Origin of the sequence: Phascolarctobacterium succinatutens (assembly GCF_023497905.1) — a bacterium.
GTDB classification, from domain to species: domain Bacteria; phylum Bacillota; class Negativicutes; order Acidaminococcales; family Acidaminococcaceae; genus Phascolarctobacterium_A; species Phascolarctobacterium_A succinatutens.
On record NZ_CP097284.1, the window covers coordinates 1,861,788 to 1,919,458 of the forward strand.

A 57,671-nucleotide genomic window follows, 5' to 3' on the forward strand; every position below is an offset into this window, starting at 1 on the left:
AACTTTTCCGTCAGCAGCTCACGCGGAGTTCCCATGCCCACAATCTGTCCGTCCTTAATCGCAACCAGACGGTCACAGTACATCGCTGCGATATTCAGATCATGTACTGCTGCCACAACGGTCAAATCAAGTGATTTTACAATATCCATAATCTGCAGCTGGTACTTGATATCCAGATGGTTTGTCGGCTCATCCAGCACCAGGCATTCCGTCTGCTGCGTCAGTGCCCGCGCCAAAATTACACGCTGCTGCTCGCCGCCACTCAATGTAGCAAAGCTGCGTTCTTCAAAGTCCGCCAGACCTACAGTCGCCAACGCTTCGCGTGCGATGCGATAATCGTTGAGATTATCACGCTCCAGCATTTTCTTGTGCGGCGAACGTCCCATCAGCACAACCTCCAACACCGAAAAATCAAAGCTGTAAACATTATGCTGTGCTACTACCGCCAGCTGCAGTGCCGATTCACGATAGGATAGCTCATCCAACGGCGTTCCATTAAAGGTAATTTTACCATCCGTAGGCTTCTGCACACGGTAAACGCATTTCAGAAAGGTACTTTTACCGCTGCCGTTAGGCCCGATAATACCCACAAATTCCTTATTATGCAGGCTGAAATCTATTCCCTTAAGAATTTCCTTTGGTCCGAAGGCCATTTTTACTGCTTCTGCTAAAATCTCCATTATCAGTTACCTCCAAAGCCATAGGTTTTCTTAATCATCAGGTAAACGAAGCAGGGCGCGCCGATAAGCGAAATCAAAATACCGATTGGCAGCTCGGTGCGCGGAATAATTACACGGCACAGACCGTCCGCAATTACCAAAAATACAGCACCGGTTAAAGCGGAAACAGGTATCAGTTTTTTATGGTCGGTCCCTACCAGCATACGGATAACGTGCGGTACTACCAAGCCGACAAAGCCAACCATACCTGCAGCGTATACTACAAAGCCTACGATAAGAGAGCTTACAAGCAGATAAATCTGTCTGTAAATATGTAAATCAGTTCCCAAGGTCAACGCAGATTCATCACCTAAAAGCATCAGGTTGAGCATACGGCTCTGCGTCCAGAAGAACATTACTGCCAATACTACGATTGGTCCGATAACTGCCAGTGTTTCCCATTTGGCACCGGCAAAGCTGCCCATCATCCAGTAAGCTATGGTCTGCATGCCTTCCTTATTATTGGCAAAGTAAACGATAAAGCTGGAAAAAGCACCGCAGACTGCGCTCAGCGCCATGCCTGCCAAAAGCAGCTTAACGGAATTGCTGCGTCCGCCCAGGTTAGAGATAAACAGTACGCCCAGCGACATAGCGAAGGCACCGATAAAGGCCGCAATACCGACAAAGTTTTCACCCAGCGCCACACCGATACCCAGCAGAATTGCTGCCGTTGCACCCAGCGAAGCGCCGGAGGAAATGCCCAGAATATATGGGTCAGCCAAGGGGTTCTTTACTACAGCCTGCATGATAACGCCGCAGACAGAAAGACCCATACCGACTAAGGCAGCCAGTACCAGACGCGGCAGGCGCAGCAGCCAGACAATATCATGCACCGGTCCCTGTCCTGCGGTTTCAATTGCCAGTCCGCTTGTAAACTGGGTTACTACCCCCTCATAAATCTGTACTAATGACAGCTTTACCGTACCTATGCTGAGAGCCCATAAAAAAGCAAGCACCAAAAGCACTGCTAAAAGAAGCATGATCAAAGCAACGCTAATTTCTCTTGAACGATTTCTCATACTTAACTCCTTTTACCAGAATCACTTAATTCTGGATAAAGCCCATTTTTTATCAGCCGTATTCCCTGGATTGTTTTTATAGCAGACGTATACATACAATCAAAAGGTAACAAGCATATGCGATTTTTTTTAACAGCTTTTAAGGAGCTGTATTCAGGCTGCTGAAATATATTCCTGATAATATCCTTCTGGGAATCGCTAAAATATACCACAAAAATCACATCAGGGTTTTCTTCAATAAGACCTTCAACCCCTACTCTTTTTTCTTTGACAGGCATACATCCGCCTAATGACCTGACCATATCGCCAACCAGCCAGCCTTCGTCATAATTCATAAAGGCACCTCGACCGCTAACCTCTATAACCATAACCCTCTGCGGAGATTGTCCTTTGACACTTTCTTGGGTACGCTTTAATTCATCTTGAATTTCACGAATCAACCTATCGGTTTTCGGTTCTACACGAAATATTTTTCCCATATCAGCCAGAAATTGCAGCTCATCCTTTATAGTTCCGTAATTCAATATATGATTCGAAGTAGCTACTACATAAGTTTTGATTCCTCTGGCATTCCACCATTGGGTTGGTCTTCTGAGAATAGACGTAAATGTGGATTTCCAGCCCAAAATTAAATCTGGATTAGCTGACAATACTGTCTCTGTATTAAGGGAATGTACTGTTTTTTTCTTTATCTTTGCCATTTCTTCCGGGTATTCTTGCAACAGTCTTTTATAACTCCTGCTACTGGGCGATACAGAGGTTTCTACAATTGAATCACCTAATCCTAAAGCCAACAGAGTTTCCATTGTGTTTAATTCATCTACAACAACGCGCTGTGGCCTATGAGTAAACGTCATTTGAATTTTATTCCTGTTCGAATCATAGGTATCTATAGTAACAGGAGTATATTTACCAATATCTGCACTATTGCCGCCAGCATTAGGTATATATTCCTCGCCATTTACAAAAAACGCGCCTATAAATATTGTTCCCAGTATCGCTGCTAAAAAAAATAAATTTTTCATTTTTATATCCTAAAAGATGCAAAAACAAGCCAAGGATGAAAACCTCAGCTTGTTTTGCATAATCAATTGCTAAAAATTAGAATTTGTACTTAACGCCAAGCATGAAGGAACGACCGGGTTGCGGCCAAGAACCAATACCGTTATAGTAGGTATAAGTATTTTCCCAAGCCTGATTTGTCAGGTTGCTTACTGTACCATAGAGAATCCAATTTTTCTTAAATTCGTAGTTAGCAGCCAAGTCAAGCACGAAGAATCTGTTGCTTGTAAATGCTTCAGTGTTTAAGCCTGTATAGTAGTTACCAAACAGGGAAACGCTCAGTTTGTCATTGTCATAGGTCAAATCTGCAGTATAAATATTCTGCGGACGCAGTTTGTTGATTGCAGTATTGACGTTACCATTTGTCCATGTCAAATCCGGATCAAATTGCATACCATCTTTTGCTTTCCATTCGTCACATGCATGAGAATAGTTCAAATTCAGTCCCAAATGCTCATTAAATTTTTGAGAAATAGTGAAGTTAAAGGATTTTTTATCTTCCTTAGCATTTACATATTTCATTTTGAAATCTTTAACATCCTTATCCCAGACACTAAATCTTGCAATAGCGTTGCTCATTTTGGTGTAATCGTAATGCATGGAAACAGAGGTTTTGTCAGAGAAATCCTTTCTTACGCCAACTGTCCAAACATCACCTTTTTCATCTTCCAGTCCAGCAGGAGCACTACCATTAGTTCTATCATAGTCAGAAACACGCAAAGGTCTGTATACTTTAGTATAGCCCAAATACATGCTTGCTGTATCATCAAAGGCATACTGTGTATTTAAGGTCGGAGTAATGGTAGTTGTAGATTCAGCAGAATTCCACTTTGTACCATCTCTGTCAGTTCGTGAAAAATCACTGTAATAAGAATATCTTACAGACGGTGTAATATCCCAATGATCATTGATGTGAATTTTATCCTGAATATAGCCCAAAACGCTGTCTCTTTCAACTACAGATTTCTGATTTGTTCTGGTAGAGAAGCCTAAGTATTTGGATTTATCATAAGTCCAGGTTGTCAGCAAATCATGAATGCCGACAGATTTTGCAAGCTGGAGCTGAACGCCGTCATTTTTCAGCTCATTGTAATAAGATCTATAGTTTCTTCCTACGTAATTAGTTTTTACCCATTCATCCCATTCCTTAGTAAACGGCAACGGTGCTTTCAGGTCTCCGTCACCACCACCGAAAGATCCCCAATATCTTTCATTTTGTTTGTAATATCTGATAAAGCTTTCCATACCATTTTCCTTATTGAAGGAATAGGTTACATCATAGTTATTCTTGTTGTATGCGTTATATGCACCAGTCCACATAAGCCATAAGTTTCTGTAACCAGGATTATTAATATTGCCATAACGGTCGTTGTGATAATATTGTTTAATTCTTTCCCACTCGGTAGGAGTCAAATATTTATAATAAGGTGCTGTAAACGGATAATCATCGTCACCCTGCAAATGACTGTAAGCTACAGTCAATCTGTGCGTATCATCAAAATCATAGTCAACACGTGCGTTGATAGAATCTTCTTTATAAGCGGTTTGTGCCCATGTATGATTTACACCGGTTAAGCCATCTTTGTAATGAGAGTTACCGCCGGTTTCACGGCGTCCAGACATGAATACCTTTAACTTTCCGTCATCGCTACCACCGGACACAGACATTCCATAGTTACGTTTATTCCAAGAACCAGCAGAATAATCTATAGAACCGGTTGTTTTCTGTCCACCTTTTTTAGTAATGATATTGATAACACCACCTGTAGCATCTGCACCATAAATAGAAGCACCAGGTCCTTTAATTACTTCGATTTTATCGATATTATCCATGCTGGTAATCTGGTTAATATCTACCATTGCCTTAGAACTGGAAGCAGAATTGCCTGCAACTGTACCACCAGCTGTGTTATCCAGACGACGTCCGTCAATCAATACTACTACTCTGGCATCACCATTAATGCTTACAATAGTATGGGTTTGGGTATTACCATATTCGGCGCCTCTATAGCCGCCAGGAGATTGTATCTGTACACCGGGAATAGTTTTTAAAGCATCACCTAATTGCTGATAATGACGTTTCTCTAAAGTTTGGCTGGTAATTACATTAACGTCACCACCAGTACGATAGTAAGATTGCTCAGTATCTCAAACTTCGCAGGTAAAAATCCCCTGCACCCCTTGAAAGTCCAGGCTTTGTAAACAGAAAAATAGCATGAGTCTTGCCAGTTTGGTATAATTATGTTGGCTCAAAAACATACCAAGCACCGGAGGCTCATGCTATGAAAAGTATATCACAAACCACCCAGCAGATGGAATCCATCTCGAAGAAAACTTCGGCGTTCTTCCGTCGTTATCATGTCGGCCAGATTCTGCGCGCGGCCAACGCTTGCAAGCTCAAAGGATTTTCCTCCATTCTCGTTTTCCTCGTGCTCGTAAGCATCATCTTCGAGAACCGCTCGCTCTATATGCAGCGCCGACTTCACGAGGATTCGCTGCCGTTCGGCAAGGACACGGCTTACCGCTTCTTGAACTCCTGCCACACGAACTGGCGCAAGTTCACGCTGCTTCTTGCGGCGCGGATCATCAACGAAACCATCAAGCCGCTGACGGATGCCGGCCGGCGTTGTGCCATCGTCGTCGACGATTCGCTCTTCAGCCGCTCGCGTTCCAAGCGCGTGGAACTCTTGGCGAACGTCTACGACCATGTGAGCCGCCGCTATACGAAGGGCTTCCGCCTGCTCGTCCTCGGCTGGACGGACGGGAACACGTTCCTGCCACTCACGTTCTGCCTTCTTTCAACCTCGAAGGAAAAGAACCGGCTCAATGAGGCCAGCGCATCCGTCGATGCAAGAAGCAACGGCGGAAAGCAGCGCAAGCTCGCGCAGATGGAAGCGCCAGCCGTCGTCCTCAATTTGTTGCAGGAGGTCAAGGCGACAGGAATCCCCGCGCAGTACGTCCTCTTCGACACATGGTTCTGCTCGCCGTCGTCGCTGAAAGCCATCCATGACCTCGGCTATGACGTCACCGCTATGGCAAAGAAGAGCAAGAAGGTGCGCTACCCCTGCGAAGGGAAGATCTCGAACGTCAAGGCCATCTACAAGGAACACAAGAAACGCCGCGGACGCTCGCGTTACCTCCTGTCCGTCGATGCTGTCGCGACGAAACAGGGAGAATCCCTCGTGCCTGTGCGATTGGTCTTCGTGCGGAACCGCAACAAGCGGAAGGATTATCTCGTCCTCGTCACGACAGACCTCTCGCTTTCGGAGGAAGAAGTCATCCAGCTCTACGGGAAGCGCTGGGGCATCGAGGTGTTCTTCAAAGCGTGCAAGTCCTACCTGCGGCTCGGCAAGGATTGTCGTTCCGTCTCCTACGATGCGATGACGGCGCATGTCGCCGTCGTCTGCACACGATATATGCTCCTGGCTGTCGAGGAACGTGAGAACACGGATGGGCGAAGCCTCGGCGAGCTCTTCTATCTGGGGCTTGATGAGCTTCCGGACTTGAAGTACATGGAAGCGCTTCGCCTCGTGTTGCAGGAGTTTGCGGAGCAGCTTCGGGCAGAATATCCGTCAGAAGTCTTGCTGGTCGAATCGCTCTTGGAACGATTCCTGAACGATCTGCCCGCTCTTTGGATGAGTCGTCTGCGTGCACAGAAGTGTGCGTGAATGGCTTTCGACATTCAGTTCAAGCTGATTTATCAAGGCATACGGGATGTTTTCCGTGTGCGAAGTTTGAGTCAGTATTAATATCACCAAATTGATTTCTGACAGCATCAGCCTCAACAATTAAACCATCCAAAGTATAATTATCCAAGGTTTTGTCAACAGTAGTTGCTGCACTTGCGCTTGCACACAGGCCCATTACCATCATCATAGCAGCCGCAGCTGTATATCTTCTCTTCATGTTACTCATACACTTCTTTCTGTAAAATTTGAGTTTCTTGCAAACTCAACGCCTAATACTCATAAAAAAACATTATCAGAACCGCGCACCGTTAATATACGTAAACGTATAGGTCTGCGCCGTTACCCAGTTACTGACACTATCATCAGCAAACGGGCCAAAATTAAGATTCAGCTTGCGTGAAGCTTTAGCTGGAATCTTGCATATCGGGAACTTTACCGGTCTACCAAGAAATTGCTTACGCTCGCCATTTTTATCTGTGTAGGTAACACGCATAATAAAGTCGTTCAGCTTAGTGATAGCTACGTCATTACGCTTGTTGACAAAAGTGCCTGTTACACACAGTTCGCCGCCGTTAACCCATACTTTGGAAGTTGTCCAATCCAAAATCATTTTGTCACTCGATACCTCCGCACCGGCAAGTGCTGGACACATCAGGGCCAAAATTAAGGTCAGCAGCATAAATATCCTTTTCATAGCTCCTCCTTTCTCTCGTAATTCTTGAGCATACTGGGAAAAAATTTATTTTCATAAAAGCATCTGACCAAGCTATCCTTGTTCCGCTTGTCAGATGTTAATATGCAAGAATAATAAATACACTTCATACAAATATTGCAGTCAAAATAAAAGCGCCTTGCCGTACTGTGACAGCAAGACGCACTTATCCCTGGGAAAGCGCAATCCTGTACATCGCAGGTTGTTTGAAAGGCCCTATATCAGGCAGTTCTTCTGGCTCTGCTTCACTGCCAGCCTTGTCTTCCCGGTTTCCCAGTGACTATATAAGGCCAGCTCCACATTACAGCTGCGGGACAGCACAGGTTTTGCACCTGTTTACCTATTAAGTATAAATACACCTGATACGCTTTTATTCTCTTTTTCTCTCGTTAGGTTCTTAAATTTCTATCTGTTATACGCTATTGTATATTCAGCTCTTCGTAATTTAAGATACTGACAGATAAAAATTAGCAAATTATTAATTATGTATATTTGTTTTTTTACTATTTTGAGTTTACTTTAATTACAAAACAGTTTACAGTTAGTATTATAGCACGTTATTCACAAAAACGTCAAGAAAAAAGTGTACAAAGAGCTCTCTCTGTACACAAATAAAGGACTCCGTAATTTTAAAACGAAGTCCCTAATGTTCAAAGCATTATTATATTGTGATTACACGTCAACTAACCTACAACTATATTCTTGCTCTGACGTAATATAGCTCGCCAGCTATCATACAGCTATAAAAATTTTTTATATATTTAATTTTCCAGCATCAAAAAACGCTGCAAAGCCTGCTCCACAATTTTATTTAAGGAAATATTGTTCTGTAATGCGCAAATCGCCGCCTGCCTTACGGCCGACGGCGCTTGCTTCTTTCCCTTATTTTTAGTTCTTTCCCTTATTTTTCCAAAAAATCTTTCCCTTATTTTGGAGGTTATCAAAGCCGGCTTATCTGTTTTTCTGGCGCCGGCCCTTAGCAAAATAATATATACAGGGGCGATTTTCTAATATATTTTCTCTTTACCCCGTACTGCCAACTGTTTACTAACCACTAAACACTATTCACTGATAACTATTAATCACTAATCACTTCTCCGCGCGGTTGATAGCGCAGATGATGCCACGCAGCGCTGCCACGTTGATGTTGGAGTGAATGCCTACACCGAAGATATGGCCATTGTTTTTCTGCTTCAGCTCAATGTAGCAAATACCCTTCGCATCAGAACCCTTGGAAATTGCATGCTCATGATAGTTGACGAATTCGTAGCCATTAATTCCGACACCGTTGAGTGCCTGGAAGAAGGCATCGATAGGACCGTTACCTACACCAACTACACTCTTTTTTTCGCCAGCAACCGAAATTTCACCTTCAAAACGGCTGTGGATGCTGCCGTCAGCTTCATTAAGCTCGGTGAAACGATGACGCAGCAGCTGATATTTGCCGGCAAAGTCGATGTATTCCTTGCGGAAGAGCTGCACAATCTGCTCGCTGGAAAGCTCGTCGCCGTATTCGTCAGCAGCAGCCTTCACGATATTGCCAAATTCAGGATGCATTTCCTTAGGCAGATTGTAGCCGACGGTATGCTGCAGCACGAAGGCAGCGCCGCCCTTACCGGACTGGCTGTTAATGCGGATAACAGGCTCGTATTCACGATGGATATCCGCCGGGTTAATCGGCAGATACGGTACCTCCCAATATTCTGTACCGCTGTTTTTCATGTATTCATAACCCTTGCGGATAGCATCCTGATGCGAACCGCTGAAGGCGGTGAAGGCCAGCTCACCGGCGTACGGCTGACGCTCAGGTACATGCATTTTTGTGCATTCCTCATAAACCTTTTTGATGTCAAGAATATGCGAGAAATCCAGCTCGGGATCAACATTTTGCGTAAACATGTTGAGGGCTACAGTTACGATATCCAGGTTACCGGTACGCTCGCCGTTACCGAACAGCGTACCTTCGATACGGTCCGCACCGGCCAAAAGTGCCAGCTCGGCGCAGGCAACGCCCGTACCACGGTCATTATGCGGATGCACGCTGACTATTGCTGCTTCACGGTTTTTAATATGACGGCAGAAGTATTCAATCTGATCGGCATATGTATTCGGCGTACACATTTCAACAGTAGAGGGCAGGTTGAGGATAATCGGGTTTTCTTTTGTCGAGCCCATTTCCTGCATTACAGCCTCGCAAATTGCCACAGAGAAATCTATTTCCGTACCGGAAAAGCTTTCCGGAGAATATTCATAGCGGATATTCATACCGCTGCGGGCAACCTCTTCTTCCGTCAGCTGGCGGATAAGGCGTGCGCCCTGCACAGCAATATCGGTGATACCGTCCATATCCTTGCCAAAAACAATTTTACGCTGCAGTGTTGAAGTAGAGTTATAAAAATGGATGATAACATTCTTAGCACCGCGTACTGCCTCAAAGGTTTTGCGGATAAGCTCTTCACGCGCCTGCACCAGAACCTGTACGGTTACGTCATCAGGAATATGTCCGCCTTCAATCAGGGTACGCAGAATTTCGTACTCTGTTTCCGAGGCGGAAGGAAAGCCAACCTCGATTTCCTTAAAGCCGCAATCTACCAAAGTGTGGAAAAAGCGAATTTTTTCCGGAATACCCATCGGTGTTACCAATGCCTGGTTGCCGTCGCGCAAATCAACACTGCACCATACAGGTGCTTTAGTAATCGTTTTATCAGGCCATTGACGGTCGGTAATTTTTATTTGTTCAAACGGAATATATTTTTTCTCCTGCTGCATGATTAATTTCCCCCTAGCTTTTCTTAGCGATTATAAACAAAAATCCCCGTCCCTAACCTGTGTTTTTTATAACACAATTAGGGGCGGGGAACAATTCCACGCTGTACCACCCTATTTCAACAGCACTTCAGCAATGCTGTCCTCTCAGCCTCCAACAAGGCCTTTGCCTGTAACGTGACCACACGTCCTTCCCTACATATCGGAAAGGCAACTCCGGGATCAGTATGCATATAACCATTGACATCGCTTTACACCAGCCAGCGACTCTCTTAGCCCATCCGGTCATATCTTCTTCCCTTCACCGTTTTTTTAGGGACGATATTTGATTCGTTGAATGCTATTATACGCATTCCGCTTTTAATTGTCAACACTATTTCTAAAATTAATTTTTTAACAACAATATTGTAAACAATGTAACAGCGTTTAGTGTGCTTCTATCCATAAGAACTTATCCACAGCTTATGTGTTTTACCCACAGATTATCAACAGAGTTATCAACAACTGTGCATAACTTTACCTGCTGCTGATAAGCTTACGAAGTAAATCAACAACAATGATTGAAGTGCCAAACAGGATAACAACGCCCCATTCATGCGCATTCAGTGGTGTTGTACGCAGTACGCGCCCACCAACAAAGGTTAGCAGCACCTGAATTGCAACAATCAGCGCCATTACCTGTAAGAAGCCCTTGTTCAGGCTGATATTCTTTAACAGGTTCAAACCGTCAGTACGCACATTAAAGCCATTGGCTACTGCCATAAAAATGTAGGCGCAGAAGAAGCCCGTGTAGGTATAGATATGGTTATCAGCATCACGGAACAGATGGTCGACCCACGCGCTCTTGTAAAAGGCAATACCGACAATAGTCATATACAGGCCGCTGATAATAACGCTCGTAAGCATCTTTTTGCTGACAAGCGGCGCACTGCGGCGTTTCGGCGCCTCGCGCAGATACTGCGCCAGTGCCGGTTCACCACCGAAGGCGAGCGCAGCTAGGGTATCCATTACCAGATTAATCCACAGAATCTGCGTAATCGTCAACGGCTCATCGATATTGATAAAGGGAGCAATAAAGTTAATAGCCACAGCTGAGAAGTTAATCGTCAGCTGGAAAACAATAAATTTGCAGATAGAATTGTAAATCGTTCTTCCGTACAAAATCGCCTGTTTGATGCTCAGGAAGTTATCGTCCATGATAACGATATCGCCTGCTTCCTTGGCTACCTCTGTACCGCTGCCCATAGCAAAGCCTACATCAGCCTTTTTCAGTGCCGGAGAATCGTTTACGCCATCACCGGTCATACCGGTTACAAGATTCAAATCCTGCGCCAAACGCACCAAACGCGATTTATCCATCGGCAGAGCACGTGCCACTACACGCAGATGCGTCAGCTTAGCTTTGACCTCATCATCGCTCATCTGTGCCAGCTCGTCGGAGGTCCAGACTACATCCTCCGCACTTTGCAGCAGGCCTGCATCCTTAGCAATGGCAACCGCTGTTTCTTTACGGTCACCGGTAATCATTACTACCTGCACACCGGCCTGCTGTACAGCCTTAATAGCCTCCACTGCTTCCGGACGCACGTCGTCACGGATGGCAACAACACCGGCAAGCGTCAGTCCTTTATCCGGCAGGTTATCAGCAGGTACTCCCTCATACGTACACAAGGCCAGCATTCTTATCGCCTGTCCTGCAAGCTTCAGCATTCTGTTATCCAGAGCTGCTTTCATCTCATCAGTCAACAGCAAACGGTAGCCATCTTTTGACCAATACCAATCGGTAGCCTGCAGCAGCTTTTCCGGTGCGCCCTTAATGAGGCAATATGCTGCGCCGCCATCAGCGGGAGCAACCTGCGCCCAGGAATATTTATTGGCGCTGTTGAACGGAATAAAGCGTTGGCGCTGCGGCAGCTGCGGTAAACGATAAGCACCGACATAATTATTTAATGCTGCTTCTGTCATATTACCGCCGACAATCTTGCCGTCGGTAACAGTAGATGATGTATTGATCAGAACCTGCTGACAAGTCAGCTCCTTAAGACGTGCAGGCAATGATGTAAAATCAGTAATTTCCTGTAAATCGCCGGTTAAGAAGCGTACTACCTCCAGCTGTCCTTTAGTAATCGTGCCTGTCTTATCGGTAAACAGCAGGTTTAAGCTGCCTGCAGTTTCAATGCCGACAAGCTTACGCACCAATACATGGTCATGCAGCATTTTGCGCATATTGAGCGAAGAAACTATCGCAATCATCAGCGGCAGGCCTTCCGGTACCGCCATAACAATAATAATAATCGCCAAGATTACAGCCTGCACCAAATCGGCAATTACTGTTGTCATATCGGCAAAATAAGCTCCAAAGCTTCCTGCCAGATATATCTTATGCAGTATTACCGCAACGGCTATCAGTACACCGCCGGCATAACCGAATTTACTTATCTGCTCTGCCAGTCCTTTCAGTTTAAGCTTCAGCGGACTGTCACGTTCTTCATCCTTCAGCTCCTGCGTCAGCTGGCCGTAAACGGAATTATCACCGATCTTCACAGCCTGCATCACAGCGGTGCCTTCTACCACAACGCTGCCACGGAACAGCTTATGTTCATCCAGAAAATCAATTTTACCGTCATCCCATTGGAACTCAGCAGGTGCAACAGTTTTTTTAGCTTCCTCACTTTCACCGTTCAACGCTGCCTGATCCAGCTTCAGGGTTCCTTCCAGCAAAATACCGTCTGCCGGTATTTTATCGCCGGCCTCTAAAATAATTGCATCACCGACTACAACATCATCAATAGCAATTTCATGTGGCTCGCCGTCACGCCATACCTTGCAGCGGATACGGCTGGCCTCCTCCTGCAGCTTTTGAAAGGCATTCTCATTGCTGTATTCGGACCAGGTAGAAACAAAGGTTGCCAAAATAATTGCCAGAAAAATACCTATTGTTTCAATCCAATCGCCATGACCAAGATACACGAAAAAAGCATTTACCAGCAACGCTACTACCAGTATGCGGATAATAGGATCCTGAAAATTACCCAGCAGCTTGCTCCAAAATGTTTCCCGCGGCGGCTGCGTCAACGTATTATCACCGTACTTGCGCCGTGACTCTTCAATCTGCTCCTTGCTTAAGCCATATTTACTCATTTTCTTCCTCCTTTGACTTTACGTCTGCTACTTGTCGAAAATTGCGGTAAATCGTGCAAGTACACTCTTCACCTTATATTATATATTAAAAAAGGGCGAGACAATGCTGTAAAATAAAAATATTTTACAACAAAGTCTCGCCACTTAATTACAAAGCCGGATTCTTCCGAATCGTACTGACGGCAGTGTAAACACCAGCCCTAAAGCTTGTGCCGGCTACTCCCCTTATTTAAGAAAGTACCATATTTTTTTATTCAGCTTATTCAGCCCAAACAGCTTTCATCAGCTTAGGATATTCAGAGTTGAGGTGGTCAACAATAACATCGATTACTGCATGAATCATTTGCGGTACGAATTGATCATCGGTAGAAGGAATGCAGCTTTCAATGATGATGTTGCCTGCTTCATCAGCATAATATTTGAATACCTTGTAGTTTTCGTTCAGAGCGTTCAAGTGTTCCAGAACTGCAGCTTTATTAGCTTCTTTAACCAAGCCTGCGCCTACGCGAACCTGCAGCATTACATAAATGCTGTCATCAATTACTAACATGGTCGGCAGATTTTGACCTTGGATGCCGATAGCGGAACGGAAAACAACAGGATGCATGAAGGATTCTTCCGGAACCTCGTCTGCTTTCGGAACTTCGAAAACATCGCTCCAGTTAATTTTATTTTCCTCAAGGAACTTTTGATACACTTCAGCTTTCTTATTCATCATAAGACCTCGCTTTCATCGTTATAATACTATTATACACTATTATCACTATGTGCGTACTTTTTTTATTAGTAAATATGTTTTCTTTACATAAAATTCACAGCTTATTCGGCCTTTAATTTGAGCGCAAAATCATAACCATACTTTTCCGCAGCCTCAATTTCAGCCTGCTGCGGTGTCCACTTGCAATTAAATCCGGGTTCTACTGCATCAAAGCAGCTTTTTGCGAGAAGCTCTTCCATATCCTTCTGCGCACCACCTGCCCAACCAAAGGTACCGAAGGCTGCAGCCTTTTTACCTTTAGCGCCAAGTCCTTTAAGATAAATCAGCAAAGAGCCCATATTCGGCAGCATGCTGCAATTGAGCGTTGAAGATCCTGCCAAAAAACCGGAGGCGGTAAAAAGCTCTGCTGCTACCGTACTGTTGGGTGTAGCACCCATTTTAAATACTTTAACAACAATGCCGGCATTAGCTGCACCGCGCGCAATTGCCCGCGCCAGCTTTTCCGTACCGCCCCACATGCTGTCATAAGCAATAACAAGGCTGCCGTCCTGTACGCCGCTGCCCCATTCGCTGTAGCAGCGCAGGATATCGGCAATATGCTCGGTCCAGATTACACCATGGGAAGGCGCAATCATTTTAATATCAAGACCGCCAAGCTTTTTCAGCGCATTGCCAATCAGCTTTGCATAAGGCCAGAGAATATTGGCAAAGTATTTTTTTGCTTCGTAGAATAACTCGTCCTGATTTACTTCAGAATCAAAGCGCTTGCTGGTAGCGTAATGCTGACCAAAGGCATCATTGGAAAAAAGAATTTTATCATGCTCACTATAGGTAGCCATACTGTCAGGCCAATGGAGCATTGCCATAGAAGCGAAGGTCAAGGTGCGCTTGCCGATATTTAAGGTTGCTCCGTCCTTAACAACCTCAAAAGCAAAAATATCTCCGTAATGCTGAATAGCCTCTTTTTTGCCTTGCATCGTAATATAGAACTTTGCTTTGGGGCAAGCCTTGGCTAACACAGGCATAGCACCGGAATGGTCAGGCTCAACATGGTTGATGACAATATAGTCAATGGAATCCAACGGTGTTACCTTGCTGATATTGGCAAGCAGCTCTTCGGTAAAAGGCGCTTTAACCGTATCAATCAAGGTGATCTTTTCATCCATAATCAGATAAGAGTTATAGGTTGCACCTCTCTCTGTTTTGTAGCCGTGAAAATCACGCACAGCCCAATCCTGAACACCAACGTCATAAATGTTTTCTGCAATTTGTAATGGGAACATAAGAAAACCTCCTTACAATTTTTCAAGAGTAACCTGACGAGTTGATTTATTTAAGCGTAAAACAAGCTCGTGATATTTATTCAGCGTACTACGATGACCGACACTTACAACAGTAGTCTGCTGTAAACGCTCCTGTAGCAGGCTGTACATATTCGCCTCAGTATCTTCATCCAAAGCAGAGGTTGCTTCATCCAGGAAAAGCCACTGTGGCTGCTGGATATGAGCACGTACAAAGGCCAAACGCTGCTGCTCACCGACTGAAAGCACATGGCTCCAATCAGCTTCCAAATCAAGCTTATCCTTAAGATAACCAATCTGGCACAAATCCATCAGATAAATCAATTCAGTATCATCTATAGGTTTATTTCCCGGGTAATTAAGTGCAGCACGCAGAGTGCCTAAAGGCAGATAAGACTTCTGCGGAATAAACATCAGCTTATCACGCTCCGGCAAAAAGATTTTGCCGTCGACGAATGGCCAGATACCGGAGATAGCACGCAGCAAGGTACTTTTACCGCTGCCGCTGACACCCTTAATCAAAACATTATGCCCCGGATGCAGTGTAAAGCTGATATTTTCCAGGAGTGGCTTTCCGTCCGGCAAATTAATCTGCATATTGTCGACCTCAACAACATCGGCAGCAGCAAAGCGTTCCACATGAAAGCGTTCCGCCTGCTGATAAACATCATGCATATGATGGCCGAAGCAAGTTAAACGCATTACAACAGCCTGCCATTGAGCGATGCTGCTGTACATATCGACAAAATACGAAAGCGAATCCTGCACGCGGCCAAAGGCACTGGCAACCTGCATCAGTCCGCCAAGTGTTACTTCTTTCGTAAGATAACGGTTCATGGCTACAACAAAAGGAAAAATTATAGCGATTTGCGAATAACCGGAATTTAAAAAGACAAGCTGCTTCTGTTTATTAACCAGCTTCCAGAAGTTATCCAAAAGCATTTTAAAGCGTTGTTTGAATACACTGCCTTCCTGTGCTTCACCACGGTAGAAGGCAACGCTTTCCGCACTTTCACGCAGGCGAATCATACTGAAACGGAAATCTGCTTCATATTTCTGTTGGATGAAATTGATTTTTACCAGCTTACGACCGACAATGTGGGTAATATAGGTACCGATTACAGAATAAAGCAACGATGCCCACAGCATGTGGCCGTTAATCGTCCACGTTTTACCCATAAAGGTAAAGCTAAGACTGCCGGAAAGATTGTATAAAATGACAACAAAGGATGCAAACGTACAAAATGCCTTGAGGATACCTATGCCAAAGCTTAAAGTCATTTCGACAAACTGACGCACATCCTCACTGATACGTTGGTCAGGGTTATCAGTATCCTTACCGAACATCTGCAAATTATAATAGGTTTTGTTTTGCAGCCAGATGTCAATAAAGCGTGTCGTCAGCCAGCGACGCCAATTTAAAATAAGCGTCTGCTGTAAATAATATGAGTATACTGCCAATAAGATATAAATGGCAGCTAGCCACGAAAAATGAATAAGCTCGTCAAAAATCTTCTTTGCATCATAGTTTTGTAATGCACTGTAAAAGCTGTTGTTCCACTGGTTAAGCAGAACAAGCATATAAACCACGCCGAGTGTCAGCGCTATAATACAGCCTAATAAAAAGAAAGCCTTTTTCTTCTCTTCTGATTGCCAATAGCTTTTCGTAAGATACCAGACATCCCTAAAAAACTGTCTGGTTAAATTAAAACGTTGCATATACTCAAGACTCCTCTTGTATAGAAATGCTATTCAATTCTTGAACAGTTCTTTTTTATTATACTATAAATATTAGTCTTAGAGTATCGCCAGCAATAAAATTTACATTTTAGATACAAAAAAGAGCTCACACTAATGTGTGAGCTCTTGAAGTTAGCTAATGATTATTTGCCAACAGGACCAATCATAGCCAGCATGGTACCTGCAGCAACTGCAGTACCGATAACGCCTGCTACGTTAGGACCCATAGCGTGCATCAGCAGGAAGTTAGCCGGGTTAGCTTTCTGACCAACTTTTTGAGATACACGAGCAGCCATAGGAACTGCGGAAACGCCAGCGGAACCAATCAACGGGTTGGTCTTGCCACCGTCTACCATGCACATCAGCTTACCGAAGATAACGCCCATAGCAGTACCAGCTACGAATGCAACCAGGCCCAGAACGATGATCAGCAGAGTCTTAGCGTTCAGGAAAGACTCTGCGCTCATGGTCAGACCGGTACCGGTAGCCAGCATAATGGTTACGGTGTTCATCAGAGCGTTTTGTGCGGTGTCGGACAGACGATCCAGGCAGCCAGCTTCTTTGAACAGGTTACCAAGCATCAGCATACCAATCAGAGCAGTTACGGAAGGTAACAGCAGAGAAATAACGATGGTGCACATGATCGGGAAAGCAACCTTTTCAAAGTGAGAAACCGGACGGAGCTGTTGCATAACAATCTTACGATCTGCTTCAGTGGTGAACAGTTTCATGATAGGAGGCTGAATCAGCGGAACCAGAGACATGTAGGAGTAAGCAGCAACTGCGATTGCGCCTAACAGCTGAGGAGCCATTTTAGCAGCCAGGTAGATGGAAGTCGGGCCGTCAGCACCACCGATGATGCCGATAGCAGCAGCTTCTTGTACGGTGAAGCCGAGGAGCATAGCGCCCAGCAGAGCTACGAATACACCGCCCTGTGCAGCAGCACCCAGGAGCAGGGTTTTCGGGTTAGCCAGCAGAGGACCGAAGTCGGTCATAGCGCCTACGCCCAAGAAGATCAACGGCGGGAATACTTCGTGGTGAATACCATACATGATAACGGACATAACACCAGGTTCTTCGAAACCGTTTTTAGGAATGTTAGCAAGAATACAACCGAATGCGATCGGGGACAGCAGCAAAGGTTCGAAACCTTTACCAATAGCCATATAAAGCAGAACCAGACCAACGCAGATCATGATTACGTGACCGCTGGTCAAAGCGGAGAAACCGGAATCTGCCCATACGGAAGACAAAGCAACGATAAATGCTTCCATTTAATATCCTCCCAATTTTCAATTTGTGGAAGGGGCTCTGCGAAAAGCCCCTTCCAAAGATCAAGGGTATTTAAGACTTACTGATATTGCGAACTATCGAGTAAGAATTAGAGAACGATCATAACGTCGCCGGTAGCAACAGTTTGACCTGCGGAAACGCGAACGTCGGAAACAGTGCCATCAGCCGGAGCCATGATTTCGTTTTGCATTTTCATAGCTTCCAGAATCAGCAGAACGTCGCCGGATTTAACAGCGTCGCCAGCTTTTACGTTAATGGACAGAACTTTGCCCGGCATAGGAGCGGAAACGGTGGTTGCACCAGCAGCAACCGGAGCAGCAGCTTTCGGAGCCGGAGCCGGAGCAGCTTTCGGAGCCGGAGCAGCAGCCGGAGCCGGAGCAGCTTTCGGAGCGGAAGCAACAACGCCTGCTTCTTCAACTTCAACTTCGTATGCGGTACCATTTACGGTGATAGTATACTTTTTCATGGATATAATCCTCCTTAAAATCTCGTTTTTTAATTAAAATTGCAAACTATATGCATTAGAAGCATTCTTTACGAACGCTAATAGCTTCAACACGACTGCTTACAGTCCATGCAGATTTAGCATCAATACGACGTACGCAAGCGATTTGATCTGCGCTAACGCCGCAAGCTGCTACTGCTGCAGCGATAACAGCGATAATTTCGCTATCATCTTGAGCTGCTGCAACCGGAGCTGCAGCGGGAGCTGCTGCCGGTGTAGGAGCTACTGCCGGTTTAGCAACTTTTTTTTTAGTCGGATCGATAACTTGGAGTAAGTTCATCAATACGCCCAGAGCGATCAGTACGCCGAATACGATGGTCATATTGATTAAAGCAATCAACCAAGGATTAGTAGTAACAGGACCCATTTATTTCACCTCATCTTATCTTAAAATAGGTTGTTTAAGCACTAAGCAACTGCTTGTGAATTACAAAGGAATGTTGCCGTGGCGTTTTGCCGGACGGGTTTCGCGTTTGCTTTCCAGCATTTGCAGAGCGTTGATGATGGTGGGACGAGTATTTTTCGGTTCGATAACCATGTCAACCATGCCGCGCATTGCTGCTTGGTACGGAGTAGCAAAGTTGTCGATGTACTCTTTAGTCTTAGCTTCAACATCAGGATCTTTACGGAAGATGATGTTAGCAGCACCAGCAGGACCCATAACTGCGATTTCAGCGGTCGGCCATGCGATAACTTGGTCAGCGCCCAGGTCTTGAGAGCACATTGCCAGGTAGGAACCGCCGTAAGCTTTACGGGTAACCAGAGTGATTTTAGGAACAGTTGCTTCAGAGTAAGCATACAGCATCTTAGCGCCGTGACGGATAATGCCGCCGTATTCTTGGTTGCAGCCAGGCAGGAAGCCAGGAACGTCAACCAGATTCAGCAGAGGAATGCCGAAAGCGTCGCAGAAGCGGATGAAACGAGCGGATTTATCGGAAGCGTTGATATCCAGGCAGCCAGCCATAACTTTCGGTTGGTTAGCAATGATACCTACGGTTTGACCATCCATACGAGCGAAGCAAGTGATGATGTTGGTTGCCCAGTATTTTTGGTTTTCATAGAATTCGCCGTTATCTACGATAGATTTGATTACATCATACATATCGTAAGCTTGGTTGGAGTTGTCCGGCAGCAGAGTGTTCAGGCTGTCGTCGGTACGCATCGGGTCATCACCAGTCTCTACGATCGGAGCACCTTCAACGTTGTTGGAAGGCAGGAAGGAGAGCAGGTAACGGATTTGTTGCAGGCAGTCTTCGTCGTTTTCAGCAGCGAAGTGAGCAACACCAGAAGTGCTGTTGTGGGTCATAGCGCCACCCAGTTGTTCTTGGGTTACATCTTCACCGGTAACGGATTTAACTACTGCAGGGCCGGTAATGAACATTTTGGAAGTGTTCTTTACCATGTAGATGAAGTCAGTCAGTGCCGGGCTGTATACAGCGCCGCCAGCGGAAGGACCCATAATTGCAGAAATCTGAGGAACTACGCCGGAAGCAATGGTGTTCTCGAAGAAGATTTTACCATAGCCAGCCAGAGCGTCGATAGCTTCTTGGATACGAGCACCGCCGGAATCGTTCAGGCCAACCAGCGGAGCACCCATTTTCAGTGCCAAGCGTTGTACTTTAACGATTTTAGCAGCATGCATTTCGCCGAGGGAGCCACCTTCAACGGTGAAGTCCTGTGCGAATACATAAACCAGACGGCCATCGATGGTGCCGTAACCGGTGGTTACGCCTTCACCAGGCAGTTCTTTCTTTTCTTGACCGAAGTTGTAGCAACGATGACGTACAAAACGGTCGAGTTCTACGAAGGAACCTTCGTCGAGGAGAGCAGCGATTCTTTCACGAGCAGTCATTTTGCCGGATTCATGTTGTTTAGCAACACGTTTTTCGCCACCAGCAGCCAGAATTACTTCGGCTTTTTTGAGCATTTTCTCAATTTTTTCTTGAGTAGACAAATCTTACACCTCCATCATTATTGGGAGAACAAATTTATACACAGATGCTGAAGATATATCACTTGTATATCTTCAGCATTATGTAGCTTAAATTATGGGACCTTAAATCGCCCTGAATCTACGCAGCTAATAAATTAGTCTTTGTAGGTTGCAGCCGGTTGGCACAGCTCGAGCAGCAGGCCAGCAGATTTCGGATGAATGAAAGCAATTTTCATTTGGCCAGCACCGTTACGAGGAGCTTTGTCGATCATGCGAACGCCAGCTTCGGTCAGGTCAGCGATAGCTGCTTTGATGTCGTCAACGCGCAGAGCCATATGTTGGATGCCAGGGCCGTTTTTAGCAATGTATTTGCCAATAGGACCATCGTTGTTTTCAGTGATATCAACAAGGAGCTCAATCAGGGTCTCGCCGCAGGGAACAAATACGGTAGCAACACCTTGTTCTTTAACTTCTTCAGTACCGGTAGCTTTCAGGCCCAGTACCTCAGTGTAAATTTTTGCAGCTTCTTCCAAGGTACCAGCGCAAGCGATACCTACATGGTCAACACAAATAGTTTTGAATGCCATAATAAATTCCTCCTAAAATTGTTTTTTTGGCGGTTTATTTTAAAACCTTGCCAACAATATCATCAACGACAGAGTACGGCTCAATCTCGCGGGACTGCATTTTAACAACCAGGTTGTCAAATTCATCCGTTTGAATGACGTTCTTGTCGATGTAGCGATTTACATGGTCATTAAGCATAGCGGTAACCTCGTTTTTAATACGAGCTTTACGGATATCGTTTAATTTACCACTCTCAATCAAATATGCCTTGTGTGCCTCAATAGAGTCCACAACAGCCTCTATACCTTCACCCTTGCTGGCAATGGTCCTGTTAATCGGAGGACGCCAGCCAACATGTTCGGGATTTAATTCGAGCATCATCTCAATCTCAATGTTGAGCTTGTCTGTACCTTCACGATCAGCTTTGTTAATCGTGAACAGGTCACCGATTTCAAGTATACCTGCTTTAATAGCTTGGATATCGTCGCCCATGCCAGGAATTACTACTACCATAGTAGTATCTGCGGTCTTAACAATATCAACCTCAGATTGTCCTACGCCTACGGTTTCAACGATAATAACATCCATGCCGAAAGCATCCATTAATTTAACAGCGTCGCCTGCTTTCTGGGACAGGCCGCCAAGACTGCCGCGTGTTGCCATAGAGCGTACGAAGATACCTTCGTCTGCGGTCAGATCCATCATTCTGATACGGTCGCCTAAGATTGCGCCGCCAGAATACGGGCTAGTGGGGTCAATTGCTACGATACCTACGGTCTTGCCGCGTTTACGGTATTCTTTAGCCAATTTATCAGTCAGAGTACTTTTACCTGCACCCGGAGGGCCAGTGATACCAATTACATAAGCATTACCAGTATGAGGATAAATCTCTGTCATAATTTTGACAGCATCATCGTATTCATTTTCAACAGCAGTGATTGCTTTAGATAATGCAAGACGAGAATGATTTAATAATTTATCTACTATTTCCATAATTCACACCGCCTTGTTTTTGGATAGTGAATATTTTATAAGGCAAGCCGGGACAAACCCGGCTTGCTTTAAGGGATAAAATTATTTAACGTTAGCGTTGATGAAATCAACAATTTTGCTGGTCGGGGTGCCAGGAGTGAATACTTCAGCAATGCCAGCAGCTTTCAGGCCAGGGATGTCAGCGTCAGGAATAACGCCGCCGCCGATAACCAGAACGTCGTTCAGGCCTTTTTCTTTCAGCAGTTCAACTACTTTCGGGAAAAGGGTGTTGTGAGCGCCGGACAGCAGGGACAGTGCAACAACGTTTACGTCGTCTTGCAGAGCAGCTTCAGCGATTTGTTCCGGAGTCAGACGGATACCGGTGTAGATAACTTCAAAACCAGCGTCGCGCAGAGCACGAGCTACAACTTTAGCACCGCGGTCATGGCCATCCAGACCCGGTTTAGCAACTAAAACTTTAACGTTAGCCATTATAGTTTACCTCCGTATATTGGTTGTGTTTACAAATTAGAGAGTGGTATGAGGTTGGTATTCACCGAATACTTTTCTCATAACGCCGCAGATTTCGCCTTCGGTTGCGTATGCACGAACTGCATCCAGAATCAGAGGCATCAGGTTTACATTTTCATCTGCGCATCCAGCTTCCAGAGCTTTCAGAGCAGCTTCTACAGCAGCGTTGTCACGGCGAGCTTTCAGAGCAGCAATCTTTTCAGCTTGCAGCTTGCCTACAGAACCGTCTACGCGCAGCAGGTTTTTCGGAGCTTCTTCTTCTTGAGTGAATTTGTTAACGCCAACGATGATACGGTCGCCTTTTTCGATTTCCATCTGCCATTTGTAAGCAGAGTCTTGGATTTCTTTTTGGATGTAGCCTTTAGCGATAGCTTCAGGAGCGCCACCGATTTCGTCAATTTTCTTAATGTATTCCCAAGCTTCAGCTTCGATCTTGTCGGTCAGAGCTTCTACATAGTAGGAGCCGCCCAACGGATCAACGGTGTCAGCCAGGCCGGATTCGTAAGCAACGATTTGTTGGGTACGCAGAGCGATGGTTACAGACTCAGTGGTCGGCAGTGCCAAAGCTTCGTCTTTGGAGTTGGTGTGCAGGGATTGAGTACCACCCATTACAGCAGCAGCAGTTTGCAGAGCAACACGAACGATGTTGTTGTTCGGTTGTTGAGCGGTCAGCATGGAGCCAGCGGTTTGGGTATGTACACGCAGCATCATGGATTTCGGTTTTTTAGCACCGAAACGCTCTTTCATAACTTTGGCCCATACACGACGGGAAGCACGGAATTTAGCAACTTCTTCGAGTACGTTGTTATGAGCATTCCAGAAGAAGGACAGACGACCTGCAAATGCGTCAACGTCCAGACCAGCTTTGATAGCAGCTTCTACATAAGCGATACCATCAGCAATGGTGAATGCGATTTCCTGAGAAGCGGTGGAACCAGCTTCACGGATATGGTAACCGGAGATGGAAATGGTGTTCCACAGCGGTACGTTCTTGGAGCAATATTCAAAAATGTTGGTGATCAAACGCATGGACGGTTTCGGCGGGAAAATGTAAGTGCCGCGAGCAGCATACTCTTTCAGAATATCGTTCTGAATGGTGCCACGCAGTTTGTCAGCGGAAACGCCTTGTTTCTCAGCTACTGCAATGTACATAGCCAACAGTACGGAAGCAGGAGCGTTGATGGTCATAGAAGTGGATACTTTATCCAGGGAAATTTGGTCGAACAGGATTTCCATGTCAGCCAGGGAGTCGATAGCTACGCCTACTTTACCAACTTCGCCTTCAGCCATCGGATCGGTGGAATCATAACCGATCTGGGTCGGCAGGTCGAATGCGCAGGACAGGCCGGAACCACCGTTAGCCAGCAGGTAACGATAACGTTTGTTGGATTCTTCAGCGGTGGAGAAACCAGCATACATACGCATGGTCCAGAAACGGCCACGATACATGGTCGGTTGAACACCACGGGTGTAAGGATATTCACCGGGGAAGCCCAGTTTAGTCATGTAGTCAAAGTTTTCACCAAGATCTACCGGGGTGTACAGTCTGTTAGGAACCAGGTTTGCGCGTTCAGGGTTTTTTACCAGTTTAGCTTCAACTTCAGCATGATATTTCTCTAAACCGGCTTTAATTTCTTCAAATGCCATTCTCAAATCCTCCTTAAAATATTTGTGTTTCATATTTCGGATTGGACGGTTCCGAAATGATGGTGAGAGTGTTCCGTCTATGACGGCTATATATGGCAAAGTCTAGGGTGAGACTTCGTCAACTAAGTTTATTTGACAAAGCCTTGGGTAAAGCTTTGTCTATGTATACCTGCCGGCGGGAATCTCACCCACCGGCAAGCACATTACATAGTTTAACCTATTTTGCAAAACTTAACAAGGGGTTTCGCAAAGTTTTTTTAAAATTATTTACCTTCAACCATGCCTTCCATGGAACCGGTTTCAGCAAACAGTTTGTAGCAATCGAATGCTTCTGACAGGATGTGCGGGGTTTGGCTGTTGCCGCAAGCTTCGCAAGCGCGTTTGAAGTAATCATACAGCCAAGGTTGATATTTCGGGTTAGCGATCTGATCGATGATGATCGGAGCTTTCTCTTTCGGGCTCAGGCCACGCAGGTCAGCAACGCCACGTTCGGAAACGATAACGTCAACGTCCAGAGTAGCATGGTCGATATGGCTGCAGAACGGAACTACGGAAGAAATCTTGCCGCCTTTTGCCAGGGAGTTGGTGAAGAATACGGTCAGGTAGCCGTTACGAGCGAAGTCGCCGGAACCGCCAACGCCGTTCATCAGCTTGGTGCCGCAAACATGAGTGGAGTTTACGTTACCATAGATATCAACTTCAATAGCGGTGTTCATTGCGATTACGCCGATACGACGAGCAACTTCAGGACTGTTGGAGATTTCTTGCGGACGGAGCAGCAAGTATTTTTTGTAGTGTTCTACGTTCTCGTAGAATTTCTTTTGGCACTCAGGAGACGGAGTCAGAGCGGTACCGGAAGCAACGCGGAGTTTACCAGCGTCGATCAGGTCGAACATACCATCTTGAATAACCTCAGTGTAAACGGTCAGGTCTTCGAAATCGGAGTTAACCAGACCATTGATAACTGCGTTAGCAACGGAGCCTACGCCGGATTGCAGCGGCAGCAGGTTTTTCGGCAGACGGCCTTCTTTAACTTCATTTTTCAGGAAGTTAACGAGGTTAGCGCCCATATGTTTAGCGTCTTCGTCAATTTCGCCCAGCGGACGAACTTTATCAGTAATGTCACAAGGTACAACTGCAACGATTTTATCTACTTCGCAAGGAATGTAGGTGGTACCGATGCGGTCTTCCGGTTTTTCAATAGGAATAGCTTTGCGGTACGGAGGATCCAGAGGAACATAGGAGTCATGCATGCCTTCCAGACCTACCGGTTGAGTGGTGTTAACTTCAACGATAACCTTTTTAGCGCCAGCTACATAAGAGGAGCTGTTGCCCATGGAAGTGGTCGGGATCAAGCCTACCTTGCCATCGCCGAGGTCGTTGATTTTGCAAACTTCAACGATTGCAACATCCGGACCGGTCGGACGGCCAGCCATGAAGCCATAGCGAACCATTTGAGCCATGTGGGACAGATGAATATCAGCGTATTTTACTTTACCAGCGTTGATAGCTTTACGCATGGTGCCGTTGGTCTGGTAAGGCAGACGACGGTCAATAATGCCAGCTTCAACCATTGCTTGGTCGATTTCAGGACCAACAGATGCGCCAGTCCAAACGTTAACTTTGAAAGGAGTTTTTTTGCCCTTTTCAGCAAGAGCCAGAGGAACAGCTTTCGGATAGCCAGACGGTGTAAAACCGCTGACACCTAAATTGTCACCATCTTTTACGAATTCTGCAGCAGCTTCAGCGCTCATCACTTTGTCAGCTACTACGTCACAAATGCGATCTTTAATATCGATCATGTTTACCTTCCTCCTTTTAATTAGGACATTGAGTTTTTATAAGGGTGTTACCCCTTTGCATATAACTTATCAGCAATACCTTGCGGCATTACGAATAAGATATTACCGTATATCAAGCTCTTCACAAATATTTCATACTTGACTATATAGTCATTTCGACATATAAGAGAAAACTCCTGCTTGTACTATAAATATTTTTTCAAAGGCTTCTTTACTATCTGCTACAATTATAACACATTTTCAGAAAAACTTCACTTTTTTCTGTCAAATTTTTCCTGTGTTTTACATAGCAGGCAAATTGCACTCAACGATATATATAATACCAATAAAATTGTAACACTGCAAGCTTTTTCTTTACAAATTTACAAAACACCCCCTTCTTTGATATGTACCCAGTTTTCTGGACACCGCTAAAAATTTGAATAATTATATTTACATCATGGATGCTTCTCTGAATTTAGAGGGAGGCATCCATTTTGTTTTAGCTTGAATTCTTTTGTTGTTATAATAATCGATGTACTCAGCTATAGCGTTTGAAAAAGATTCAAACGAAGGGTAATCTTTTTCAAATCCGTAGAACATCTCGTTTTTTAATCTGCCAAAGAAAGTTTCCATAATACAGTTGTCATAGCAGTTACCTTTCCTAGACATTGATTGAATGATTCCGTGCTTTTGCAATTCATTCCTATAAAATGCATGCTGATATTGCCATCCTTGATCTGAGTGCATAATAAGACCTTTTACAGAAGGAAAACCTTTAAATGCCTTTTTCAGCATGTCCTTTATTTGCGCCATATCTGGATGTAGAGAAAGATTGTAAGAGATTATTTCATTGCTGTTCATATCCAAAATCGGAGAAAGATAACATTTGCCCCAAGGCAGATTGAACTGCGATACATCGGTTGTCCACTTTTGCAAAGGTTTTTCGGTATTGAAATCTCGATTGATGATATTATCAGCAACTTTGCCAACATCGCCTTTATAGGAGTGGTATTTTTCCTTGGGACATTTTCCAAACAAGGTAAGCTGATTCATGATTCGTTGGACACGCTTGTGATTTACTCGAAAACCTCGATTCAGAAGCTCCTTATGTACGCGCCTTACACCATATCGCTTTTTGTTCTCGTTGAAGATAACAATAATTTCGGATGATAAGTCGGCATTTCGTTCGCTAACTTTATCTGTCTTGCTAAGCTCGTAATAGTACGTTGAACGCGACAGTCCAATCGCATCCAGCAAATAATTCAGTTTGTAACCTTCTTCACGCAGTTTTTGGACGAGCGCAGCTTTTTCGCCTTGAGTTGCGCTGCGCATCTCTCTTCTCTCAAGGCAATCTCTTTTTTTACAATAGCAATCTCCGCTCTCAAGCGCTCATTTTCTGCTCTGAGCAGAATCATTTCTTCTCGTTCTGATGGAGTAAGTTCTGCCGGCTCTATTTTTTTCTTCATTTCAGGCTCCTTGGGTGGTCGTCCTTTTCGTTGTGCGACCAATCCCTGATACCCTTTAATTTTATAGCATCTAACCCACTGATACAAGAGTCCAGCGTTAATTCCTGCAGAAATAGCTGTTTCCTTATTTGACGCACCAGCTAATACTTTGGCTACAAGTTCATATTTCTCTTCTGCTGACCAAGTTTTTCTCTGATTTTTATGTCTTAATGCTTCTGGACCACATTTATCTTCTATCCGAACCCAAACTCGGATTGTATTGTGGAAATTTTTTTCTGTTATATCTTTAGGCGTTTCAGGCCATTTACCTTGTCGATATAATTCTACACACTGTCTTTTGAACTTATAGCTGTATTTCATTAAAATACCCCCAATACTGGGTGTCCAGTATTGGGGGTACATATCACTTTTCAAGGAAAAAAAGGGGGTGTTGTATTATCCAGATAGAACAATTAACGGTTTTGCGCGTGGTAGTGTGTGTGTAATAGACTATGCGCCCTCTCGGAAAGAGGTTTACCTAACCAAGTATCATAAAGTGTTTTTATTTCCGGGTTTTCGTGCGATTTTCGTAATTCGCTTGTACGGTCGCAATTAAAAATAGCTTCACGGCGTTTTTGCCTGATAGAAGCATCTACCGGAACCGGCTGACCGCCGCCGCCGATGCAGCCGCCCGGGCAGGCCATAACCTCAATAAACTGATAATCCGCTGTACCTGCTTTAATGCGTTCCAACATCATTTTAGCAGATTTAAGCGTATGTACTACGGCAACCTTCACGGATACACCTGCTACATCAATAACAGCTTCACGTGTCTGCTCCATGCCGCGCACCTCATTATATTCAAGCTTCGGCAGTTCCTTGCCGGCAACAACTTCGGCCACAGTACGCAGAGCCGCTTCCATTACGCCGCCGGTTGTGCCGAAGATAACTGCGGCACCGGTGCCGGTTCCCAGAGGTGAATCAAATTCTGCTTCTTCCAGCGCATTAAAGTCAATGCCCGCCTCGCGGATCATACGTCCCAGCTCACGTGTAGTGATAACTACATCTACGTCGCGATAACCGCTGGCGCACATTTCCTCGCGTGCAGCCTCAGCCTTTTTCGCAGTACAGGGCATTACGGATACACTGACGATTTTAGCCGGGTCAATGCCTGCACGTTCCGCAAAGTAGGTTTTGGCAACAGCGCCGAACATCTGCTGCGGAGATTTGGCAGTAGACAGATGCGGCAGCAGCTCAGGATATTTCAGCTCAATCATATTTACCCAGCCGGGGCTGCAAGAGGTAATCATCGGCAACACGCCACCGTTCTGCAAGCGCTGCAGGAACTCGTGCCCTTCCTCCATAATAGTAAGGTCGGCAGAGAAGTTTGTATCAAAAACCTTGTCAAAGCCTAAATGACGCAATGCCGCCACCATTTTGCCGGTAACAACCTGACCTGCCGGAATGCCCAGCTCTTCGCCCAGGGCTACGCGCACTGACGGAGCAGTTTGTACTACAACAACCTTCTCAGGATTATTGATTGCAGCCCAAACCTTGTCTGTATCATCCTTTTCCACGATAGCGCCTGTCGGGCAGACATCGGCACACTGGCCGCAGTAGGTGCAGGCACTGTTGAGCAAATCATGCTCAAAGGCTGTAGATACCATGGTGTTGAAGCCACGGCCGGCAAAGCTGTAAACGCTCATACCCTGCACATCACGGCAGACACGGATACAACGGCCGCAGAGAATGCATTTTTCCTGATCGCGTACCAGTGACGGATTGCTGTTATCAATAGTACGCGCTCTTGTTTCGCCACCCTCGAAGCGCAGCTTACGCACGCCCAAATCAGCGGCAATTTTCTGCAGCTCGCAGTCACCGTTCTTCTGACAGCACAGGCAATCCTTCGGATGATTGGTCAAAAGCAGCTCCAGCACTGTTTTGCGTGCTTCGCGTACCTTGGAGGTATTAGTTTTTACTACCATACCCTCGCTTACGGGATATACGCAGGAAGCAACCAGAGTGCGTGCACCGCTGGCTTCTACCATGCACAGGCGGCAGGCACCCTCCGGACGCAGGTCCGGATGATAGCACAGCGTAGGAATATAAATACCCGCGCTGCGTGCAGCCTCCAGGACACTGGAGCCTGCGGGGGCCTGAATCTGTTTTCCATCAATTGTCAAATTAACCATCTGCATCATCAGTCCCCTCCTTATGCCTTGCTGATAGCCTTAAACGGGCACGCCGTCATGCAGGCACCGCATTTAATGCATTTGTTCTGGTCAATAACATGTTTTGTTTTCGGCGAACCGCTGATAGCGTGTACCGGGCACTGACGTGCGCACAGCCCGCAGCCGCGGCAGACATCGCTGATTTCGTAATGCAGCATCTTTTCGCAGACGCCTGCAGGACAGCGCTTCTCTTTGATATGCGCTTCGTATTCATCTCTGAAATATTTCAGGGTGCTCAAAACAGGGTTGGGAGCGGTTTGTCCCAAGCCGCAAAGAGCTGTTTCCTTGATATTCTTGGCAAGGTTTTCCAGCAGCTCGATATCGCCCTCGCGTCCCTGGCCCTCCGTAATACGGGTAAGGATTTCCAGCATACGCTTCGTGCCTTCGCGGCAGGGAGTACATTTGCCGCAGGATTCCGACTGCGTAAAGTTCAGGAAGAACTTGGCAACGTCAACCATGCAGGTATCCTCATCCATAACAACCAGACCGCCGCTGCCCATCATAGCACCGGCAGCAATCAGGGAATCATAATCAACAGGCAAATCCAGCATGCTTTCAGGCAGACAGCCGCCGGACGGGCCACCGATCTGTACAGCCTTAAACTTTTTACCGTTGGTAATACCGCCGCCGATATCATAGATAATTTCGCGCATGCTAATACCCATAGGCACCTCTGCCAGACCGGTATTATTGATTTTGCCGGTCAAAGCGAAAACCTTGGTGCCCTTTGATTTTTCGGTACCAAGCCGGCAGTACCAGTCTGCACCGTTAACAATAATCTGCGCCACGTTGGCAAAGGTTTCTACGTTGTTGATATTCGTCGGCTTGCCCCACAGGCCGCTGACCGCAGGGAAAGGCGGACGCGGACGCGGCATGCCGCGCTTGCCTTCGATAGAAGCCATCAGTGCAGTTTCTTCGCCGCAGACGAAGGCACCTGCACCCTCTTTAATATGAATAGTAAAGCTGAAATCGCTTTCAAAAATATGCTCGCCTAGCAGGCCCATTTCTTCAGCCTGAGCAATTGCGGTACGCAAGCGTTTGATAGCAAGCGGATATTCCGCACGTACATAGATATAGCCTTCATCCGCACCCATAGCATAACCACAGATAGCCATGCCTTCCAATACACGGTGCGGGTCACCCTCCAATACGCTGCGGTCCATAAATGCGCCCGGGTCGCCCTCGTCCGCATTACAGATAACATACTTTTTATCGCTCTCGGAGTTTTTGGCAAACTGCCATTTCATACCGGTCGGGAAGCCGCCGCCGCCACGACCGCGCAGGCCGGATTTTTTAACCTCGTCCACAACCTCCTGCGGAGTCATCTGCGTAACAGCCTTAGCCAATGCCTCATAACCGCCTACGGCGATATATTCTTCAATAGCTTCCGGATTGATAGCGCCGCAATTAGCCAATACCAGGCGATGCTGCTTTTTGTAGAAGCCGATTTCCGAATAACGCGGAACCTGCTCCTGATTTATGGGTTCACGATAAAGCAGACGCTGTACGATGCGTCCTTTATATAAATGTTCTTCAACAATGGTTTTAACGTCCTCCGGCTTTACACTGCAATAGAAGGTACCTTCCGGATAAACGATAACCAGCGGTCCGTGCTCGCAGAAGCCATGGCAGCCTGTTTCAACAACCATAACCTCATCCTGCAGGCCGAACTTTTGCAGCTCTCTGGCAAAAGTCAGCTGGATTTCCTTCGAGCCGTTAGCCTTACAGCCCGTACCGCCACACACTAAAACGTGAGCTCTTATATGCTGCATAATATTTTCCTCCACCTGTTTTGTTTACAAGCCATGATACATCAGCTTCTCCAACTGTTGTGTACCCTGCCTGCGGCTTATTCCTGATCCAGCCTGCCTACGACAAGTTCTTCCACAATATGACCGTTTACCACATGCTCTGCGATAATTTGGGGAACATCCTCCGGGGTTACCTTGCCATAGGTAATGCGTGCTTCACCCGGACGCACTACATCCACGAGCACCTCTTTTTCGCACATGCCGATACAGCCTGTCTGCTGCACCTGCACATCAAATAAATGACGCTTGTTCAGCTCCTGCAGGATAGCGCTCATAACCTCGCGCGCACCGGCAGCAATACCGCAGGTACCCATGCCTACAATAATTTTAGTTCCGGAACTCTGACGCAGCTTGATATCTGCTTTCAGCTTATCTCTCAAAGCGTGTAAATCCGCTAAGCTTTTCATTCGTTTATACCTCCTTACCCTGCACCTGTGCCAGCTGTTCCTTTAAATAAGCACCCAGCCAGGCATATATTTCAGGATTGGCAAAGTCACACGCTTCGCCTAATATTTCTCTGACCTCCTGCGTTCTGAACACCAGCGAGCCGTTGGCACCGTTATAGGCAAATTCCAGCTCCAGCTGTGGCGCCCCTGCCAACAGCACCTGCACGCTGCTCACAATATCTCCCAGCGGTGGCCGGTCAATATTATCTGCCACAAAATATGCAGTCAGCTCGGTTCCCTTTCCGGGCGCAGACTGCAGCTCCAAATGTCCGCCGCATTGCTGCGTAACCATATCGATAAAGGGAATCCCCATGCCTACCTTTCTGGTAGTACGGCTGGTAACAAAGGGGTCGCGCACCCGCTGCAGCATCTCGCTGTCCATACCCTTGCCGTCATCGCGAACGCTGAAAACAAAGTACCCCTGTTCATTTTCGCTGACAGTCAGCCAGATGTGACGGGCACCGGCAGCCACAGAATTTTGGGCTATATCCAAGATGTGTAATGCCAGCTCCCGCATTTTATTTATACCTTGCCAAAATGCCTGCCAGCTTATCGGTAGTCAGGCGTCCATGCGTATCATCGTTAATCTGCATAACCGGCGCCAACCCGCAGGCACCGATGCAGGCTACAGTTTCCAGAGTAAAGCGCAGGTCATCGGTCGTATGTCCGGCCTTAATACCCAGCTGCTTTTCCAAAGCCTGCAGAATTGTTTTGCCGCCACGCACATGGCAGGCAGTACCTTGGCAGACGCGAATAACATTGCGTCCGCGCGGATTAAGATGGAACAATGAATAAAAGGTTACTACGCCGTAAATTTCGGAAATCGGCGTACCTGTTTTATCGGCAATATACTCCAGTACATCCTTAGGCAAATAGTTGTACAGGTTCTGCACTTCCTGCAGAATAGGAATCAACGGTCCTTTAACATCTGCGTATTTTTCCAGAATGGCATCTATGCGCTGCTTTTCCGGATTATCGCCGCCGCAGCAGCTGCATTTACGCTCAAGACGGTTTTCACTATTGTTCATACTACCCCTCCTCTAAAGGATTTTTTGTAAACTTACTCACTCAGTATACCATTTAACAGATAATTGCACAATACTATTTGCGTAAATTTCGTCATATAGCATACTCTATTTATATTATTCTTTGCAAAAGTCTGAAAATTGTCCTGCAAGGACAGCTCGCATCCCTTTACCTGCCAAGGCCAATTTCAGCTCTGCTATCGTTAATTCCTCCACCTGTAGTAAATTTTTCGGTCCCTGTACAAAATCATAAATATTATGTGCATCGGAATTCGTAACAAACGGCAGATAACCTGCCAAACGCTGCAGCTTCGACTGCATCTTGCGACGCCAGCCTGCTGCAGAAATTTCGGCAGCAGCAAAGCCGAAGTCCGGCTCAATAAAACCAAGCTGTCCCAGAATGCTGTAGGAAGGACGGTCAATGTGAGCGGCAATGGTAAGGCCGCCCAAAGCTGTAACCTGCTGCACAATCTGCGCCGCTGTCAACGACAGCGGTGCGTGCAGCAAACGCTGCTCCTCACGCACAAACTCGTCCTCGGCATCTACTACATACTGGGCGCCGAAACTTTCGACATCATTCAGCATACCGTTCATATGCTCATCAACCAGCAGCTGCCATCTCTGCAGCTGCTCCAGCGTATCAAACAGCGCCACAATATGCGCCTCTTCACTGCTTTCCACTTCCATACCGGGAAATACCTTCACGCCGTAGCGCTGCGCTGCCTCCAGCGCAGCCGGCACGTTGGCACTGGCGTTATGGTCGGTAATAGCAACAGCGCCAATGCCATACTCGGCGGCACGCATCACAATATGATGCGGTGTCATTTCTACCTCAGCACAGGGCGAAAGCAGCGTATGTACATGTAAATCCGCCAGAACTGTCCGCATTGCTTAGTCCTTCTTGCCAACACCCAATTCATACAGCTTGCCGATAACCTCAAAAGCAGGCTCCTCGGTTGCCGCAACAACAACATCATTCAGATTTGCCTTATGCAGCGTATCCTCCGCAACCGGACCGTCGCCTGCTACGATAACTGCCGCAAAGCCAATCAGTGAAGCAACAGCAGCAACATTCTGATGTCCCTGCATAGTTACCCAAACCATACCGGTCTGGCCCTGGCCCATAGCATTACTCAGTAAATCGGAAGCATAACCGCCTTCTACCTCTGCATATAAAGCGTCCTCGCTTACATCCTTAGTCAGAAGCTTCAAATCAAGCTTCTCAATCATCTCTTTAACCTTCATCGTTGTCTGCCTCCGTTTTATTTATTTCTGCCGGCTCATGATAAATAGGTATCTGCTTAGCCAGCTCCAGCATGCCCTGTGACAATTTATGTACACTGGCACGCAATTTAAAAATACAATCTATCTCGTGCGCCTTGCCCTGCACGATATCCTCCGCCAAGCCCTGGCAGCTGGGTGCGCCGCAGGCACCGCAGTCCAGACCGGGCAAGGAACAGAGCACTTCTTCCATGCGCTCAAATTTTTTCATCGCTTCCATGATATCATCATCAAGCTGCATCATCGGACGCGCCACCAGCTTCTTGCGGTAAGCCTCCGAATGAGGGAAATCCTCCAGCACCATTGTGCACGCCATCGCCTCACGCCTGTCCGCCGGCTCCTGCTCCCGCAGGCTTGCGATACGCCTGCGCAGGTTACATTCGGCCACGAACTTGTTTTCTGCTGCCAAAAGACCGCCAAGGCAGCCTCCTTTGCAGGCACTGCATTCCACATAATCAAGCTGCGGCATTTTATTCATAGAAACCTGCTCCAACAGGTCATACACATTATCAATGCCGTGAATTGCCAAACCGTTGGTAATTCCGGCGCTTTCAATTTCGCCGCCGTAGGTTCCCCAGGCCATGCCGTAAGAGGAACCGGTACGCACATTCAGCTCATGCGTGCCGCCAAGATTCTTCAGCAGCAGTCCGTAAATCTCCGACAGGCTGAAGCTGCCGGTAAGCTCTGTATGATGCACATCTACTGACTGGCGGATATTAGTTTCCTTGGAAGGACAGGGCGAGATAAACCATACGCCTATCAGCTCCTTCGGCAGCTGCTTGCGCGCCGCCGCTTCATGCTTTACGTAAATCGCAGCAGCCTCTGCCGGTGGCAGTACAGGCACCACCTGCTTAATCAGCTCAGGGAACTTTACCTGAATCAGGCGCATAACTGCGGGGCAGGTAGATGAAATCAACGGCTTGCGTCCGTTGCTGTTCTTTTTTACATATTCTTCTATTTCCAGAGCGATATACTCCGAAGCCAGTGAAACATCAAAAATTTCATCAAAGCCTATATTATGCAGGCCCTGCCAGATGCTTTCCAGCGGAATATTATCCGGGAACTGCGCATACAGTGAAGGCGCAGGCAGCACAATATTATAAGCATAATCTGCCAAGCCCTCCAGCGTGTCGGTTTTTACGTTAAAGGCATGATAGGGACAGCCTGCAGCACAGGCACCGCAGTCAATGCAGCGGTCTCCCAAAATCTCCGCCTTGCCGTTGCGTACGCGGATGGCCTCTGTCGGACACAGCTTGACGCAGGATACGCAGCCCTGACATTTATTCCGCTGCAATTCCACCGAATGGAAATATGTTGTTGGTTGAGGAGCCATTGCGTATCACCTCGTTTCCTAAAATCTCTTACAAATCCTCGCTCTGGTGCTTGAACTGCATCGTGATGCAGGTTCCTTCACCTACCTTGGACTGAATATCGAACTTATCGGAGCACTTTACCATATTAGGCAGGCCCATGCCGGCGCCAAAGCCCATCTGACGCACATAATCAGGCGCAGTAGACCAGCCCTCCTGCAAGGCCTTATTGATATCAGGGATTCCGGGGCCGTGGTCGGTTACCGTAATAACCGTAGCATCCGGGAAAACCTCGGCCGCTACATTGCCGCCGCCGGCGTGAATGATAACATTCATCTCCGCTTCATAGGTGCCGATAGCAATACGGCGCACAATATCTGCCGGAATGCCCAGGCGCTGCAGCATCTTTTTTATTTTAGAAGAAGCTTCGCCTGCGCGCTCAAAATCTCCGCCAACGCAGTCAAAGGCTAATTTTACTGATTTACTGTCTGTCATTTTGCTTTACTCCTTTTTGCTGCAGCCACGGATACCTGCTCCGTAAAGAATGCCGCAGGCTTCAAATAAGGTATAATCGGTAGCCAGAACCGGCAGATTGTTTTCCGCCGCCGCTGCCACAATATCAGCATCAGGCACCTTTCCACGCACAAATACCAGCGCGCTCAGCTCCGTCATATCGGCGGTGCGCACTACCTGCATATTAGTCAGTCCCGTGCACAGCAAGGTATTGCTTTTGGTAAAGGCCAGAACATCGCTCATCATGTCACTGCCGCAGCAGGACTCAATTTGGCGGTGCATCAGCTCGCTGCCGGTCAGAACCTTGGCCTGCAGCAGCTTTTGTACATTATACAAATCCATACACATAGCCCCTTCCTCCATTTATTACAGCTTTTATCTAAGCAAAATATCTGTTTTTTGCCAGACTTGATTACATTTATTGTACACTTTAATACGCAAGATGTAAATAAATAGTATAGCATAACTATGTAAAAAAGAAGACCGGCCCACAGGACCAGCCTTCAAACTTCACTATAAAAGCTGCATGCTTTAACCCGCAATGCCGGCCAAAGCCTGCTGCAAATCCGCCAGCAAATCTTCCTTATCCTCCAAACCGCAGGACAGACGAACCAAGCCTGCAGGAATACCGGCCACCGCCAGCTGCTCATCCGTCATCTGACGATGCGTTGTAGTTGCCGGGTTCAGGCAGCAGGTACGCGCGTCGGCAACATGTGTTTCGATTGCCGCAAGCTGCAAGCGCTTCATGAATTCTTCCGCCGCCTTGCGTCCTCCCTTCAGGTTGAAGGAAACTACGCCGCAGCCGCCGTTGCCAAGATATTTTTGCGCCAAAGCATAGTATTTATTGGATGGAAGTCCGGGGTAGTTGACATATTCCACCTGCGGCTGCTGCTCCAAAAATTCCGCTATAGCCTGAGCGTTTTCTACATGGCGCGGCATACGCACATGCAGCGATTCCAGGCCAAGATTCAGAATGAACGCGCTTTGCGGTGATTGCACAGCGCCGAAATCACGCATCAGCTGCGCCGTTGCCTTCGTAATAAACGCACCCTCCTTGCCAAACTTTTCGGCGTAGGTAATTCCGTGATAGGATTCATCCGGTGCGCACAGACCGGGGAACTTGTCGGCATGCGCCAGCCAGTCGAACTTGCCGCCGTCGATAATCGCACCGCCAAGGCAGGCAGCATGTCCATCCATATACTTCGTGGTCGAATGCGTTACGATGTCTGCGCCCCATTCCAGCGGACGGCAGTTAATCGGTGTCGGGAAGGTGTTGTCCACGATCAAAGGCACACCATGACGATGCGCTGCATTGGCAAATTTTTCAATATCCAGCACCGTCAGCGCAGGATTAGCAATAATTTCGCCAAACACTGCCTTGGTGTTGTCCTGAAAAGCAGCGTCCAGCTCCTCGTCCGTAGCATCGGGCGAAACAAAGGTCGCTGTTACACCCATCTTTGCCAATGTTACATCAATCAGATTATAGCTGCCGCCGTAAATCGAAGAAGAAGCAACAATATGGCTGCCCGCCTCGCAGATGTTGAACAGGGCAAAGAAGTTCGCTGCCTGTCCGGAGGAAGTGAGCATTGCTGCAGCGCCGCCCTCCAGCTCCGCAATCTTAGCTGCTACGAAATCGCAGGTCGGGTTTTGCAGGCGGGAGTAAAAATAGCCTGTAGCCTCCAGGTCGAACAGCTTGCCCATCGCCTCGCTTGTATCGTACTTAAATGTAGTGGATTGGATAATAGGAATCTGGCGCGGTTCGCCGTTGCCCGGTTTATAACCACCTATTAAACATTTGGTATTGATTTTAAAATCACTCATTTTCTATCGCTCCTTTAACAATTTATCATTGTATTATTGATTGGCAGGAATTGCTGCACCCATGCGCTGCAGCTGCAAAAGAATTTTGTTATATTCGCCCAAAGCCTTATCCAACTTATTACCGCTCGCCGGTGCCAGCTCTTGCAAATCATACGGCGTATCCTGGTAAACAATGTTCAGCCAGTTCATATAGAACAGATGCGCGTAACTGCGCCATTTAAAAACCGGTTCCTGCGTTGTATCGCCATCTGGGAAGTAGAACTCCGGCAAATCAATCGGCAAATTCTTTTTCTTATCGCGGAAATATTCATTAGCCAAGGTATAGCGATCATACTCAAAATGGCCTAAAACGAAAATGCGGCGCAAATCTTTGGTAGCACAGATGTTGATACCGTTTTCTACCGAACGGGACAGCACCTGCAGAGCCTTGCAGGCATCAATCGCATCATCATCAACAGCAGTATGGCGTGACTGCGGAATAAAGTATCTGTCATCAAAGCCACGCAGCAGCGGATGATTCTTCACTGTCAGGCCATAGGGGAAGATGCCAAACATTTTCGCCGGCAAAATCGTCTTGTTAACACCATAATAATGGTACAAGGCAGCCTGCGCGCCCCAACAAAGTGTCATCGTAGAATAGCAGTGATATTCTGCCCAATCCAGATAAGCTTCGATTTCCTTCCAGTAATCAACAGCCTCAAAGGGAATGGTTTCTACAGGCGCACCTGTCATCAGGAAGGCATCGTAATAGCGGTCCTTGATATCGTCAAATTCCAGATAAGCGCGGTCAAGATACGAATTATCGGTATGCGTAGTTTCACGGCTCACAGTACGGCAGAAATCAACCTCTATCTGCAGCGGAGAATTGCCCAAAAGGCGCAGCAGCTGAATTTCCGTCGGCTTCTTCAGCGGCATCAGGTTCAGCACGCACACCTTCAGCGGACGAATACGCTGCGTTGTCGCACGCTGCTCTGTCATGGTAAAAATTCCTTCCTCCTGCAGTTGGCAGATAGCGGATAAATGGTCATTGATTTTAATCGGCATTGTTTGTTCCTCCTACATTTCCTAACTTAGATTTTCGACTTGTTACAGGAGGATGAGCAATAAAAAAGCTTCCGTTCCTGTAAAAATACAGGGACGAAAGCGTTGCTTCGTGATACCACCCTAATTCATCCATATGTCACCACACGGACCTCATCAAGTACGCAGGGATTGTTTACCCTTTAATACTCCAGCACTGTAACGGGTGCACCCGGACGGCCTAAATGCATGCATCTCAGCCCATCGGCTCCAAGACCATCTTCAATGTCACCACCTGCTCCCTCTTGCACCATCACGAAGGCTCTCTTTGCCAGGCTCGTACATTTACTCTTCTCTTCATTGCCCGTTATTAAGTTATGTACATGATAATACAGTAATTCTTTGTAATTGTCAACAAAAAGTTGCAGTTTTCTCGTAAAAAAAGGAGATAGAGTATATTTTGTAAAGCAGGTTACAGAAATTGCAGGAAAATGTTGGTAGTAGCAAAAAGCACCGACATCTACAGTAGCAATTGTATGGCCGATTTTATTTTTGTTATTTTTAGAATTTTCTCTTGACTTTGTTTTCCCTTTTCTTTATACTTAGCTTAGCTTCAAATTTACAACAAAATAAGCAGTGCCTATCGGCTTACGTCGGTAGTAATTTAGCAGTACCTATGGTATCCGAACTTTCGGATGCTATGTGTACTGCTTTTTTGTTTGGCAGCTTATGTTGTATTTTGCCGGAGCAAATATTATAATTAAAGGAGGAAACTATGACCAAAAAACTATCCGAAAGCAGTCTCCTGCTGACACAGGAAGAGCTGCAAAAGCACATCTTAGGCATGACCTTGTTCAACGACTTGCTTGCCAGAGCTGTTTTAGAGGACAAAGAGGCCTGTGAGCACATTCTGCGTATCCTTACCGGTATCAAAACACTGGTAATCAAAAAGAACAAAACGCAATATGTCATCAGCAAGCTCTCCTCGCACAACATCATTATGGATGTACTCGCTGAAGATGCCAACAACAAGCTTTATGAAATTGAAATTCAGAAGGCAGATGGTGGTATTGCACACGAAAAACGGATGCTTTATTACGCATCAACTATCATCAATGAATACTTTTTTAAAGGTGATCAAACTTATGCATCTGTACCCGAACTGCACATTTTTTATATCAGCCAGACAGATATCTGGAAGCTTGGTAAAACCTGCTACCCTATTTTAAAGTTTTTAGGCGATACCACTACTCCTTACAACGATGGCCTGCATATGTGCTATATCAACGCAGAGGTTAACGATAGCAGCGATATTGCACAACTTATGCAATATTTTTCTACCGCCGCCGCAGATGATTTTAGCCAGGGAAAACTTTCACAATGCATTAATAATCTCAAAACCACAAAGGAGGGACTCACAACTATGGATAATTTCAGCAAGCAAATTTATGAAGCTGGCATTAATGATGGAAGAGCTGAAGGTTTGGCTGAAGGCAAAGCTGAAAGCATCAAAAATCTTATGTCTACAATGAATGTCTCCATTGACCAAGCCATGGATATTTTAAAAACTCCGCCCGAAGAACGTCAGTACTTTAAGGACCTGTTAGCTAAGGAGCAGTAGGCTCCGCCTACCTAAAAAACAGGCCTGTCACAAAAGGACAATGTCGATTTGCTGACGCCAGAAAATCCATTAGTTGGCTGTAGCTTATATTTTTATACCAGGACCGCTATCCGGTCCTGATTTTTTTCATATACGGCAGATTGAAAGCTTACTGCAGTACACAAAAATTCAGCACACACAGTATCACCTGTATGATAAGCATTATTATTGTTTTCAGAATTTTCTCTTGACTTTGTTTTTTCCTTTTCTTTATACTTAGCTTAGCTTCACATTTACAACAAAATAAGCAGTGCCTATCGGCTTACGTCGGTAGTAATTTAGCAGTACTTATGGTATCCGGACTTTCGGATGCTATGTGTACTGCTTTTTTGTTTGGCAGCTTATGTTGTATTTTGCTGGAGCAAATATTATAATTAAAGGAGAGAAATCAGTATGCCGGCCATTTCAATGTTTTATGGTATTATTATCAAGATGTACAACAACAGTGAACACAATCCGCCTCATTTCCATGCATCATATCAAGGATATTATGCTACCTTCAATTTTGATGGTGAGCTAATTGAAGGAGATATGCCAAAAAGACAGATTAAATTTATAGCAGCCTGGACAGAAATTCACAAAGATGAGCTAATAGCCAATTGGGAACTGGCTATTAACGAAGAACCCTTATACAAAATCGAACCATTGCGTTAAAAGGAGTGACCACGATTATGAAAACGCCAGTATGGGTAGTTACCAACGTACAACCGCAAAAGGATTATACGCTGATTTTAACCTTTGCCAGCGGCGAAAAAAAACTTTTTGATGCTCGCCCACTTCTTGCAAAAGCAATCTACAAGCCATTGAACAATCTCAGTTTTTTCCTGACAGCTAAAGCTGATTGTGGCTCCGTAGCCTGGAGCGATGAAATTGATATTGCACCGGAATATTTATACGAGTGCAGCCTTCCTTTGCAGGTTATTTAAGCTGCTACTTAAAATTTCTCATGTAAGAGATAAGTTAAACGCAAATTGGATTTTGTTATCTGCCGGTGACGGTTATTTTAAAATTGAACCATTACGTTAACTATTATTAGAGGTGAAAATTATGCTTAGACCAACCGCTATCAGCGTAACTGTACAAAAGGATTATACTCTAAAAGTTATTTTCAATAATGGTGAAACTAAAATATTCGACGTAAAGCCTTATATCAAAGGTTCATGGTATAGCAGGCTCAAGGATTTTTCTTATTTTTCTTTAGCAAAGGCAGACGGATTTACTGTCATCTGGCCTGACGGTCAGGATATTTGTCCTGACGAGCTTTATTACAATAGCGTGCCAGTATAGTTTCAACCAACGCAGTAAAAAGCACTGGCATCTGCCGTACCACTAAAAGAGGGACTCACAACTATGGATAATTTAAAAACTCCAGGTACTGTCAATAGTTTTGCGCAAATTTCTTCAGACATCCTAGCAGAAGTTTAGTTATATAAGTTTAACGGTTAGTGCACTTCACCGTTAAATATCAACTAGCTTCTGCTTTAGATACCTTTGCTTATTAAGTTAGCTGTTTTTAAGATATTTTTGCTTCACAATACAGTTCTTCGGCAAGCATATCTGTTAGATGTTTCATGTTCAAGTAACGTTTTTTGCCCCAATCATTGCTGGCTATATAACGCAATCTTGCACATACAAGCATCAATGCTGATTCACCATCAGGAAACGTGCCAATCACTCTTGTGCGACGCTTTATTTCTCTGTTTACACGTTCAATAACGTTATTGGTACGTATACGTAGCCAATGCTCTGACGGAAAATCCATATAGGTCAAGGTTTCCTCTAAACCATTTTCTAGTTTGTCTGCAGCCTTGTTAAGTTTCATCTCACGTAATCTGGAAATTACTGATTTTGCCTTTTCTTTAGCTGCTGCTTTATTCTCCTGAGCATGAATTGCTTTGAGCATCTTGGCAACTTCCTTGACAGTTTTACGTGGTACTACAGAGAATATATTACGGTACATATGCACCGTGCAGCGTTGGTATCTGGCATTTGGAAACACTTCACCTATGCTTTCTACCATGCCTAAATTTTTATCGCCAATTATAAGTTTTACGCCATCTAAGCCACGGCTTTTCAGCCATACAAAGAAATTTTTCCAGCTTTCAGTATCTTCTTTGAGGCCCTCGGCTGTACCTATAACTTCTCTGTATCCGTCTTCTGTGACGCCAATAGCAACTAATACAGAGGCGTTTTCAAAGGAACCTCCCCAACATCTTTTTAGGAAAATACCGTCTACAAAGACATAGGGGTACTTTTCTGTAAGCTTCCTGGAGCGCCATTCTTCAATTTGAGCAAAGCATTTTTGATTCAGATTGCTAATGGTTCCGGCTGAAACCTTCTGTCCCCAGAGAATCTCTGTAATACTTTCAACACGACGCATAGAAACGCCGGCAAGATACATTTCTACCAAGGCTTCTTCTACGGAGCATTCACGTCTTTGGTAGCGCTGAATAATAGCAGACTCAAAAGTAAGACCTTTTAATTTAGGCACTTTTAAAGTAACGTCACCAGCTTGAGTAGAGAATGATCTTTCGTAATGACCGGCGCGATAACCTTTTCTTGTTTGCTCACGTGCGTAGCGTTCAGCTTGTACAAGTTTGTCAGCTTCTGCATCCAAAAGAGCATTGAGAGTTTCTTCTACACTATTTTTTACAATAGTTTTCAATTCGTTGTGGATAAATTGCTCGTTTAATTGTATAATGTTACCAGACATAGATTCTACCTTCTTTCATGTTTTGTGTGGTAACTTAATTGTAAGCAAAGGTAGTCTCTATGTCTATCTTTTTGAATTGAATTTGCGCAACTTATTATACGTTATCAAACTCCACCCGAAGAACGTCAATACTTTAAGGATCTGTTAGCTAAGGAGCTGTAGGCTCTTGCTACCAAAAAAGCGCCTGCCATCCGGCAAGCGCTTTTTCTGTCTACTATTTCCTTGTTACCTTAAGTAATTAGGTTTCGTATAAAATCAAAAGTTATTACAATTGGATTTCAAATCTATAATTGTAATGACGTACACCACCCATTTCTAATTTATATCGCTCATCTCCACGCGATAAATCAAGTCCTCTAATCAATGTATGCTCCTGTAAATATTTTATACTTTCACCAATCATCAATTTTCCAGGAGCATAGGATCCATATTTGCTATCAATAGCTACATAAGGAAAAACTATTTCATTGTAGTTTGTAGCAAAGCCTGTCATAAATGCTACTAATCTGTTATTTAAGAAGAAACAAAACGTATAATGTGAAGCCATATTTTTCATAGCCCATACTAAAGCGGAGAAATAGCGATGCTTAATATATGGAATAAAATCCATACGGCGATTTTTTCGTTCCGACTCACGTTTTGTATATATCTTCATAGCCTCAGACAATAACGCTTTATCTGTAAACGGTCCTTGGATAACCTTAAGACTCATATCAAGCTCATTCCTACGAACCTTGCTATATGCTTTATGTAGGTTAGAACGCGCGTTGCGTGATAAACCTTTTTCATATTCTTCATAATTATCATTGAAAGGAACTTTTACGCATACACGCTCTTCCTCTGCTTTTACCGGGAAAACAGCAGCTGCACCGGCTTCAGCCATACCTTTTAAAAAATTAAAAAAATCATACGTAATTCCAACGTTTTGCCGGGAAACATGCTCTTCAATTCGGAAAAAGCATTCTCAAATTGCTTTGTCGTAATTGCTGCATCATATAACAAATCAAGATGGCCTGCACCACTTATATTTTCGCCAAAAAGACGTAGCTTATTTTTCTTCAAATATAATGGGAACAACACCAAAGGCTTTTTCTCTTCTTCATATACGCAAAAAAAGTTCTTTTGAAACATAGAAGATGGCTTTACTTTCATATACTTGTATATCTGCTCATTATATTCCCATGAAGAATACGGAAATAAGTAGGGATTATCCGCATACAATTTTTGCCAAATTTGCTTCAAAGCAGGACTATCCCACTTATACATTGTCATCATATCTTATTCACTCCTAAAATCAACTTTACATGGTATTGCTAAATGCCAGTTTAAAGCCTTTATAAACATAAAATGCACCATACTACTTTCAAACTGCTTATATTATAACATTAAGCAGGCTTTGAGTAAATCAAAGCCTCAAAGTTCTTCTTGTGCCTTATAGATTTTCAATAGTATTCTTACATAATTGCATAGCGTGAACAATACTCAAGCATTTCGACAAATCTAAGCACATCTATATTAGCATAGATCTTATGAAAATTGACTCACTAGTAGTTTTCTGCTATGATAAGTATATTTCAAACTAAACGAATATTGGTCTGTAAAGGAGTCTTGATATTATGAGCTACATTGATGCAACATATATTATAACCGCTGTCATCTTTTACCTGTTTTCCTATATTTACTATCTTAAGATTTCACACGGATTAGGCAATAAAGCTACATATCTGCAACTGCGACGTTTTATCCCCTGTGCCATTTTATCGGTGCTGCCTGCTGCTTTAGCCGGCTTACCCTTAACCTCACCTTTATTCGTCATCCCAACGATTATAGCTATTCTTTGGATTGTTACATACCCAACTCTTTACTTCATCAGCAATCACAAGGTATCTTCTGACTTTGAATTTCACTTTGAAGCAGTCTTCGGCCTTTATTTCATCGCCTGGATTTCTTCTTTGGGAATTATCATGCAACAGATTAGCTGGCTTGCTATTCCTGCCACTATCCTTATTACTGTTGCAGAATTAATTATGCTTTCTATTACTGTAGCACAACTAATTTACTATGGTCTTTACAAAGCCTGTATCAACGAAAACGGTATGGAAATGATTCAGGAAACTCACTATAACGAAATTATCGAATATATTAAATCCATGCCTATCATGCTTAACCTCATTACTTGCTTGAGCAGCATTTTTGTCACAGCCGCTACACTCTTCGTAAATTATCACGAAATGCTAATCACCAAAGATACTCCCATCATTAATCTGGCAATAATTGCTGCTATAGCAATCTTTTTATCTACCTATCTTTGGAAGAAAAAGCATGGCGTTTTTATTCGCACAGCTATTGTAGAATTTTATTTAGATGTCAAGGAATATCTGGCCACTAATCTTCAATATAGCCAAAATATGCAGGAACGCATCAGTGAATTACAGGTTACATTATTGAACAAGACTGATAAACCGCACACTATTCTTTTGGTTATCGGCGAATCTGCATCACGCGACTATATGAAGGCCTTCAACAAAGATTACAAATTTGATACTACGCCCTGGCTCAACAAGATGGCGCAAAGCAAAAATTTTATTCTTTTTCCTAATGCATTCTCCATTTTGCCACATACTGTTACTGCAGTTTCTAATGCTATGACAGAAATAAACCAATATAATGATAAAAAGTTTTATGAATCCTGCTCTATTATTGATATAGCCCATGCGGCAGGATATAAAGTTCATTGGTATAGCAATCAGGGACATCTTGGTTGCGCTGATACACCTGTTACTTTAATTGCCAATACAGCAGATGTTGCCAAATGGACTAAGCAGGAGCTTAACCAGGTTCAATATGACGAATCTCTTCTGCCTTACCTTGATGAATTGGATCCGGAGAAAAATAATTTCCTCATTGTACATTTAAAAGGTAATCATTTCAATTTCCTTAACCGCTTCCCTGAAAGCTTCACCAAGTTTGGCACTCCCGGTAAATATGAGTTAGAAGTTAATTATGCTGACTCTATAGCTTATACAGACTATGTGCTTGAGCAAATTTTTAACTATGCTAAGGATAAGCTGAACTTGCAGGCAATGGTCTATTTTTCTGATCATGCTACTGTTCCAGACAAAAGACGCTCGCCAAACTTTGAAGGTCTGGCAAGCGTAAGAATCCCGTTTTTCACTTATTTTGCAGACGAATATATAGCACAGCACAAAGAAGTATATGATACTCTAAAGAAACACGCAAACCTTTATTGGACTAATGACTTAGCCTATGAGCTACTATGCAGCATATTTGATATTAAATCGAATCGTTTTGACGAAGCCAATTCCCTTGCATCCGAAAAATTTAAGTATAACCGTGAAGATTTAAGAACTAATTGTGGACAATCGAAAATATAACAAGCAAGGAGGTCAGCTATGCTGGCCTCTTTTTTACCTATTCCCATACATCTTCTCATAATAATTCTGATACTCGCCATTAATGATATCCTTCCACCACTTCTGGTTCTCAAGATACCATTTAATGGTCTTTTTAATGCCATCAGCAAACTTTGTCTCCGGCAACCAGCCTAGTTCATTATGAATCTTCGTCGGATCGATTGCATAACGCATATCATGGCCTTTGCGGTCGGTTACATGTGTAATCAAGCTCTCCGGCTTGCCTAATTCTTTACAAATCAGCTTCACGATATCAATATTGCGCATCTCATTATGACCGCCGATATTATATACCTCGCCTACTCTGCCCTTATGAATAATCAAGTCAATAGCCTTGCAGTGATCTTCAACATAAAGCCAATCGCGTACATTCAGGCCTTCACCATACACCGGCAGCGGTTTATCTGCCAAAGCGTTCGCAATCATCAGCGGAATCAGCTTTTCAGGGAAGTGATACGGACCGTAGTTATTACTACAGCGAGAGATAGTCACTGGCAGGCCGTAGGTTCTGTGATAAGCCATTACGAGCAGGTCTGCGCCAGCTTTAGAAGAAGAGTACGGACTGCTGGTATGAATAGGAGTTTCTTCCGTAAAGAACAGGTCAGGTATGTCAAGAGGCAAATCACCGTACACCTCATCTGTAGAAACCTGATGATAGCGCTTTATACCATACTTACGGCATGCATCCATCAAGGTTGCTGTGCCCATAATGTTCGTCTGTAAAAAGATGCCGGGATCTTCAATAGAGCGGTCAACATGCGACTCCGCAGCAAAGTTTACCACGATATCAGGCGTCTCTTCTTCGAAAAGCTTATTCACAGCAGCTCTGTCGCAGATGTCAGCCTTGACAAAGCGGAAGTTGGGATTATCCATTACAGGCTCTAATGTTGAAAGATTACCTGCATAGGTCAGCTTATCCAGACAAATAATGCGATAATCTGGATATTTTTTCAGCATATGAAAGATAAAGTTGCTGCCAATAAAGCCGGCGCCACCAGTTACGATAATGTTCATGTATTTATACCTCGATTTCTTTTAAATATCTTGCTAAAGCATCCGTCCACTCAGGCAATGGATTAAAATTTTTACTAATTAACTTACTCTTATCTAATCTGCTATTAAAAGGTCTTTGCGCTTTACTCAAGCCATATTCTTCAGTAGTTACAGGAATAACCTTAGTTGCATATCCAGCCTGCTTAAAAATTTCACAAGCGAAATCATACCATGATATATATCCGCCTTCATTAGTTGCATGATAATAACCATATTTATCAGTTTCTATCATATCAACTAATAAGCGCGCTAAATCAAAGGTGTATGTAGGGGTACCAATCTGATCATTAACTACTCTTAAAGTGTCATATTTTTTGCCAACATTGAGCATCGTTTTGATAAAGTTATTACCGTTTTTACCAAACACCCAAGCAATACGTACAATAAAATACTTCTTCAATAGTTCTGCTACCGCTAATTCACCCTGCAGCTTGCTTTCTCCATAAACATTCAACGGTGCATAATCTTTGCAGTCTGCTTGCCATGGCTCTTCTCCCTGACCATTAAAGACATAGTCAGTACTAATATAAATCATTTTGCAATCAAACTTTTTACATGCTTCTGCTATATTTCTTGTACCATCTACATTAATAGCAAATACTTTTGCTTTGTTTTGCTCTTCTTCGGCAACATCAACTGCAGTCCATGCAGCACAATGGATAACTGCATCTGGCTGAACATATTTTATGACGTTCACTACAGCATCTTTGTCAGTTATATCTAATTGAATATATGTATAGGGTAAAGAGATATTTTCTTTCTCCAGTATATCGCTACCTATGACCTCGTAATTACGCTTAACTAATTCATTCATTACATCATAGCCAAGCTGACCGCCAACCCCTGTTACAAAAACCTTCATTACATCAACCTCATTATACGACCTGCTGATTACAAATCAACTACTCTTTTCTTAAAATACTTCGCCTAATTCCTTCAAAAAAGGATTTTTTTTATCCTTCTCAGAAAGAATAGGATTATCAATGCCCCAATCAACGCCGATTTCAGGGTCATTCCAACGAATACCGCCATCAGCTTCAGGCGCATAATAATTATCTGCTTTATATAAAAATTCTACTTCATCAGTTAAGGTTACAAAGCCATGACCAAAGCCACGCGGAATCATAAGCTGTTTTTTATTCTCAGCACTCAGTTCTACCGCTACCCATTGCTTATAGGTTGGACTTTCATGACGCAAATCAACCGCTACATCAAGTACAGCGCCACGCACACAACGCACAAGCTTGGCCTGTGCTTTATTTCCCTTTTGGAAGTGAATACCACGCAAAACACCTTTTTTACTGCTCAAGGAGTGGTTATCCTGCACGAAATTATAAAACAAACCAGCCTCTTCCATTTTCCTCTGGCTCCAGCTTTCCATAAAAAAGCCTCGGTTATCACCAAAAACATCCGGTGTAATAATAACAACGCCGTCTAACTTAGTTTTTTCAAATTGCATATGCTTCACACTTTCTTAATAAATAATCTTACCGTCTGCAACCTTCTGCAAATACTGTCCATACGGAGATTTACCATAAGCCTTTGCCGCTTCGAGTAATTGCTCTTTATTAATCCAACCGTTTTGGTAAGAAATCTCCTCTAATACAGCAATAGGTATACCGGCATTTTCCTGCACAGCCTTAACAAACTCTGCAGCCTCATTAAGACTTGCTACAGTACCGGTATCAAGCCAAGCATATCCTCTACCTAAGGTTACAACTGAAAGTTTATCATTTTCCAGATAGATTCTGTTTAAATCTGTTATTTCCAACTCTCCACGAGCAGAAGGTTTTAAGCTCTTTGCATATTCGCAAACCTTTTCATCATAGAAATATAAGCCTGTAACAGCATAATTGCTCTTAGGCTGCGCAGGTTTTTCTTCAAGCGAAATAGCCTTACCATCAGCATCAAACTCTACAACACCAAAGCGTTCAGGATCATTAACATAGTAACCGAAAACAGTTGCACCTTCAGCATTGGCAACAGCCTTTTTCAAATGTTGCGTCATACCTGCACCATAGAAAATATTGTCACCCAAAATCATCGCGCACTTATCGCCTGCAATGAATTCTTCACCCAAGATAAAAGCCTGCGCCAAACCATCTGGAGAAGGCTGAACCTTATAGCTAAGATTAATACCGTATCTGCTGCCATCGCCTAAAAGGCGTTCAAAATTCGGCAGATCCTGCGGCGTTGAGATGATCAAGATATCTTTGATGCCTGCAAGCATCAATGTAGACAGCGGATAAAAAATCATCGGCTTGTCATAGATAGGCAACAGCTGCTTGCTTGTTACCATGGTAATTGGATATAAACGTGTGCCGGAACCTCCGGCGAGAATTATTCCTTTCATGTTTGTTCCTCTCCTTCTATCTAGTCATACGATTACTGCGTTACTTACCTAAAATTAAAAAGCTACATCGTTTGTATATCAATATTATTTATTTCCACATCTCAAGACAACTTCACAAATTCTGTCAACATCCTCCAGCGCCAAATCAGCATACAGCGGCAACGTCAGAACACGTTTGCTGATATGCACGGCAACAGGAGTTTCCATAACATCAAATTGGCCATGGAAACAGTCAAAACTGCTGGTCAGCGGATAGAAATACTTGCGCGCGCCTACACCAATCTTTGCCAAAGCATCGAATACTTCATTACGGCTTGCGCAAAATACCTTTTCATCAAAAATAACAGGGAAATAAGCATAGTTAGGCTGTACACCCTCTTGTATGGGACTAAGCTGCAAACCTTCAACGTCTTCCAAATGACTTCTATAGCGTTCTACTACTGCCTTACGTTTGGCAATCTCACCATCTACGTGACGCAGATTACATAAACCCATTGCAGCACAGAACTCATTCATTTTCGCATTAGCGCCAACTGCTTCAACGCTTTCCGGTCCATGAATACCAAAATTTTTCAGTTCGTACAACTTTCTGCCAAACTCATCATCATGATGACATACGCAACCGCCCTCTATAGAGTTGAACACCTTTGTAGCATGGAAGCTGTAGCAGGAAACATCACCATAGCTGCCAATACCGCGGCCATTGTACTTCACACCAAAGGCATGCGCTGCGTCATAAATAACCTTCAAGCCATACTTGTTGGCAATGCGCTCAATCTCTTCTACATCGCAGATATGACCGTAGACATGCACTGGCATAATTGCACAGGTATGGTCATTAATCAGCGCTTCGATTTTTGTTGCATCCATGCAATAGGTCACAGGATCAATATCGCAAAACACAGGCTTCAGTCCATTGCGCACGATAGCATGCGTTGTCGAAGCGAAGGTGAACGGGGTAGTGATAACCTCGCCCTGCAGGTTTAATGCCTGCAAAGAAAGCTCCAATGCCAAGTGACCATTAACCACAAGATCCAACTTTTCTACGCCCATGTAGTCAATTAAATTCTTCTGCAGTTGCTGATGCTTTACGCCCATGTTGGTCAGCCAATGCGACTGCCAAATGTCTTTTATTTCATTTACGTATTCTTCAAGACTAGGCATTGAAGAACGAGTTACGAGAATATTGGTTGCCACAATCATTTCACCTCATATTATCAACTAATATCATCATTTATTTTATCTATATCAACTGGTTTATCTGAAGCATATATAAAATAGTTAGTATTATAGCCATTATTATTTTTTAAGCAAGTCAAATCTTCATTTATTTCATTCTTCTTATAGCACCATTCAAATTTTTCGCAAACATCGAACAATGGCTTAAGATATGAAGTTTGCTCAGTAACAAATCTTACCCCAGCATATCTTTGCTTTAATTTTTTATAATCAACTCCAGTAAAATCATTACAAGCTATTTTTATTGCTGCTTGTATATAATGAAAACCTGTACTTAAATCTACCAATGGCCACGCTATATGATCTCCACCTGGTCTAGCATTAAACTCAATTAAATAAATTTCATCTTTTATAATTTTAATTTCCGTATGGCAAGGTCCATTAACAACCCCTATTTTCTCTAAAGCTTCACTAATCGTTTCTATAATTTTCTTCTTTAAAACTTTAGAAATACAAGCTGGTTGACTATGTCCTAATTCCACACAATGCGGAGGTCCAGAACTAATTTTTTCAGTAATTTGTATTATATAACTTGTTCCACGATATGTTAAACTCTCTACAGAATATTCAATCCCACCATCCAAATATTCTTCGATTAAACATGTGCTATCATTTACATTTTGAAATGTATATTCCATTGCTAAATCTAATTCATCTAAATTATTAACAACTGAAACGCCTCTTTTCCCCCCCCAAATTACTTGGCTTTAATACAAAAGGTAATTTGAAATTTAATTTAAATATATCATTTTTAGTAGATACTAACGCAAATCTCGGCTGGTTTAAATTCTGAACATCTAAAGTACACATTCGGTTTCGATACTTATTAGTTATCTTTTGAGCATCATCATAAGAGATACCATTTAAATTTAATTTTTCAGCGATATATGCTGCAATTGGTATTGTTAATTCGGTCGTTGCAACAACGCCAGTTATTTCTATTTCCTTACATAGTTCTAATATTTGATCTTTCTCAAATATAGATATTGGATAAAAATAGTCTACAAAATCTGCTGCAACTGCTCCCTTTTCCCATGCAAAACAATGCGTCTCAATACCTAGTTGATGAGCATTGTCTGAAAAAATTCTCGCCATATAGCCGGCTCCTATAATGGCTATTTTAATAGTTGCTCCCATAATTGCCCTCCATTTGTATCTTCTCTACTAAATACTCCATATCCTCAACACCATATCTCTGGTCAACAGGTATAGGCAAAATATCTTCTGCAAATTGATATTCCAATGTATCAGACTCACACTCATCCAAAACGTTAGGCCATAAAGTCGGAATATAAATTTTCATCTGCTGTAATTGCTTACGTATCCTCATACCATTATTAATCAGCAAGGGATACATAAAAGCACCATACGGAACAGTTAACTTTAACTTATTGACATCACTAAAAGCATCTCGCAAAAATTTAAAGTTGGCTTCTCTCTTCTTAGCAACAGCATCGTAATCTATTCCACGTAAGAGGTTATGCGTCAATTTAGACATTCGCTTTACAGGCTCATGCGCAAATAACTTGTTATTCGCTACATACTCGCCATAAAACTCATTTGCACTGCGTTCATAACGTCCCAGTAAAAAATTCATTCGTTCGAACGATTCATCTAAAGGGAGTTCTCGTTCAAGAAAGGTGTCTGTATAAAGAAATGCGCCATCAGCAACGCCAAAAAATTTACGGCATGTATAAAGCGTATCAACATTCTCTACAGGCATTTGATAATAGCTCTGTGCATTGTCAACAATTATTCTGTCATGTACCTGCTTTAATTCACTAATAGCTTCATTACTTAGCTGTCCATAAAAATTTACGATATAGAGGTATTCATCTTCAGCAAGCTTTTGCTCAAAAATTGGCATAAAGCTCTCAGTAATATGGTAATACTCATACTTAACACCAACTCTGTCACATAAATCCATCACAGAAGAACAAAGAAAGTATGGTATATACAGCTTTTTGATATGCTTTGCTTCGCAAAGATATGCCAACGCACTGCGTCCACAGTTCAAGGCTATTGCTTTTTCATGCAGCAAGACCCCATGAAATAATTCAAACTCTATGTATCCACCATATTCACGCATCAGCATTCACAAGCCTTTCTTTCATCCTATCCTTGTAAAAGCTTCCATTTTTACTATCCAAAATAGAGCCTGCTAACTGTAGAGAATCTAATGATGTCAAAGAGTTAATTTCTAAAGGCTCTGTCACAACAAATGGTTGATTTTTGACGAGAAATAGCGTATAATAATAGTAAGAAACAGTACCACCGAAGGAGGTAATTGGATATGCCTACTATCAAAGACGCATTAGATATTATCGGTAAGTTGACTGTCGCAGAGCAGGAAAGCCTTAAAACAATGCTTTTAAGTCCTGCCTTTGTAAAGTCTTTGAATATTGAAGATTTCGTAGCAAAGGAACGCTTTGCAAATGGTCGTGTATGCCCTCTTTGTGGCTGTATCCATGTGGTTCGCAATGGTCATCGTAAAGATGGCACACAGCGATATGTATGTAAGGATTGTGGCAAGTCCTTCGTGATTGCTACGAACTCCATTGTGTCTGGTACAAGAAAAGACTTGTCCGTGTGGGAGCAGTACATTGATTGTATGATGAATGGCTTATCCATTCGTAAGACTGCTGTTGCTTGTGGGATTCACAGAAACACCGCATTCCTTTGGAGACACAAGATTTTGGATGCACTTCAGAATATGGCAGACGATGTTACCCTTGACGGCATTATTGAGGCTGACGAAACTTTTTTCGCCATCTCGTACAAGGGCAATCATAGCAAGAGTAAGACATTTGCTATGCCACGCAAGGCTCATAAGCGTGGTCATTCTACACATATCAGAGGCTTGTCCCAAGAAAAGGTATGTGTTCCTTGTGCGGTTAATAGGAATGGCTTGTCTATCTCCAAGATTACGAATACTGGTAGAGTTTCTACAAGAGATTTACATCATATTTATGATGGTAGGATTAAGACCAATTCCACTCTTGTTACGGACAAGATGAACTCCTATGTGAGATTTACAAATGCCAATGGCATTGACCTTGTGCAGTTAAAGACTGGCAAAGCCAAGAAAGGCATTTATAATATCCAACATATCAATAGCTACCATAGCCAGCTAAAGAGGTTTATGCGTGGCTTTAACGGTGTTTCTACCAAGTATCTGAACAACTATCTTGTGTGGAATAACCTTGTAAATTACGCCAAAGAAAGCGACATGGAGAAAAGGAACATCTTCTTAACTTTTGTTTTGGCAACATTGAAAACTGCTAAATGCAGAGATTTATCAAACAGACCAGCAGTTCCTCTGGTCGCCTAATTAGAATTTGTGGAGATGATAAGATGGTCAATATAACAGATGTAAAACAGATTCTTCAATTTGCAATAGATGCGGAGATTAAAGTCTTTCTTGATGGTGGATGGGGTGTAGATGCTCTTCTTGGATATCAGTCAAGAGCCCATAATGATATTGACATTTTTGTAGAAAAGAACGATTATCAGAACTTTATAGAAATAATGAAAGCTAATGGCTTTTATGAGATTAAGATGGAATATACAACATTGAACCATACTGTATGGGAAGATTTGAAAAACAGAATTATTGATTTGCATTGTTTTGAATATACGGACGAAGGTGAAATTCTTTATGATGGGGATTGTTTTCCGGTAGAAACTTTTTCGGGTAAAGGAAGAATTGAGGAAATAGAGGTTTCCTGTATTGAACCATATAGTCAAGTAATGTTCCATCTGGGATACGAGTTTGATGAAAATGATGCACATGATGTGAAGTTATTGTGTGAGACACTTCATATCGAAATTCCAAATGAGTATAGATAACTGCAAATAACAGTTTGTAGGGGAGTTCTGATACTCCCCTATAAAAATGGCTATTTATCAACTGTTTGTTGTGACATAGCCTTTCTAAAATTTTCACTTCATTTTTACTTGTAACTACAAAATCAAATCCCAAGTAATTTAATTGAGGAAAGTGCTCACAAAAATCTGCAGAAGCTTTTTGTATTCCATTCCAAAGAGGTATTATCCCTTTTAATTCCGTTCCTGTATCTGGATGATGAGTAATTATTATATTTTTCATCAGCTCAAAATCATATAAGTTTCCTTTTTCGAAAACACCGTTATCATTTATATAACAAAGAACACCACCAGCATTGTAGTTTTCAACGAAGCCTGACTTTATAGTACCAAAACGAATAAAGCTCTTTATCAAGCTTATCTCTCCGTTTGACTTCTTGCCAACTAAATACCTTATAGTATTCACCGTATCAGAACAAAATGGCACCATATCTTTATGTGGATGCAGATACTCCGTAATTAAATAATCACGAAACTTCTGCAGCTCAAGCTTTAATTCTTTTCTAGTCAAAACCTTATCGTTAAGCATGTATGTCCCCCCCCACATACACACCTTTGTAGAATCCTTCGCCTAAAGAACCAGCTACTCGCTTAAATGCTAACTCCCCAGTATTTTCTAAGAAGGTTATAAGTTCATCAATCGAAAGCTTTCCTTTCTCTTGATAATCAGATAAACCCAATACATTACCAAAAGAATCTATCTGGAAGTAATATTTAGGCATATATTTGTCAAGGCTTGTTCCAACGCATAAATATTTCAAAATCAACTTATCATCAATCCAATGACTATATTGGCCATTCAATGGATGCATAGCGTAGTATTCCGTAGTTTTTAAATACTTATCATATTTTTTTCTACCAAAATCATTTATATTCCAATCTTCCCAAGAAAAACCTTTATTATGTATTTTCATAACAGAAAAAAATGAACCAATATGATTTTTGTAGTCTTGCAAAAACTCTTCACTAAGTAGTCTAGCTCCATCCCTTTTCATTTTCCAACGTATCTTCAAATAATTAGTATAAATTCTTCTTAATGTCATTTTCGTACCTCCTCTACATCAAAGAAATCGATACCAGCTTTTCTGTATTAGCGCAAAACAAATTTAATTCCATTTCTGTATCAAAACGTAAAAACAATATGCCAATAGCCTTTCCTGCCCCATCAAAAGTCTCAACCAAATCCCCTTTTTCTTTATAAATTTCTTTACGATAAACATTATCTATAATTAAATCAGAAATAAAAACCCCATCAAATTTACCATTCTGATAACTATGAAGCACATAGGTAACGAAATATCCTTTTTTCTTTTGTTGATTTATCGAAGGTTTTTTACCCATAGCAGCCAAAACATTAGCTTCTACTAAATCAATACCAAAAATATCTGATAATTGAATCGGTATCATATTGCCACCAGCACGAGGGCCAACTTCCAAGAAGTGTACGTTATCTTCTTTATCCAAGAGAATTTCTATATTCAATTCTCCAAATCTTATATCTAAAGCTGTGATAAGACGCTGCAGTTCAGTATGTATATTATTTATCTGCTTCTCATTCATACCACCTGGATATCTTTCGCCTATTGGTACTAAACCATTACCATGATTACCACGTAAACAGCTCATTTCACCATATAAAATTATCTGACCATCCCAAACAAAAATATCGCCGCCAATTACAGCGGGGAAGTTACTTTCAATAAATTCTTCCACAATAAGAATCTTATTGCGAGAATAGCTTTCAGCCCATGCTATTGCAGCATTAAGTCCTTCAGCGGACTTTAAAACAGTAACGCCTTTAGATCCAGATGAATCTGTTGGCTTTACAACAATCGGGAAATCCAGCTCTTGAATTTTTTCTTTTACTTCTTCGATATCCGCACCAACATTAAAGGTAAAATTTCTAGGACAAGCAAAGGCGTTCTCACTCAAAAACTTTCTAAAATTATGCTTTACACCCAAAACAGCAACAGATGCAGACGGATTCGAGGGTAAGCCAAGACGTTCTGCAACTATAGCCGCTGGCAAAGCTGCAGGATCAGAAGCGTAAGCAAGTATGCCATCCACCTTTTCATCCATGGCAACCTTATACACAGCCTCAACATCCGTTGTGCTGACATTGTAGTATTTGTCTGCTGCGTATTGACCGGGATTATCCGGAAGATAATCGCACAATACTGTGTAATACCCTAAACGCTTGGCAGTTTTTATAGCTATAACCTGCTGCGCGGAGCCACCTAAAAGTAAGATTTTCTTCATAATAATCACCTTTATTAATCTTTTCCTAATTTATTATCAAAATGTTTACAACAATATTCCGTAAAATCCTTGA

At 43.7% G+C, this 57,671-nt stretch carries 56 protein-coding genes, 2 pseudogenes, 1 riboswitch and 1 other annotated feature (2 of these 60 cut by a window edge); of the genes and pseudogenes, 8 read left to right on the forward strand and 50 right to left on the reverse strand.

Features of this window, described 5'->3' with window-relative positions; all coding sequences use genetic code 11:
- The 5 genes and pseudogenes from M5E81_RS08930 to M5E81_RS11325 all read right to left on the reverse strand — a co-directional run.
- On the reverse strand, positions 1-680 hold the 5' portion of the coding sequence (locus M5E81_RS08930; protein WP_249747305.1) for an ABC transporter ATP-binding protein. It extends 94 nt beyond the left edge of the window; the window shows 680 of its 774 coding nt (coding positions 1-680); its start codon is at positions 678-680; its stop codon lies off the left edge, out of view.
- 2 nt (positions 681-682) lie between these two features.
- A complete protein-coding gene (locus M5E81_RS08935; RefSeq protein WP_415937508.1) occupies positions 683-1,699 on the reverse strand; it encodes a FecCD family ABC transporter permease in 1,017 nt (338 codons plus the stop codon).
- A gap of 41 nt (positions 1,700-1,740) precedes the next feature.
- Positions 1,741-2,763 carry an ABC transporter substrate-binding protein gene (locus M5E81_RS08940; RefSeq protein ID WP_249747307.1) on the reverse strand — a complete coding sequence of 341 codons (1,023 nt, stop codon included), beginning with the start codon at positions 2,761-2,763 and terminating at the stop codon, positions 1,741-1,743.
- A 76-nt stretch (positions 2,764-2,839) separates the two neighbouring features.
- On the reverse strand, positions 2,840-4,468 hold the full coding sequence (locus M5E81_RS08945; RefSeq protein WP_336604774.1) for a TonB-dependent receptor domain-containing protein: 1,629 nt from the start codon (positions 4,466-4,468) through the stop codon (positions 2,840-2,842).
- 99 nt (positions 4,469-4,567) lie between these two features.
- Positions 4,568-4,912 (reverse strand): annotated as a pseudogene (locus M5E81_RS11325) (TonB-dependent receptor plug domain-containing protein); the annotation flags it as partial.
- A 170-nt stretch (positions 4,913-5,082) separates the two neighbouring features.
- Between M5E81_RS11325 and M5E81_RS08950 the strand changes: the two are divergent.
- Positions 5,083-6,468: an IS4 family transposase gene (locus M5E81_RS08950; protein ID WP_249747014.1), complete on the forward strand. Its 1,386-nt coding sequence runs from the start codon at positions 5,083-5,085 to the stop codon at positions 6,466-6,468.
- Between the two features lie 19 nt (positions 6,469-6,487).
- Here M5E81_RS08950 and M5E81_RS08955 read toward each other — a convergent pair whose 3' ends face one another.
- The 30 genes from M5E81_RS08955 to M5E81_RS09100 form a co-directional block, all read right to left on the reverse strand.
- Positions 6,488-6,715, reverse strand: a complete 228-nt coding sequence (locus M5E81_RS08955) for a hypothetical protein (RefSeq protein ID WP_249747308.1) — start codon at positions 6,713-6,715, stop codon at positions 6,488-6,490.
- 66 nt (positions 6,716-6,781) lie between these two features.
- Complete coding sequence (locus M5E81_RS08960) at positions 6,782-7,183, reverse strand: hypothetical protein (protein WP_249747309.1); 402 nt, start codon at positions 7,181-7,183, stop codon at positions 6,782-6,784.
- Between the two features lie 225 nt (positions 7,184-7,408).
- A riboswitch (cobalamin riboswitch) is annotated at positions 7,409-7,579 on the reverse strand.
- A 711-nt stretch (positions 7,580-8,290) separates the two neighbouring features.
- Positions 8,291-9,970 (reverse strand): 2-isopropylmalate synthase, encoded by a 1,680-nt coding sequence (gene leuA / locus M5E81_RS08965; protein WP_009144782.1) that lies wholly within the window; start codon positions 9,968-9,970, stop codon positions 8,291-8,293.
- Between the two features lie 76 nt (positions 9,971-10,046).
- Positions 10,047-10,281: a binding site (T-box leader), on the reverse strand.
- A gap of 202 nt (positions 10,282-10,483) precedes the next feature.
- A complete protein-coding gene (locus M5E81_RS08970) occupies positions 10,484-13,108 on the reverse strand; it encodes a calcium-translocating P-type ATPase, PMCA-type (RefSeq protein WP_249747310.1) in 2,625 nt (874 codons plus the stop codon).
- A gap of 259 nt (positions 13,109-13,367) precedes the next feature.
- On the reverse strand, positions 13,368-13,826 hold the full coding sequence (locus M5E81_RS08975; protein WP_009144784.1) for a type III secretion system chaperone family protein: 459 nt from the start codon (positions 13,824-13,826) through the stop codon (positions 13,368-13,370).
- A 101-nt stretch (positions 13,827-13,927) separates the two neighbouring features.
- Complete coding sequence (locus tag M5E81_RS08980) at positions 13,928-15,109, reverse strand: FprA family A-type flavoprotein (RefSeq protein ID WP_009144785.1); 1,182 nt, start codon at positions 15,107-15,109, stop codon at positions 13,928-13,930.
- A gap of 12 nt (positions 15,110-15,121) precedes the next feature.
- Positions 15,122-16,846 (reverse strand): ABC transporter ATP-binding protein/permease, encoded by a 1,725-nt coding sequence (locus M5E81_RS08985; RefSeq protein WP_249747311.1) that lies wholly within the window; start codon positions 16,844-16,846, stop codon positions 15,122-15,124.
- A 164-nt stretch (positions 16,847-17,010) separates the two neighbouring features.
- Positions 17,011-18,141: a sodium ion-translocating decarboxylase subunit beta gene (locus M5E81_RS08990; protein ID WP_249747312.1), complete on the reverse strand. Its 1,131-nt coding sequence runs from the start codon at positions 18,139-18,141 to the stop codon at positions 17,011-17,013.
- Positions 18,142-18,248: 107 nt separating this feature from the next.
- Positions 18,249-18,626 (reverse strand): biotin/lipoyl-containing protein, encoded by a 378-nt coding sequence (locus tag M5E81_RS08995; protein WP_249747313.1) that lies wholly within the window; start codon positions 18,624-18,626, stop codon positions 18,249-18,251.
- A gap of 55 nt (positions 18,627-18,681) precedes the next feature.
- Entirely contained in the window at positions 18,682-19,032 is a 351-nt protein-coding gene (locus tag M5E81_RS09000; protein ID WP_009145659.1) for an OadG family protein, read from the reverse strand.
- Positions 19,033-19,092: 60 nt separating this feature from the next.
- Positions 19,093-20,592, reverse strand: coding sequence for a methylmalonyl-CoA decarboxylase subunit alpha (gene mmdA, locus M5E81_RS09005; protein ID WP_009145658.1), 1,500 nt, complete (start codon positions 20,590-20,592; stop codon positions 19,093-19,095).
- A gap of 161 nt (positions 20,593-20,753) precedes the next feature.
- Positions 20,754-21,185, reverse strand: coding sequence for a methylmalonyl-CoA epimerase (mce, locus tag M5E81_RS09010; protein ID WP_009145657.1), 432 nt, complete (start codon positions 21,183-21,185; stop codon positions 20,754-20,756).
- 34 nt (positions 21,186-21,219) lie between these two features.
- Positions 21,220-22,158, reverse strand: coding sequence for a methylmalonyl Co-A mutase-associated GTPase MeaB (gene meaB / locus M5E81_RS09015; protein WP_009145656.1), 939 nt, complete (start codon positions 22,156-22,158; stop codon positions 21,220-21,222).
- Between the two features lie 81 nt (positions 22,159-22,239).
- On the reverse strand, positions 22,240-22,629 hold the full coding sequence (locus M5E81_RS09020) for a cobalamin B12-binding domain-containing protein (protein ID WP_009145655.1): 390 nt from the start codon (positions 22,627-22,629) through the stop codon (positions 22,240-22,242).
- 36 nt (positions 22,630-22,665) lie between these two features.
- Positions 22,666-24,315, reverse strand: a complete 1,650-nt coding sequence (locus M5E81_RS09025; RefSeq protein WP_040565119.1) for an acyl-CoA mutase large subunit family protein — start codon at positions 24,313-24,315, stop codon at positions 22,666-22,668.
- 263 nt (positions 24,316-24,578) lie between these two features.
- Entirely contained in the window at positions 24,579-26,117 is a 1,539-nt protein-coding gene (locus M5E81_RS09030; RefSeq protein WP_249747314.1) for a succinate CoA transferase, read from the reverse strand.
- A 432-nt stretch (positions 26,118-26,549) separates the two neighbouring features.
- The gene (locus tag M5E81_RS09035; protein ID WP_249747005.1) at positions 26,550-27,431 is read right to left on the reverse strand and encodes an IS3 family transposase; all 882 of its coding nucleotides are present in this window, start codon (positions 27,429-27,431) and stop codon (positions 26,550-26,552) included.
- Positions 27,362-27,925, reverse strand: coding sequence for a transposase (locus M5E81_RS09040; RefSeq protein WP_249747006.1), 564 nt, complete (start codon positions 27,923-27,925; stop codon positions 27,362-27,364). Before M5E81_RS09040 ends, M5E81_RS09035 begins: the two co-directional genes overlap by 70 nt.
- Positions 27,926-28,017: 92 nt before the next feature.
- The gene (locus M5E81_RS09045; protein ID WP_040565129.1) at positions 28,018-29,742 is read right to left on the reverse strand and encodes an NADH-dependent [FeFe] hydrogenase, group A6; all 1,725 of its coding nucleotides are present in this window, start codon (positions 29,740-29,742) and stop codon (positions 28,018-28,020) included.
- A gap of 14 nt (positions 29,743-29,756) precedes the next feature.
- Positions 29,757-31,547 carry an NADH-quinone oxidoreductase subunit NuoF gene (gene nuoF / locus M5E81_RS09050; protein ID WP_249747315.1) on the reverse strand — a complete coding sequence of 597 codons (1,791 nt, stop codon included), beginning with the start codon at positions 31,545-31,547 and terminating at the stop codon, positions 29,757-29,759.
- 77 nt (positions 31,548-31,624) lie between these two features.
- Complete coding sequence (locus M5E81_RS09055; protein ID WP_249747316.1) at positions 31,625-31,993, reverse strand: (2Fe-2S) ferredoxin domain-containing protein; 369 nt, start codon at positions 31,991-31,993, stop codon at positions 31,625-31,627.
- A gap of 4 nt (positions 31,994-31,997) precedes the next feature.
- Entirely contained in the window at positions 31,998-32,525 is a 528-nt protein-coding gene (locus M5E81_RS09060; RefSeq protein WP_249747317.1) for an ATP-binding protein, read from the reverse strand.
- A gap of 25 nt (positions 32,526-32,550) precedes the next feature.
- Entirely contained in the window at positions 32,551-33,060 is a 510-nt protein-coding gene (gene nuoE / locus M5E81_RS09065) for an NADH-quinone oxidoreductase subunit NuoE (RefSeq protein WP_249747318.1), read from the reverse strand.
- Positions 33,061-33,174: 114 nt separating this feature from the next.
- A complete protein-coding gene (locus M5E81_RS09070) occupies positions 33,175-33,945 on the reverse strand; it encodes a PHP domain-containing protein (protein ID WP_249747319.1) in 771 nt (256 codons plus the stop codon).
- A gap of 3 nt (positions 33,946-33,948) precedes the next feature.
- A complete protein-coding gene (locus M5E81_RS09075; RefSeq protein WP_009145645.1) occupies positions 33,949-34,302 on the reverse strand; it encodes a hypothetical protein in 354 nt (117 codons plus the stop codon).
- Positions 34,292-35,671: a [Fe-Fe] hydrogenase large subunit C-terminal domain-containing protein gene (locus M5E81_RS09080; RefSeq protein WP_249747320.1), complete on the reverse strand. Its 1,380-nt coding sequence runs from the start codon at positions 35,669-35,671 to the stop codon at positions 34,292-34,294. Before M5E81_RS09080 ends, M5E81_RS09075 begins: the two co-directional genes overlap by 11 nt.
- 28 nt (positions 35,672-35,699) lie before the next feature.
- Positions 35,700-36,143, reverse strand: a complete 444-nt coding sequence (locus M5E81_RS09085) for an ATP-binding protein (protein ID WP_009145643.1) — start codon at positions 36,141-36,143, stop codon at positions 35,700-35,702.
- 6 nt (positions 36,144-36,149) lie between these two features.
- Entirely contained in the window at positions 36,150-36,503 is a 354-nt protein-coding gene (locus M5E81_RS09090) for a DRTGG domain-containing protein (protein ID WP_345740544.1), read from the reverse strand.
- Positions 36,504-36,692: 189 nt separating this feature from the next.
- On the reverse strand, positions 36,693-37,982 hold the full coding sequence (locus M5E81_RS09095; protein WP_249747322.1) for an O-acetylhomoserine aminocarboxypropyltransferase/cysteine synthase family protein: 1,290 nt from the start codon (positions 37,980-37,982) through the stop codon (positions 36,693-36,695).
- Between the two features lie 33 nt (positions 37,983-38,015).
- On the reverse strand, positions 38,016-39,026 hold the full coding sequence (locus M5E81_RS09100; protein WP_249747323.1) for a homoserine O-succinyltransferase: 1,011 nt from the start codon (positions 39,024-39,026) through the stop codon (positions 38,016-38,018).
- A gap of 751 nt (positions 39,027-39,777) precedes the next feature.
- Here M5E81_RS09100 and M5E81_RS09105 point away from each other — a divergent pair.
- The 4 genes from M5E81_RS09105 to M5E81_RS09120 all read left to right on the forward strand — a co-directional run bounded on the left by M5E81_RS09105 (position 39,778) and on the right by M5E81_RS09120 (position 41,949).
- Positions 39,778-40,623: a PD-(D/E)XK nuclease family transposase gene (locus M5E81_RS09105; RefSeq protein WP_249747324.1), complete on the forward strand. Its 846-nt coding sequence runs from the start codon at positions 39,778-39,780 to the stop codon at positions 40,621-40,623.
- A gap of 432 nt (positions 40,624-41,055) precedes the next feature.
- Complete coding sequence (locus tag M5E81_RS09110; RefSeq protein ID WP_009145634.1) at positions 41,056-41,316, forward strand: DUF4160 domain-containing protein; 261 nt, start codon at positions 41,056-41,058, stop codon at positions 41,314-41,316.
- Positions 41,317-41,333: 17 nt separating this feature from the next.
- Entirely contained in the window at positions 41,334-41,588 is a 255-nt protein-coding gene (locus M5E81_RS09115; protein ID WP_009145633.1) for a DUF2442 domain-containing protein, read from the forward strand.
- A gap of 121 nt (positions 41,589-41,709) precedes the next feature.
- Positions 41,710-41,949 carry a DUF2442 domain-containing protein gene (locus M5E81_RS09120; protein ID WP_009145637.1) on the forward strand — a complete coding sequence of 80 codons (240 nt, stop codon included), beginning with the start codon at positions 41,710-41,712 and terminating at the stop codon, positions 41,947-41,949.
- A 226-nt stretch (positions 41,950-42,175) separates the two neighbouring features.
- On the opposite strand, the gene M5E81_RS09125 is transcribed toward M5E81_RS09120, so the two are convergent.
- From M5E81_RS09125 to M5E81_RS09135, 3 genes are all read right to left on the reverse strand, one after another.
- The gene (locus M5E81_RS09125) at positions 42,176-43,375 is read right to left on the reverse strand and encodes an IS256 family transposase (protein WP_249747325.1); all 1,200 of its coding nucleotides are present in this window, start codon (positions 43,373-43,375) and stop codon (positions 42,176-42,178) included.
- Positions 43,376-43,640: 265 nt separating this feature from the next.
- Positions 43,641-44,258 carry a GNAT family N-acetyltransferase gene (locus M5E81_RS09130; protein WP_249747326.1) on the reverse strand — a complete coding sequence of 206 codons (618 nt, stop codon included), beginning with the start codon at positions 44,256-44,258 and terminating at the stop codon, positions 43,641-43,643.
- A 5-nt stretch (positions 44,259-44,263) separates the two neighbouring features.
- On the reverse strand, positions 44,264-44,650 hold the full coding sequence (locus tag M5E81_RS09135) for a GNAT family N-acetyltransferase (protein ID WP_249747327.1): 387 nt from the start codon (positions 44,648-44,650) through the stop codon (positions 44,264-44,266).
- Between the two features lie 341 nt (positions 44,651-44,991).
- Here M5E81_RS09135 and M5E81_RS09140 point away from each other — a divergent pair, with 341 nt between their 5' ends.
- On the forward strand, positions 44,992-46,770 hold the full coding sequence (locus M5E81_RS09140; RefSeq protein ID WP_249747328.1) for a phosphoethanolamine transferase: 1,779 nt from the start codon (positions 44,992-44,994) through the stop codon (positions 46,768-46,770).
- Positions 46,771-46,803: 33 nt separating this feature from the next.
- Here M5E81_RS09140 and rfbB read toward each other — a convergent pair whose 3' ends face one another.
- The 8 genes from rfbB to M5E81_RS09180 all read right to left on the reverse strand — a co-directional run bounded on the left by rfbB (position 46,804) and on the right by M5E81_RS09180 (position 53,549).
- Entirely contained in the window at positions 46,804-47,823 is a 1,020-nt protein-coding gene (gene rfbB, locus M5E81_RS09145) for a dTDP-glucose 4,6-dehydratase (RefSeq protein ID WP_249747329.1), read from the reverse strand.
- 4 nt (positions 47,824-47,827) lie between these two features.
- A complete protein-coding gene (gene rfbD, locus M5E81_RS09150) occupies positions 47,828-48,724 on the reverse strand; it encodes a dTDP-4-dehydrorhamnose reductase (protein WP_249747330.1) in 897 nt (298 codons plus the stop codon).
- Positions 48,725-48,775: 51 nt separating this feature from the next.
- Entirely contained in the window at positions 48,776-49,321 is a 546-nt protein-coding gene (rfbC, locus tag M5E81_RS09155) for a dTDP-4-dehydrorhamnose 3,5-epimerase (protein WP_249747331.1), read from the reverse strand.
- 15 nt (positions 49,322-49,336) lie between these two features.
- Positions 49,337-50,215, reverse strand: coding sequence for a glucose-1-phosphate thymidylyltransferase RfbA (rfbA, locus tag M5E81_RS09160; protein ID WP_249747332.1), 879 nt, complete (start codon positions 50,213-50,215; stop codon positions 49,337-49,339).
- An 84-nt stretch (positions 50,216-50,299) separates the two neighbouring features.
- Entirely contained in the window at positions 50,300-51,418 is a 1,119-nt protein-coding gene (locus M5E81_RS09165; protein WP_249747333.1) for a DegT/DnrJ/EryC1/StrS family aminotransferase, read from the reverse strand.
- A 14-nt stretch (positions 51,419-51,432) separates the two neighbouring features.
- Positions 51,433-52,092, reverse strand: coding sequence for an ATP-grasp domain-containing protein (locus M5E81_RS09170; protein WP_249747334.1), 660 nt, complete (start codon positions 52,090-52,092; stop codon positions 51,433-51,435).
- A 25-nt stretch (positions 52,093-52,117) separates the two neighbouring features.
- Positions 52,118-52,591 (reverse strand): ATP-grasp domain-containing protein, encoded by a 474-nt coding sequence (locus M5E81_RS09175; protein WP_249747335.1) that lies wholly within the window; start codon positions 52,589-52,591, stop codon positions 52,118-52,120.
- The gene (locus M5E81_RS09180) at positions 52,575-53,549 is read right to left on the reverse strand and encodes a hypothetical protein (protein ID WP_249747336.1); all 975 of its coding nucleotides are present in this window, start codon (positions 53,547-53,549) and stop codon (positions 52,575-52,577) included. Before M5E81_RS09180 ends, M5E81_RS09175 begins: the two co-directional genes overlap by 17 nt.
- A 198-nt stretch (positions 53,550-53,747) precedes the next feature.
- Between M5E81_RS09180 and M5E81_RS09185 the strand changes: the two genes are divergently transcribed.
- Positions 53,748-54,785, forward strand: coding sequence for an IS1595-like element ISSag10 family transposase (locus tag M5E81_RS09185; protein WP_002837184.1), 1,038 nt, complete (start codon positions 53,748-53,750; stop codon positions 54,783-54,785).
- Between the two features lie 23 nt (positions 54,786-54,808).
- Positions 54,809-55,303 (forward strand): lincosamide nucleotidyltransferase Lnu(C), encoded by a 495-nt coding sequence (gene lnu(C) / locus M5E81_RS09190; RefSeq protein ID WP_019543803.1) that lies wholly within the window; start codon positions 54,809-54,811, stop codon positions 55,301-55,303.
- A 94-nt stretch (positions 55,304-55,397) separates the two neighbouring features.
- Here the strand turns inward: lnu(C) and M5E81_RS09195 are convergent.
- The 4 genes and pseudogenes from M5E81_RS09195 to M5E81_RS09210 form a co-directional block, all read right to left on the reverse strand.
- A pseudogene (locus tag M5E81_RS09195) lies at positions 55,398-55,886 on the reverse strand (sugar-transfer associated ATP-grasp domain-containing protein); the annotation flags it as partial.
- Positions 55,861-56,382, reverse strand: coding sequence for a hypothetical protein (locus M5E81_RS09200; protein ID WP_249747337.1), 522 nt, complete (start codon positions 56,380-56,382; stop codon positions 55,861-55,863). The pseudogene M5E81_RS09195 and the gene M5E81_RS09200, both read right to left, overlap by 26 nt.
- A 13-nt stretch (positions 56,383-56,395) precedes the next feature.
- Positions 56,396-57,598 (reverse strand): ATP-grasp domain-containing protein, encoded by a 1,203-nt coding sequence (locus tag M5E81_RS09205; protein ID WP_249747338.1) that lies wholly within the window; start codon positions 57,596-57,598, stop codon positions 56,396-56,398.
- Positions 57,599-57,612: 14 nt separating this feature from the next.
- Positions 57,613-57,671: the final stretch of a hypothetical protein gene (locus M5E81_RS09210; protein ID WP_249747339.1), read on the reverse strand. It continues 916 nt past the right edge of the window; the window shows 59 of its 975 coding nt (coding positions 917-975); its start codon lies beyond the right edge, outside the window; the stop codon is at positions 57,613-57,615.

What these genes read in the sequence shown, in the direction of transcription:
- M5E81_RS08935 (WP_415937508.1), bottom strand. Translation starts at nt 1,699, where the DNA reads ATGCTTCTTTTAGCAGTGCTTTTGGTGCTTGCTTTTTTATGGGCTCTC.
- M5E81_RS08940 (WP_249747307.1), bottom strand. Translation starts at nt 2,763, where the DNA reads ATGAAAAATTTATTTTTTTTAGCAGCGATACTGGGAACAATATTTATA.
- M5E81_RS08945 (WP_336604774.1), bottom strand. Translation starts at nt 4,468, where the DNA reads ATGTCTGTGTCCGGTGGTAGCGATGACGGAAAGTTAAAGGTATTCATG.
- M5E81_RS08950 (WP_249747014.1), top strand. Translation starts at nt 5,083, where the DNA reads ATGAAAAGTATATCACAAACCACCCAGCAGATGGAATCCATCTCGAAG.
- M5E81_RS08955 (WP_249747308.1), bottom strand. Translation starts at nt 6,715, where the DNA reads ATGAGTAACATGAAGAGAAGATATACAGCTGCGGCTGCTATGATGATG.
- M5E81_RS08960 (WP_249747309.1), bottom strand. Translation starts at nt 7,183, where the DNA reads ATGAAAAGGATATTTATGCTGCTGACCTTAATTTTGGCCCTGATGTGT.
- leuA (WP_009144782.1), bottom strand. Translation starts at nt 9,970, where the DNA reads ATGCAGCAGGAGAAAAAATATATTCCGTTTGAACAAATAAAAATTACC.
- M5E81_RS08970 (WP_249747310.1), bottom strand. Translation starts at nt 13,108, where the DNA reads ATGAGTAAATATGGCTTAAGCAAGGAGCAGATTGAAGAGTCACGGCGC.
- M5E81_RS08975 (WP_009144784.1), bottom strand. Translation starts at nt 13,826, where the DNA reads ATGATGAATAAGAAAGCTGAAGTGTATCAAAAGTTCCTTGAGGAAAAT.
- M5E81_RS08980 (WP_009144785.1), bottom strand. Translation starts at nt 15,109, where the DNA reads ATGTTCCCATTACAAATTGCAGAAAACATTTATGACGTTGGTGTTCAG.
- M5E81_RS08985 (WP_249747311.1), bottom strand. Translation starts at nt 16,846, where the DNA reads ATGCAACGTTTTAATTTAACCAGACAGTTTTTTAGGGATGTCTGGTAT.
- M5E81_RS08990 (WP_249747312.1), bottom strand. Translation starts at nt 18,141, where the DNA reads ATGGAAGCATTTATCGTTGCTTTGTCTTCCGTATGGGCAGATTCCGGT.
- M5E81_RS08995 (WP_249747313.1), bottom strand. Translation starts at nt 18,626, where the DNA reads ATGAAAAAGTATACTATCACCGTAAATGGTACCGCATACGAAGTTGAA.
- M5E81_RS09000 (WP_009145659.1), bottom strand. Translation starts at nt 19,032, where the DNA reads ATGGGTCCTGTTACTACTAATCCTTGGTTGATTGCTTTAATCAATATG.
- mmdA (WP_009145658.1), bottom strand. Translation starts at nt 20,592, where the DNA reads ATGCTCAAAAAAGCCGAAGTAATTCTGGCTGCTGGTGGCGAAAAACGT.
- mce (WP_009145657.1), bottom strand. Translation starts at nt 21,185, where the DNA reads ATGGCATTCAAAACTATTTGTGTTGACCATGTAGGTATCGCTTGCGCT.
- meaB (WP_009145656.1), bottom strand. Translation starts at nt 22,158, where the DNA reads ATGGAAATAGTAGATAAATTATTAAATCATTCTCGTCTTGCATTATCT.
- M5E81_RS09020 (WP_009145655.1), bottom strand. Translation starts at nt 22,629, where the DNA reads ATGGCTAACGTTAAAGTTTTAGTTGCTAAACCGGGTCTGGATGGCCAT.
- M5E81_RS09025 (WP_040565119.1), bottom strand. Translation starts at nt 24,315, where the DNA reads ATGGCATTTGAAGAAATTAAAGCCGGTTTAGAGAAATATCATGCTGAA.
- M5E81_RS09030 (WP_249747314.1), bottom strand. Translation starts at nt 26,117, where the DNA reads ATGATCGATATTAAAGATCGCATTTGTGACGTAGTAGCTGACAAAGTG.
- M5E81_RS09035 (WP_249747005.1), bottom strand. Translation starts at nt 27,431, where the DNA reads ATGCGCAGCGCAACTCAAGGCGAAAAAGCTGCGCTCGTCCAAAAACTG.
- M5E81_RS09040 (WP_249747006.1), bottom strand. Translation starts at nt 27,925, where the DNA reads ATGAAATACAGCTATAAGTTCAAAAGACAGTGTGTAGAATTATATCGA.
- M5E81_RS09045 (WP_040565129.1), bottom strand. Translation starts at nt 29,742, where the DNA reads ATGCAGATGGTTAATTTGACAATTGATGGAAAACAGATTCAGGCCCCC.
- nuoF (WP_249747315.1), bottom strand. Translation starts at nt 31,547, where the DNA reads ATGCAGCATATAAGAGCTCACGTTTTAGTGTGTGGCGGTACGGGCTGT.
- M5E81_RS09055 (WP_249747316.1), bottom strand. Translation starts at nt 31,993, where the DNA reads ATGAAAAGCTTAGCGGATTTACACGCTTTGAGAGATAAGCTGAAAGCA.
- nuoE (WP_249747318.1), bottom strand. Translation starts at nt 33,060, where the DNA reads ATGAACAATAGTGAAAACCGTCTTGAGCGTAAATGCAGCTGCTGCGGC.
- M5E81_RS09070 (WP_249747319.1), bottom strand. Translation starts at nt 33,945, where the DNA reads ATGCGGACAGTTCTGGCGGATTTACATGTACATACGCTGCTTTCGCCC.
- M5E81_RS09075 (WP_009145645.1), bottom strand. Translation starts at nt 34,302, where the DNA reads ATGAAGGTTAAAGAGATGATTGAGAAGCTTGATTTGAAGCTTCTGACT.
- M5E81_RS09080 (WP_249747320.1), bottom strand. Translation starts at nt 35,671, where the DNA reads ATGGCTCCTCAACCAACAACATATTTCCATTCGGTGGAATTGCAGCGG.
- M5E81_RS09085 (WP_009145643.1), bottom strand. Translation starts at nt 36,143, where the DNA reads ATGACAGACAGTAAATCAGTAAAATTAGCCTTTGACTGCGTTGGCGGA.
- M5E81_RS09090 (WP_345740544.1), bottom strand. Translation starts at nt 36,503, where the DNA reads ATGGATTTGTATAATGTACAAAAGCTGCTGCAGGCCAAGGTTCTGACC.
- M5E81_RS09095 (WP_249747322.1), bottom strand. Translation starts at nt 37,982, where the DNA reads ATGAGTGATTTTAAAATCAATACCAAATGTTTAATAGGTGGTTATAAA.
- M5E81_RS09100 (WP_249747323.1), bottom strand. Translation starts at nt 39,026, where the DNA reads ATGCCGATTAAAATCAATGACCATTTATCCGCTATCTGCCAACTGCAG.
- M5E81_RS09105 (WP_249747324.1), top strand. Translation starts at nt 39,778, where the DNA reads ATGACCAAAAAACTATCCGAAAGCAGTCTCCTGCTGACACAGGAAGAG.
- M5E81_RS09110 (WP_009145634.1), top strand. Translation starts at nt 41,056, where the DNA reads ATGCCGGCCATTTCAATGTTTTATGGTATTATTATCAAGATGTACAAC.
- M5E81_RS09115 (WP_009145633.1), top strand. Translation starts at nt 41,334, where the DNA reads ATGAAAACGCCAGTATGGGTAGTTACCAACGTACAACCGCAAAAGGAT.
- M5E81_RS09120 (WP_009145637.1), top strand. Translation starts at nt 41,710, where the DNA reads ATGCTTAGACCAACCGCTATCAGCGTAACTGTACAAAAGGATTATACT.
- M5E81_RS09125 (WP_249747325.1), bottom strand. Translation starts at nt 43,375, where the DNA reads ATGTCTGGTAACATTATACAATTAAACGAGCAATTTATCCACAACGAA.
- M5E81_RS09130 (WP_249747326.1), bottom strand. Translation starts at nt 44,258, where the DNA reads ATGGCTGAAGCCGGTGCAGCTGCTGTTTTCCCGGTAAAAGCAGAGGAA.
- M5E81_RS09135 (WP_249747327.1), bottom strand. Translation starts at nt 44,650, where the DNA reads ATGATGACAATGTATAAGTGGGATAGTCCTGCTTTGAAGCAAATTTGG.
- M5E81_RS09140 (WP_249747328.1), top strand. Translation starts at nt 44,992, where the DNA reads ATGAGCTACATTGATGCAACATATATTATAACCGCTGTCATCTTTTAC.
- rfbB (WP_249747329.1), bottom strand. Translation starts at nt 47,823, where the DNA reads ATGAACATTATCGTAACTGGTGGCGCCGGCTTTATTGGCAGCAACTTT.
- rfbD (WP_249747330.1), bottom strand. Translation starts at nt 48,724, where the DNA reads ATGAAGGTTTTTGTAACAGGGGTTGGCGGTCAGCTTGGCTATGATGTA.
- rfbC (WP_249747331.1), bottom strand. Translation starts at nt 49,321, where the DNA reads ATGCAATTTGAAAAAACTAAGTTAGACGGCGTTGTTATTATTACACCG.
- rfbA (WP_249747332.1), bottom strand. Translation starts at nt 50,215, where the DNA reads ATGAAAGGAATAATTCTCGCCGGAGGTTCCGGCACACGTTTATATCCA.
- M5E81_RS09165 (WP_249747333.1), bottom strand. Translation starts at nt 51,418, where the DNA reads ATGATTGTGGCAACCAATATTCTCGTAACTCGTTCTTCAATGCCTAGT.
- M5E81_RS09170 (WP_249747334.1), bottom strand. Translation starts at nt 52,092, where the DNA reads ATGGAATATACATTTCAAAATGTAAATGATAGCACATGTTTAATCGAA.
- M5E81_RS09175 (WP_249747335.1), bottom strand. Translation starts at nt 52,591, where the DNA reads ATGGGAGCAACTATTAAAATAGCCATTATAGGAGCCGGCTATATGGCG.
- M5E81_RS09180 (WP_249747336.1), bottom strand. Translation starts at nt 53,549, where the DNA reads ATGCTGATGCGTGAATATGGTGGATACATAGAGTTTGAATTATTTCAT.
- M5E81_RS09185 (WP_002837184.1), top strand. Translation starts at nt 53,748, where the DNA reads ATGCCTACTATCAAAGACGCATTAGATATTATCGGTAAGTTGACTGTC.
- M5E81_RS09200 (WP_249747337.1), bottom strand. Translation starts at nt 56,382, where the DNA reads ATGACATTAAGAAGAATTTATACTAATTATTTGAAGATACGTTGGAAA.
- M5E81_RS09205 (WP_249747338.1), bottom strand. Translation starts at nt 57,598, where the DNA reads ATGAAGAAAATCTTACTTTTAGGTGGCTCCGCGCAGCAGGTTATAGCT.